At 63.4% G+C, this 56784-nt stretch carries 52 protein-coding genes and 1 pseudogene (1 of these 53 only partly in view); 20 read left to right on the forward strand and 33 right to left on the reverse strand.

Translation table 11 applies throughout. The features are described 5' to 3' along the window. On the forward strand, positions 1–698 hold a 698-nt coding region (locus HY852_RS15270; RefSeq protein ID WP_291605604.1), incomplete at its 5' end, for an ATP-binding cassette domain-containing protein. 274 nt (positions 699–972) lie between these two features. Here HY852_RS15270 and HY852_RS15275 read toward each other — a convergent pair. Then, positions 973–1602: a TetR/AcrR family transcriptional regulator gene (locus tag HY852_RS15275; RefSeq protein ID WP_291605605.1), complete on the reverse strand. Its 630-nt coding sequence runs from the start codon at positions 1600–1602 to the stop codon at positions 973–975. Between the two features lie 87 nt (positions 1603–1689). Between HY852_RS15275 and HY852_RS15280 the strand changes: the two genes are divergently transcribed. Beyond that, positions 1690–2193, forward strand: coding sequence for a hypothetical protein (locus tag HY852_RS15280; RefSeq protein ID WP_291605606.1), 504 nt, complete (start codon positions 1690–1692; stop codon positions 2191–2193). A gap of 389 nt (positions 2194–2582) precedes the next feature. On the opposite strand, the gene HY852_RS15285 is transcribed toward HY852_RS15280, so the two are convergent. Together HY852_RS15285 and HY852_RS15290 are read right to left on the reverse strand one after the other, a co-directional pair. Further along, entirely contained in the window at positions 2583–2915 is a 333-nt protein-coding gene (locus tag HY852_RS15285; RefSeq protein WP_291605607.1) for a PRC-barrel domain-containing protein, read from the reverse strand. Positions 2916–3108: 193 nt separating this feature from the next. After that, a complete protein-coding gene (locus HY852_RS15290; RefSeq protein ID WP_291605608.1) occupies positions 3109–3474 on the reverse strand; it encodes a DUF1801 domain-containing protein in 366 nt (121 codons plus the stop codon). 1094 nt (positions 3475–4568) lie between these two features. Between HY852_RS15290 and HY852_RS15295 the strand changes: the two are divergent. After that, positions 4569–5895 (forward strand): annotated as a pseudogene (locus HY852_RS15295) (IS1182 family transposase). A gap of 257 nt (positions 5896–6152) precedes the next feature. Here the strand turns inward: HY852_RS15295 and HY852_RS15300 are convergent. From HY852_RS15300 to HY852_RS15315, 4 genes are all read right to left on the reverse strand, one after another. Next, a complete protein-coding gene (locus HY852_RS15300; protein WP_291605609.1) occupies positions 6153–6956 on the reverse strand; it encodes an AAA family ATPase in 804 nt (267 codons plus the stop codon). A gap of 113 nt (positions 6957–7069) precedes the next feature. Continuing rightward, positions 7070–7930, reverse strand: coding sequence for a DUF296 domain-containing protein (locus HY852_RS15305; RefSeq protein ID WP_291605610.1), 861 nt, complete (start codon positions 7928–7930; stop codon positions 7070–7072). Positions 7931–7939: 9 nt separating this feature from the next. After that, on the reverse strand, positions 7940–9535 hold the full coding sequence (locus HY852_RS15310) for an acyl-CoA synthetase (protein ID WP_291605611.1): 1596 nt from the start codon (positions 9533–9535) through the stop codon (positions 7940–7942). Between the two features lie 222 nt (positions 9536–9757). Next, the gene (locus tag HY852_RS15315; RefSeq protein ID WP_291605612.1) at positions 9758–10702 is read right to left on the reverse strand and encodes a tetratricopeptide repeat protein; all 945 of its coding nucleotides are present in this window, start codon (positions 10700–10702) and stop codon (positions 9758–9760) included. A 108-nt stretch (positions 10703–10810) separates the two neighbouring features. Between HY852_RS15315 and HY852_RS15320 the strand changes: the two genes are divergently transcribed. Continuing rightward, positions 10811–11086: a GNAT family N-acetyltransferase gene (locus HY852_RS15320; protein ID WP_291605668.1), complete on the forward strand. Its 276-nt coding sequence runs from the start codon at positions 10811–10813 to the stop codon at positions 11084–11086. Positions 11087–11175: 89 nt separating this feature from the next. Here the strand turns inward: HY852_RS15320 and HY852_RS15325 are convergent, their stop codons facing one another. Beyond that, positions 11176–11580: a DUF3597 domain-containing protein gene (locus tag HY852_RS15325; RefSeq protein WP_291605613.1), complete on the reverse strand. Its 405-nt coding sequence runs from the start codon at positions 11578–11580 to the stop codon at positions 11176–11178. Positions 11581–11914: 334 nt separating this feature from the next. On the opposite strand from HY852_RS15325, the gene HY852_RS15330 reads away from it, so the two are divergent. From HY852_RS15330 to HY852_RS15350, 5 genes are all read left to right on the forward strand, one after another. Beyond that, the gene (locus HY852_RS15330) at positions 11915–12823 is read left to right on the forward strand and encodes a DUF2189 domain-containing protein (RefSeq protein ID WP_291605614.1); all 909 of its coding nucleotides are present in this window, start codon (positions 11915–11917) and stop codon (positions 12821–12823) included. Between the two features lie 195 nt (positions 12824–13018). After that, the gene (locus HY852_RS15335; protein WP_291605615.1) at positions 13019–13843 is read left to right on the forward strand and encodes a lytic murein transglycosylase; all 825 of its coding nucleotides are present in this window, start codon (positions 13019–13021) and stop codon (positions 13841–13843) included. Between the two features lie 473 nt (positions 13844–14316). Then, positions 14317–14469 (forward strand): DUF1127 domain-containing protein, encoded by a 153-nt coding sequence (locus HY852_RS15340; protein WP_291605616.1) that lies wholly within the window; start codon positions 14317–14319, stop codon positions 14467–14469. Positions 14470–14669: 200 nt separating this feature from the next. Continuing rightward, entirely contained in the window at positions 14670–16103 is a 1434-nt protein-coding gene (gene trmFO, locus HY852_RS15345; protein WP_291605617.1) for a methylenetetrahydrofolate--tRNA-(uracil(54)-C(5))-methyltransferase (FADH(2)-oxidizing) TrmFO, read from the forward strand. Positions 16104–16110: 7 nt separating this feature from the next. Then, positions 16111–17214 carry a serine/threonine protein kinase gene (locus HY852_RS15350; RefSeq protein WP_291605618.1) on the forward strand — a complete coding sequence of 368 codons (1104 nt, stop codon included), beginning with the start codon at positions 16111–16113 and terminating at the stop codon, positions 17212–17214. A 43-nt stretch (positions 17215–17257) separates the two neighbouring features. On the opposite strand, the gene HY852_RS15355 is transcribed toward HY852_RS15350, so the two are convergent. From HY852_RS15355 to yajC, 6 genes are all read right to left on the reverse strand, one after another. Continuing rightward, positions 17258–18526, reverse strand: coding sequence for a threonine ammonia-lyase (locus HY852_RS15355; protein WP_291605619.1), 1269 nt, complete (start codon positions 18524–18526; stop codon positions 17258–17260). Between the two features lie 111 nt (positions 18527–18637). Further along, positions 18638–19504, reverse strand: a complete 867-nt coding sequence (locus HY852_RS15360; protein ID WP_291605620.1) for a phytoene/squalene synthase family protein — start codon at positions 19502–19504, stop codon at positions 18638–18640. Continuing rightward, positions 19501–19881: an MTH938/NDUFAF3 family protein gene (locus HY852_RS15365; RefSeq protein WP_291605621.1), complete on the reverse strand. Its 381-nt coding sequence runs from the start codon at positions 19879–19881 to the stop codon at positions 19501–19503. Before HY852_RS15365 ends, HY852_RS15360 begins: the two co-directional genes overlap by 4 nt. Positions 19882–19944: 63 nt before the next feature. Then, the gene (gene secF, locus HY852_RS15370) at positions 19945–20949 is read right to left on the reverse strand and encodes a protein translocase subunit SecF (protein WP_291605622.1); all 1005 of its coding nucleotides are present in this window, start codon (positions 20947–20949) and stop codon (positions 19945–19947) included. Positions 20950–21058: 109 nt separating this feature from the next. Next, positions 21059–22657 carry a protein translocase subunit SecD gene (secD, locus tag HY852_RS15375; RefSeq protein WP_291605623.1) on the reverse strand — a complete coding sequence of 533 codons (1599 nt, stop codon included), beginning with the start codon at positions 22655–22657 and terminating at the stop codon, positions 21059–21061. A gap of 44 nt (positions 22658–22701) precedes the next feature. Then, complete coding sequence (gene yajC / locus HY852_RS15380) at positions 22702–23058, reverse strand: preprotein translocase subunit YajC (protein WP_291605624.1); 357 nt, start codon at positions 23056–23058, stop codon at positions 22702–22704. Between the two features lie 179 nt (positions 23059–23237). Between yajC and HY852_RS15385 the strand changes: the two genes are divergently transcribed. Both HY852_RS15385 and HY852_RS15390 read left to right on the forward strand, forming a co-directional pair. After that, a complete protein-coding gene (locus tag HY852_RS15385; protein WP_291605625.1) occupies positions 23238–24206 on the forward strand; it encodes an ATP-binding protein in 969 nt (322 codons plus the stop codon). 30 nt (positions 24207–24236) lie between these two features. Further along, the gene (locus HY852_RS15390) at positions 24237–24719 is read left to right on the forward strand and encodes a DUF5680 domain-containing protein (RefSeq protein ID WP_291605626.1); all 483 of its coding nucleotides are present in this window, start codon (positions 24237–24239) and stop codon (positions 24717–24719) included. A 104-nt stretch (positions 24720–24823) separates the two neighbouring features. On the opposite strand, the gene HY852_RS15395 is transcribed toward HY852_RS15390, so the two are convergent. Together HY852_RS15395 and HY852_RS15400 are read right to left on the reverse strand one after the other, a co-directional pair. Beyond that, entirely contained in the window at positions 24824–26161 is a 1338-nt protein-coding gene (locus HY852_RS15395) for a LysM peptidoglycan-binding domain-containing M23 family metallopeptidase (protein ID WP_291605627.1), read from the reverse strand. Between the two features lie 109 nt (positions 26162–26270). After that, positions 26271–26921, reverse strand: a complete 651-nt coding sequence (locus tag HY852_RS15400) for a protein-L-isoaspartate(D-aspartate) O-methyltransferase (protein ID WP_291605628.1) — start codon at positions 26919–26921, stop codon at positions 26271–26273. Positions 26922–27176: 255 nt separating this feature from the next. Between HY852_RS15400 and HY852_RS15405 the strand changes: the two genes are divergently transcribed. After that, positions 27177–27554 carry a response regulator gene (locus tag HY852_RS15405; protein ID WP_291605629.1) on the forward strand — a complete coding sequence of 126 codons (378 nt, stop codon included), beginning with the start codon at positions 27177–27179 and terminating at the stop codon, positions 27552–27554. A gap of 3 nt (positions 27555–27557) precedes the next feature. Here the strand turns inward: HY852_RS15405 and surE are convergent, their stop codons facing one another. From surE to serS, 3 genes are all read right to left on the reverse strand, one after another. After that, positions 27558–28325 (reverse strand): 5'/3'-nucleotidase SurE, encoded by a 768-nt coding sequence (surE, locus tag HY852_RS15410; RefSeq protein WP_291605630.1) that lies wholly within the window; start codon positions 28323–28325, stop codon positions 27558–27560. A 123-nt stretch (positions 28326–28448) separates the two neighbouring features. Then, positions 28449–28811, reverse strand: a complete 363-nt coding sequence (locus HY852_RS15415; protein ID WP_291605631.1) for a hypothetical protein — start codon at positions 28809–28811, stop codon at positions 28449–28451. 89 nt (positions 28812–28900) lie between these two features. Then, on the reverse strand, positions 28901–30229 hold the full coding sequence (gene serS, locus HY852_RS15420; RefSeq protein WP_291605632.1) for a serine--tRNA ligase: 1329 nt from the start codon (positions 30227–30229) through the stop codon (positions 28901–28903). A 228-nt stretch (positions 30230–30457) separates the two neighbouring features. On the opposite strand from serS, the gene HY852_RS15425 reads away from it, so the two are divergent. Continuing rightward, positions 30458–30976 carry a YcxB family protein gene (locus HY852_RS15425; RefSeq protein ID WP_291605633.1) on the forward strand — a complete coding sequence of 173 codons (519 nt, stop codon included), beginning with the start codon at positions 30458–30460 and terminating at the stop codon, positions 30974–30976. A gap of 24 nt (positions 30977–31000) precedes the next feature. Here HY852_RS15425 and tatC read toward each other — a convergent pair whose 3' ends face one another. The 9 genes from tatC to HY852_RS15470 all read right to left on the reverse strand — a co-directional run bounded on the left by tatC (position 31001) and on the right by HY852_RS15470 (position 40117). After that, positions 31001–31804, reverse strand: coding sequence for a twin-arginine translocase subunit TatC (tatC, locus tag HY852_RS15430; protein WP_291605634.1), 804 nt, complete (start codon positions 31802–31804; stop codon positions 31001–31003). Continuing rightward, the gene (tatB, locus tag HY852_RS15435) at positions 31801–32307 is read right to left on the reverse strand and encodes a Sec-independent protein translocase protein TatB (RefSeq protein WP_291605635.1); all 507 of its coding nucleotides are present in this window, start codon (positions 32305–32307) and stop codon (positions 31801–31803) included. The genes tatC and tatB overlap by 4 nt, the downstream gene beginning before the upstream one ends. An 87-nt stretch (positions 32308–32394) precedes the next feature. Further along, complete coding sequence (locus tag HY852_RS15440; protein WP_291605636.1) at positions 32395–32628, reverse strand: twin-arginine translocase TatA/TatE family subunit; 234 nt, start codon at positions 32626–32628, stop codon at positions 32395–32397. Between the two features lie 176 nt (positions 32629–32804). After that, positions 32805–33548 carry an SMC-Scp complex subunit ScpB gene (gene scpB / locus HY852_RS15445; RefSeq protein WP_291605637.1) on the reverse strand — a complete coding sequence of 248 codons (744 nt, stop codon included), beginning with the start codon at positions 33546–33548 and terminating at the stop codon, positions 32805–32807. Positions 33549–33569: 21 nt separating this feature from the next. Next, complete coding sequence (locus tag HY852_RS15450; RefSeq protein WP_291605638.1) at positions 33570–34400, reverse strand: ScpA family protein; 831 nt, start codon at positions 34398–34400, stop codon at positions 33570–33572. Continuing rightward, a complete protein-coding gene (gene nagZ, locus HY852_RS15455; RefSeq protein WP_291605639.1) occupies positions 34397–35425 on the reverse strand; it encodes a beta-N-acetylhexosaminidase in 1029 nt (342 codons plus the stop codon). Before nagZ ends, HY852_RS15450 begins: the two co-directional genes overlap by 4 nt. A gap of 52 nt (positions 35426–35477) precedes the next feature. Beyond that, a complete protein-coding gene (locus HY852_RS15460) occupies positions 35478–36959 on the reverse strand; it encodes an SPOR domain-containing protein (RefSeq protein WP_291605669.1) in 1482 nt (493 codons plus the stop codon). A gap of 148 nt (positions 36960–37107) precedes the next feature. Then, complete coding sequence (argS, locus tag HY852_RS15465; RefSeq protein ID WP_291605640.1) at positions 37108–38898, reverse strand: arginine--tRNA ligase; 1791 nt, start codon at positions 38896–38898, stop codon at positions 37108–37110. Positions 38899–38908: 10 nt separating this feature from the next. Then, positions 38909–40117 carry a deoxyguanosinetriphosphate triphosphohydrolase gene (locus HY852_RS15470; protein WP_291605641.1) on the reverse strand — a complete coding sequence of 403 codons (1209 nt, stop codon included), beginning with the start codon at positions 40115–40117 and terminating at the stop codon, positions 38909–38911. Positions 40118–40225: 108 nt separating this feature from the next. Between HY852_RS15470 and HY852_RS15475 the strand changes: the two genes are divergently transcribed. Then, positions 40226–40558, forward strand: a complete 333-nt coding sequence (locus HY852_RS15475; protein ID WP_291605642.1) for an iron-sulfur cluster assembly accessory protein — start codon at positions 40226–40228, stop codon at positions 40556–40558. A gap of 10 nt (positions 40559–40568) precedes the next feature. On the opposite strand, the gene HY852_RS15480 is transcribed toward HY852_RS15475, so the two are convergent. After that, on the reverse strand, positions 40569–42872 hold the full coding sequence (locus HY852_RS15480; RefSeq protein WP_291605643.1) for a PAS domain-containing sensor histidine kinase: 2304 nt from the start codon (positions 42870–42872) through the stop codon (positions 40569–40571). 204 nt (positions 42873–43076) lie between these two features. Between HY852_RS15480 and xth the strand changes: the two genes are divergently transcribed. Next, positions 43077–43868: an exodeoxyribonuclease III gene (gene xth, locus HY852_RS15485; protein WP_291605644.1), complete on the forward strand. Its 792-nt coding sequence runs from the start codon at positions 43077–43079 to the stop codon at positions 43866–43868. A gap of 15 nt (positions 43869–43883) precedes the next feature. Here the strand turns inward: xth and HY852_RS15490 are convergent, their stop codons facing one another. From HY852_RS15490 to HY852_RS15500, 3 genes are all read right to left on the reverse strand, one after another. Continuing rightward, positions 43884–44711, reverse strand: coding sequence for a tetratricopeptide repeat protein (locus HY852_RS15490; RefSeq protein ID WP_291605645.1), 828 nt, complete (start codon positions 44709–44711; stop codon positions 43884–43886). Continuing rightward, positions 44698–46422, reverse strand: a complete 1725-nt coding sequence (gene ilvD, locus HY852_RS15495; protein WP_291605646.1) for a dihydroxy-acid dehydratase — start codon at positions 46420–46422, stop codon at positions 44698–44700. Before ilvD ends, HY852_RS15490 begins: the two co-directional genes overlap by 14 nt. A gap of 723 nt (positions 46423–47145) precedes the next feature. Continuing rightward, positions 47146–49908, reverse strand: a complete 2763-nt coding sequence (locus HY852_RS15500) for an autotransporter outer membrane beta-barrel domain-containing protein (RefSeq protein ID WP_291605670.1) — start codon at positions 49906–49908, stop codon at positions 47146–47148. Positions 49909–50394: 486 nt separating this feature from the next. Here HY852_RS15500 and HY852_RS15505 point away from each other — a divergent pair, with 486 nt between their 5' ends. The 4 genes from HY852_RS15505 to HY852_RS15520 all read left to right on the forward strand — a co-directional run bounded on the left by HY852_RS15505 (position 50395) and on the right by HY852_RS15520 (position 55112). Further along, the gene (locus HY852_RS15505; RefSeq protein WP_291605647.1) at positions 50395–50640 is read left to right on the forward strand and encodes a hypothetical protein; all 246 of its coding nucleotides are present in this window, start codon (positions 50395–50397) and stop codon (positions 50638–50640) included. A gap of 502 nt (positions 50641–51142) precedes the next feature. Beyond that, a complete protein-coding gene (locus tag HY852_RS15510) occupies positions 51143–53326 on the forward strand; it encodes a transglycosylase SLT domain-containing protein (RefSeq protein WP_291605648.1) in 2184 nt (727 codons plus the stop codon). 185 nt (positions 53327–53511) lie between these two features. Continuing rightward, entirely contained in the window at positions 53512–53967 is a 456-nt protein-coding gene (locus HY852_RS15515) for an SRPBCC family protein (protein ID WP_291605649.1), read from the forward strand. Between the two features lie 86 nt (positions 53968–54053). Further along, entirely contained in the window at positions 54054–55112 is a 1059-nt protein-coding gene (locus HY852_RS15520; RefSeq protein ID WP_291605650.1) for an adenylate/guanylate cyclase domain-containing protein, read from the forward strand. Positions 55113–55171: 59 nt separating this feature from the next. Here HY852_RS15520 and HY852_RS15525 read toward each other — a convergent pair whose 3' ends face one another. After that, positions 55172–56143, reverse strand: a complete 972-nt coding sequence (locus tag HY852_RS15525) for a tripartite tricarboxylate transporter substrate binding protein BugD (RefSeq protein ID WP_291605651.1) — start codon at positions 56141–56143, stop codon at positions 55172–55174. A 219-nt stretch (positions 56144–56362) separates the two neighbouring features. Here HY852_RS15525 and HY852_RS15530 point away from each other — a divergent pair, with 219 nt between their 5' ends. After that, positions 56363–56784, forward strand: partial view of a cytochrome b gene (locus tag HY852_RS15530; protein ID WP_291605652.1) — the 5' portion only. Its footprint extends 172 nt past the window's final position; the window shows 422 of its 594 coding nt (coding positions 1–422); it begins with the start codon at positions 56363–56365; its stop codon lies beyond the right edge, outside the window.

Here is a 56784-nt window from a genome sequence, read left to right on the forward strand (position 1 = left end):
GCTACGAGCCCGGGCGCTTCTCCTTCAACGTCAAGGGCGGCCGCTGCGAGGCCTGCCAGGGCGACGGCGTCATCAAGATCGAGATGCACTTTCTGCCCGACGTCTACGTCACCTGCGACGTCTGCAAGGGCAAGCGCTACAACCGCGAGACGCTGGAAGTGCTGTTCAAGGGCAAGTCGATCGCCGACGTGCTCGACATGACGGTCGAGGAAGCCGCCGAGTTCTTCAAGGCGGTGCCGCGCGTGCGCGAAACCTTCAAGACGCTGCATCGCGTCGGCCTCGACTACATCCATGTCGGCCAGCAGGCCACCACGCTGTCCGGCGGCGAAGCCCAGCGCGTCAAGCTGGCAAAGGAGCTGTCAAAGCGCGCCACCGGCCGCACGCTCTACATCCTGGACGAGCCCACCACCGGCCTGCACTTCCACGACGTCAAGAAGCTTCTCGAAGTGCTGCACGAACTGGTCGCCCAGGGCAACACGGTGGTCGTGATCGAGCACAACCTCGAAGTCATCAAGACCGCGGACTGGGTGATCGACCTAGGCCCCGAAGGCGGCGACGGCGGCGGCGAGATCGTCGCCTGGGGCACGCCGGAGGATATCGTCAAGGCGCCACGCAGCTACACGGGGAAGTTCCTGGAGCCGGTGCTGAAGAAGGCGAGGAAGCCGAAAAGCGGCGGCGCGAGCGAAGCGGCGGAGTGAACTCCGATCTGCAGAGCTACGAAGCTTACGTAAGTTGCACGCCGACTGGATGACGTCCGCATCGCGCACGCTTGCGGCGTGTTCTGCCACGTTGAGCACTTCCTGGCCCGCTCGGCGAAGCGATCGGACCAGGGATTCGGCATCTCTGCCCTAAATAGACGCAACCAATCCTCCTTATCGGCTCAATCCGACTGCCAGCAATTTGATGGGTATCGCTGCGCTCCACTCATCCTGGGCGCGCCAAGCTCGAACAGGAATCCCTTGAGTACAGACGCTAGTCCAGCCGCCCGCACAAGCCGACCATCGCAAAGTCGAGGAGCGTTTCGAGATCTGCGGCTCTTTTCGCCCTCCTCTGATCTGCGCCGCCGGCCAGGATGACCAGCGAGGCGAAACCGTGCACGACGGTCCAGGCCTTCAACTCTGCGCCCGCCCTGCGATCCGCGGGGAGCACCTCCTCGCGCACGAGAGCATCGAGCGCGTTGCTGAGCAGCACGAAGGGAGCCGGTTGGAGAGAACTGTCCTTCTCGAGGGTGGCGAGCCCGCTCGATCCAAACATCACCCGAAGCAGTTCCGGGTGCTCCACCGCGAAATCGACGTACGCCCGCCCCGCGGCCCTTATCCGCTCAATGGCAGCAGCGGCCGCGGTGGGCTGATCTGACACCGCAGAGATGGCGGCGAGGAGACGCCGCTCCAAAAGGCCAAAACCGAATTCGGCGACAGCCGCGAGCAATTCCGACTTGTCAGCAAAATGACGGTAGGCGGCGTTTGCGGAAACGCCCACCAGGCGCGCCGCCTCGCGTAGGCTAAAGTTCTCCACGCCCGCTTGCTCCACCAGCTTCACCGCCTCTTCGAACAAGGCATTTCGGAGATTTCCGTGATGATAGCTCGGCTTCGGGCGCGTCATGGGAGCATGTTGACACTGTGAACGATGCCGAGTAAAGGCTAAAGTTGACACTGTACACATCTATGCCGTTGCACAGGAACGATGCGCATGAGCTGCCGCACAGGACAATTCAGCTTGCTGGAACAAGTGTGGATGCAGGCCAGCTTCCACGGCTTCACCATCCTGGGAGCGATCGCGATCTGGCGAACCAGCCCGCTCCTGTCGGTCAGCTATTATGGTTTCGTGATAATCGGTGTCGTCTACGGCATCATGCACCTTTGGGTGTGCCCGAGATGCCCGCACATCAAGTTTCACAACGCCTGCGTCCAGGCGCCGCCGTTCCTGACCAAGTGGATCATCCGCAAGAATGTCACCTCTCCGCTCACCCGCGCAGAGAGGATTGGCACGAACGTGGTGCTGTATGCAGTGGTGCTGATGCCGATCTTTTGGGTTCTCAAGAGCGAGTACCTGGCGATCCCGTACTTCACTTTCGCCCTGATGCACTATCCAGCGTACTACCTCCACTTCTGCCAGAAATGTCTCAATATCCAATGCCCGCACCGAACGCTCGCGGTTCGCGGAAACTCAGGTCCGCCGCGGCAGAAAACCTGACAAGAAGGATGTAGCGAGCGAAGTCAGGATGAGCCTTGCGACATTCGGGACCGAATGAGGCCCGCGGTGTCCTGCATGCCGCTGCGCTCATGTCGGCTACTATGCTCGCTGCTCCACGAACCTGCGTCAGTAACATCAATCTCGACATCCACTTTCCGCAGCTCAAGACGAAGCGGTCACGCTGCATCGGCTGGCCTCACGCGCCGAGCAATTTCCGCGCCCTTCTCGCGTTCGACCACGCCAATGTCGTACTGGCCTTGCAGGTCCAGCCAGCGCGTAGGGCCGATTAGCGAATCGTAATCCGCCGTTTCGCAATCGATCAATAAGAGGCGGGTTACGCTTCGCTAACCCGCCCTACATGCGCTCATGCGGGCTACACCACTAGACCATTAGATCGTCCAGTAGTGCGGGTGCGGGTAGGACCGCGATCGGTCGCCCCAGTCGAAGGCTTCGCCTTCGAACTCGGACGGCCCCGCGCGCAGGTCCTCCAGCGTCAGCGCGGTTTCGTAGGCCTCGCGCCTCGGGTCATATCTGAGTGCACCCCACTGGACTGGATAATGGTGGTGGCTGGAAAGCAGCCCGCCGGTCTTGATCACCGCGTAGGCAACCGTTCCGGTCAACTTGTCGAGCATCAGTCGCTCGATCGTGCCGAGCTTTGCGCCGTCGCGCCCGTAGACGGCGGCGTGCTCCACGCGATCACTGGGAACCAGGGTATGGGTCATGGCGTCCTCCCGGTCTTTTGCTCCCCTGACAGTATAGTAGGTGTAGCGCCGCCAGGCGAAGCGCAACCCGCCGTTTCGCCGCGGACAGCGGCGGGTTAGGCCGGATCCCATCATCGGGCCGAGCTTTGCGCAGACCCGGTGAGCCGATCTCTGGCCCCGGAATATCGCTGCGCTCATGGCTACAAAGCTGCAGTCACTGGCCATCCAATTTGACGGCCTGCCGGATGTAGTGGGTGAGAGCCTTTTCGTGAAAATCATCCATGCTCCGCACGAGCACATTCCGGGATGTCTTTCCCGTTCCGCCGAGCAGCTTGAAGGGATCGTCGAACGCCGCTCCCTTTGTGAATGAAAAGGTGACGCCGCCTTTGTTGGGGCTGATCGCCACGATGTCACGTTTCACGCGATAGACAGGCACAGAATAATAGGCTTCGGTTCCGCCGCGCATCCGCTCCTCCGCTTCGGGCGCCATGCGGCGCATCAGGGTTCGAAAAGCGTCGATGATCGGCCGATGCTTTTCCTGAACCCGCTTTTCCATGAACTGAAGAAAATCGTCCGCCAAACGCCAGCCCTCCTTTCAATGCGATTGAACCGGCAATGTGACCATTGCTGGGTCCTCATAGTCCCTGCATTCATAGCGCTCCTGAGCGGGCCGTCTCAACCCTGGATGAGCGCGGGAGTCGATCTAGAAAGCGACTGTGAAGTGCATATTGCTTCTTTGCTCATGCAACCTGCGAGCAACCACGAGCTACCAGCCCTTGCGCTCCTCGACAGGCAAATCACACCACACCTGCGTCCAGATCCGGCCGCAGAAATAATTCTCTTTTCCCGAATTCGGAATTGCCCTATATCACTCCCGTCCCACCCGACACGAGGGGCGTACGCGTCGTCACGAAACGTGGGTTGGGATGCGGTGGACGCGACAGCGTCGGCGCGCAAGGTGATCGCAGGGCGGATGGAGGATTGAGCCGAAATCCGTGAGCGAGAAGCCGGCGCGCAGGACGAACGACGTTGTTCTCCGGCTTTCTTGACGGCATGGCGGGCGCAAGTCCGGCGAAGCCGTCAGGCGAAGACGGATCGCGTACGGCAAAACCGTGTGGTCCTGGCACCCGTTGCTGGTGTCAAGCCTTGCGGAGGCGATGTCGCCCCAACCGGGTCGATTTCGCCGTCAATTCGCGAGGCGACGGAGGCAAGACGAATTCGTCTCCGGGGAGAGCACGCCATAAGCCGTAAACCCACTGCGCAGGGAAGGCCGGGTGTCGTCGGCTGTACCTGTATGCTCGTGTGCAGCTTCCTTGCGCAATTCGCACACGAGACCGCGGGTGCAGCGGGCACCCGGTCTTCCCTGCGCCCTCGTCTTTGAAGAGGGTGTGGAAGTCACGCAAAACTCGGGCAGAAAATGCCGCGAGAATGCGCTCCCATGTCCCCTTCGGCTGTTTGAAATTCGAATCCAACTGGCGAGAGAGGATCCTCGTCCTGAGGAGCGCGCCATCGGCGCGCGTCTCGAAGGGCGAGGCCACCAGCGGGGCCTTCATCCTTCGAGACGCGCTTTCGCGCTCCTCAGAGCGTGTGAATTTTTGTTGGCTTGGGCGAAAAATGTAGCCGGTGCGGTGCAGGTGTGATTCCCTGCAAGCATTGATTTGCAGAGGGTGGAGAATGGCTGAAGACAAGCTGTTCGGAGAACTGCCTGAACAGGCGAAACGACAAACCGATGCGGGGTCGGCGGGCGCGCCGCGTCTGCGCGAGCCGCGGCGGGATCAGATTGAATTGCGAGCGGTTGATATCGAGAGCCTGATCGGGGAAGACCATCCGGCGCGAGTGATCTGGTCCTATGTCGAAGGTCTTGACCTGCGCGAGCTTGAGGATCGGATCAAGGCCCGGGGCGACAGGCCTGGTCATCCGGCAACATCGCCGCGGCTTTTGCTGGCGCTGTGGCTCTATGCGACCAGCGACAGGGTGGGAAGCGCTCGGGCTCTGGAGCGCCTGTGCGAGAGCCACGATGTCTATCGCTGGCTGTGTGGCGGCGTCTCGGTGAACTACCACACATTGGCGGACTTCCGGGTCGGATATGCCGATCTGCTCGACCGGCTGCTTGCCGAGCATCTGGCGGTGTTGGCGGAAGTGGGCCTGGTCGATCTCAACAAGCTGGCGCAGGATGGTGTGCGGATCCGGGCGAGCGCCGGGGCCGCGTCGTTCCGGCGCGAAGCAACCCTCGATCGGCATCTGGCGACCGCGCAGTCGGTCGTGGCGGAGCTCAAGCGCGAGGTCGAGGCGCGCTCCGATTCCAGCAACCAGCGCATCAAGGCGGCCAAGGAGCGAGCGGCGCGTGAGCGCACCGAGCGCTTGAAAGCAGCGCAGGCCGCGCTCGCCGAGATCAAGCGACAGCGCCAGGCGCGCGAAGAAAAGCGCAACAATGGCAAGAAGCCGAAGGAGCCGCGTGCCTCCACCACGGACCCGCAGGCTCGCGTCATGAAGATGGCCGACGGAGGCTTCCGCCCCGGATACAATGTGCAGGTGGTGAGCGCGGCCGGCCAGCAGATCGTCGTCGGGTTCGATGTGACCAATGCCGGCTCCGATCGTGGCCTCATGCGGCCAATGCTGGATCGCTTGCGCGCGCAGACCGGCCGCCTTCCAGGCTGCCATCTCGTCGATGGCGGCTTTGGCAGCGCCGAGGACATCGAGTGGGCGCACAATCAAGGGATTGAGGTCTACTGTCCGCCCACACAATCCAAACACCGTACCGATCCCTCCCTGCCGCGGCGCGGCGACGGCCCGGGCGTGTTGGCCTGGCGGGTTCGGATGGCAAGCGAGGCTGGCAAGGCCCAGTACAGACTCCGATCGGTCTGTGAGTGCATCCACGCCCGCTGGCGCAACTGGGACCTGCGGCAACTCACCGTGCGGCCTCGAAAAAGTCCGTGCCGTCGTGCTCTGGTACGCTCTCACCAACAACATCCTACAGGGCCACCGACTCAAAACCGCCTGAGCACCACACCAAGCACTCGGCCGCAGCTTCGCAACAATCCGCCCCTCCCACCTGCGGACCGCAAAATGCGAAATCCGAAAGCTTCACAAGCTGTCAGGATGAGGAATTGGCAGCATTGTCATTGGAAGCGCAGCGCCACGTGCTCAGTGTCATCGTCCGCGAAAGCGGACGATCCAGTTTTCCAGAGCAGCAGTGAATGAGCCGATGCGCCGCATCTTGCTTGATACCCCTTGGGTTCAGTGTTTGAGCTCGACCTATCACTCCATCAGCGTCGCTTCGACAAATCCCCGTGGATCATCGCAGAACTCGCGCATGACTCTGAAGTGATCGGTCTGCTCGATCGCGATCGGCTCCAGCCCGTACTTGCTCAGATGCAGCAGTCGCGCATTGGGATAGGCCATCAGCATCGGCGCGTGAGTGGCCATGATGACCTGGCAGTTGCCGGCGCGGTCCATGCGCTGCAACAGCTTGAGGAACTGCATCTGGCGCGATGGCGACAGCGCCGATTCCGGCTCGTCGAAGATGAAGAGACCCTGCTGCTGGCACCGCTCCTCGAACAACAGCAGGAAGCCTTCGCCATGTGAGAAAGAGAGAAAGTCCGGGCGCAATTGCGGTGTCGCCTCGCCTCCCGCCTCTTCGAGCAGGACCTGGGCTTCCACCGCCGCCCGATCCAGATAGCGCGCAATCGAGAAAAACGTCTCGGCGCGGAAGAACCAGCCGTTGCTGATCTTCGGCACCCAGCTGCCGCGCAGCGCGCGCGCCAGCTCCTCGCCCGTCACTTCATAGCCCTCGGCGTGCTCGAGCAGCCTGTAGCCCTTGCCACCGCCGGCATTGGCAAAGCCGGCCAGCGCGGCGACACCCTCCAGGATGGTCGATTTGCCGGTCCCATTCTCGCCGACGATAATGGTGATGGCGGTATCGAAGCTGAGTTCGAACTCATCCCGGAAAAACGGCAGGCAGAACGGATAAGCCTCCCAGTCCTCGACCCGCGAGCGATCGAGCCACACCCGCCGGAGATACGGCGCGGGCAATCTGATGTTGCGACTTCGACCCCGAGCCATATTCCCCGTCCCCAACTTCCGTACCTGACCTCAAACGGCGGTTTGGAACATATCAGGAACGATTGCGCCGACAAAGTGCATCTTTGGACTTCACTAGCGAAGGTGGTGCCCACCTACTCCAAGACCTCCAGCACCAGCTCCATGGTCATCAGCACCGGATTGTCGCCGCGGATCAGGCTGCCGTCGGCGATGCGGCCGGTGTAGTCGACCAGGGCGACATCGAGCTGAGCCTCGAGCTCTCCGGCGGCGCCGGGCGCAATGGTGCCCTCGGTGACGGCGAGCTCGGTGGCAAAGGGCGCGACCGTGCGGCCGTCGGTGAAGCGCGCGCCGATGGTCGAGCCGACGCCGCCATGAAGCGTGGCGCGGGCAATGCCCCGCTCACGGCAGAACCCTTCGAGGCTGCCGGCAAAATCCTGGTTCGGTCGCAGCCGCAGGGCAAAGGCCCGCGCAGTGGTGCGGGCGCCGGTCGTGGCGGAGGCAACGGGGCTGAACACCTTGAAGTTGGTCTCGGGGTCCGGCTCCGCGACGAACGTCGCCCCCTCGATGCCGAACGCCTCCACCTCGAACGGCTCGGTGACAACCGTCCCCTCGGGCAGGACATGGCCGCCGCGGAGCCGGACGCCATCTTCCATCCACAGCGCATGGCAGTGGAAGAACGGCGCGCCGTCGCGCTGCCCCAGCGTCATCCGGCCCAGCATCAGCTTGGTGAGGCCTGCCGGCCGATACGTCTCGCTGTAGAACGCCGCGTGCTCGCGGGTCTTCGACAGCGCCGGCATCACGTAGGCAAACGGACCGAGAGTCCCGCTCGTGATGTTCAGCGTGCCGCTTGCAAAACCCTCGGCGGCAAAGCCCCGCCGCACGGCTTCGAGCAGCGGCAGGCCGGCCTGCACGGTAAAGGAGAACGCGCGTCCCCTCGCCTCCACCCACTGGATGCGCTCTGGCGTCGGCGATCCGGGCTGCTTGATGTTGCGCATCGTCCGCCATCACCCCTTGTTGTTGAGATCGAGCAGCCCGCGCGCCTCGAGTTCGTCGCGGACCATGCGCTTGGGGATCTTGCCGTAGCCCGACTTCGGCAGCGCCTCCCAGAAGAAGAAGCGCTTGGGCATCTTGTAGCGCGGCACCTTGGGCGCGAGGAACGCAGCCATCTCGGCTTCGCTCACCGGCTTTTCACCCTCGCGCGGAACGCACACGGCAACGCCGACCTCGCCCCAGGTCGGATCGGGCACGCCGAGCACGGCGACCTCGCCTACGGCCGGATGCGTCAAAATCTTCTCCTCGATCTCGCGCGGATAGATGTTGGAGCCGCCGGAGATGTACATGTCGGAGGCGCGGCCGGTAATGTAGACGAAGCCCTCCTCGTCGACATGGCCGAGATCGCCGGTGCGGAACCAGCCGTTGCGGAACGCCTTCGCATTGGCCTCGGGGTTATTGAAATAGCCTGCGAAAACCGCCGGGCCGATCACGCAGATCTCGCCGGCCTGGTGCGGCTTGAGCTCGTTGCCGTCGTCGTCCTGGATCGAGACCTGCATGCCGGTGCGCTCGAAGCCGCAGGTGCCGATCCGCGCCTGCGGGCCGTCGTCGATGTCATGCAGCGCCGCCGGAAACACGGTGATGTTGCCGGTGACCTCGCCGAGGCCGAAATACTGCACCAGCACCTTGCCGAGCTTCCTCAAGGCGGTCTTCTGGTCCTCGCGATACATCGGCGCGCCGGCGTAGATGACGTAGCGCAGCGAGGAATGATCGTATTTCTCGACCGCGGGATGCTCGACCATCATCTTCAGGATCGTCGGCACGGTGAAGAGATTGCTGACGCGATGGGTCTCGATGAGGCGGAAGGCTTCGTTGATGTCGAACTTCTCGGTCGGCAGCAGCACCGTGCGCGCGCCGCGCGCCGTCTGCATCAATTGATGCACGCCGGCGCCATGCGACAGCGGCGCCACGACCAGCGAATCGTCCTGCTCGGTCGTGCCCGGCGTGAGGTCGGCAAGATGGTTGGTGACCACGAAGGTCATCTGGCCGTGAGTCAGCACGGCGGCCTTGGAACGGCCCGTCGTGCCCGAGGTGAAGAAGAACCAGCACGGATCGTCGTACTCGACCGCGGCGTTCTCGACCGTGGCGCCGGCCTGCGAAGCGATCGCTTCCGCCACCGACTTCTCGCCGAACGAACCGGCCTCGCCGATGCTCCAGATGAATTCAGGTCCTGTAACGCCCGCGGCGTGGTCGGGAAAATCGCCGTGACAGAGGAAGGCCTTGGCGCCCGACGCCTGCGCAAGATAGGCGACCTCGTCGGGCATCAGGCGGAAATTGGTCGGCACCCACACCGCCCCGAGGCGGAAGGTCGCGAACATCGAGAAGAACATCTCGTCGCCATTCTTGGAATGGACGAGAATGCGGTCGCCCCTGGTGATCCCGCGTTTGGACAGCGCCGCCGCCAGCGCCGAGACCGACGCGTCGATCTCGCGCCAGGTCCAGGATCGCTCGCCCCACACGAAGCCGATCCGGTCGCCGTGGCGGCGGGCGTTCTGGGTCAGCATGTAGGCGAGGTTGGCGACGCGGCGCGACATCCGCAATGGCTGCATGGGGCTTCCTCTTCGATGGCGGACTTCGCGCAGGCAGGCCGCTTGTGCCGCCCTGTTTATCGCCATCGACCGAGGCCCCGCAAGGCCGGCTTCCACATGGCGCCGGACGAGGTTTGTCGATCAGTCGAAGTTGACAGACCGCTGATCGCGGTGGCGGCAAACCGGCCCGACCGAGTTCGTCGAACCGCACACCGCGACGCCCGCCTTCGCCGTACGCAGCGGCTACAGCGCGCCCAGCTTGCGGAGGGATTCGCGCGTTGTCGGGAGATCAGGGCGAAGCTCGAGCGCCTTCCTGAAATCGGCAATGGCGCCCTGCTTGTCGCCCAGCCGCACCTTGGCCTGGCCGCGGTTGTTCCACGAATAAGCATCCGCGGGATCGTATTGCAGGGCCTTGTCGTAGTCCTGCAGGCCTCCTCTGCTGTCGCCCTTGAACAGGCGGATCATGCCACGGTTGCGCCAGCCGCGCGCATCGGTCGGAGCGATCGTGATTGCCTTGCCATAATCGGCTGCGGCGCGGTCGAGCTGCTCGCTGTCACGATAGACGTTGCCGCGGCTGATGTAGGCCAGCATGTTGTCGGGCGTAAGCTCGATCTGCCTGGTGTAGTCGGCGATCGCGCGCGCCGTCTCGTGCTGGCGATAATAGACGTAGCCACGGTTGTTGTAGGCGATTGCGAGATTGGGGTCGAGCTTGATCGCGCTGCTGAAGTCGGCCAGGGCTTCATTGACGTCGCCCTTTTTGCGGCGAGCATCGCCGCGGTTGTTGTAGGCGAGCGCGAACGAGGGATCGAGCTTGATCGCATGGTCATAGTCGGCGATGGCGCGGTTTAAATCGCCCTTGAAGGTGTAGACGCGCCCGCGATTGCTGAAGGCGCAGGGATATTTGGGGTGGATCCTGATCGCCTCGTCGAGATCGGCAAGCGCGGCATCGAGCTCGTGCTTTTCGGTGAGGCCATGGCCGCGGTTGCAATAGGCGGCAGCGAGCTTGTCGCCGGTCTCGCTCTTGGCATCGATCACGGCCGAACAGGCCTTCACCCGTTGATCCGGCATGCTGGTTGCGCCGATGCAGGTTTCCCAGCTCTGGTTAGTCTGGGTGGACGCCGGCGACGGCGTCAGAAAGGCCACCGCCAAAGCGGCCAGAGAGCCCAGAAGATAGACCGAGATGCGCATTCGCGAGATATCCCTGCAATGGACGCTCCCCTTGGTCGTCTCTTTGCAATTTCGCGTTCATGCGCCTACATGACGAGCTTCAATTCCGCCTTAACGAAAAGCTTCGAGATCATGGCAAGTGTTCGGGACAACAAGGAAAAAAGCCGCTTCGAACTCGACGTCGGCGACGAACTGGCGTTTGCAAACTACCGCCTGACGCCGTCGGCGGTCGTCATCACCCACACCGAGACGCCGCGGAATCTGCGCGGCCGCGGCATTGCGTCCGACCTGGTCAAGGGCGCGCTGGATCTGATCCGGAGCGACGGCCGCAATGTCGTGGCCGGCTGCAGCTTTGTGGCGGTCTATCTGCGCAGGCACCCGGAATATGCCGACCTGGTGGCGTGAGCCGCCGACGTACTTGCGGTCTTGCCGCCGCGCCATGCAAAAGAGGCCCGTGGATGCCACGGGCCTCTTCAACCAATGCAGGTGTTGGCTCAGTGCTTGATTTCCGGCGGCAACCTGCCGCCATTGGCGGCGAGCTTGGACATGACCTGCTTGTGCAGCCAGACATTCATGCTGGCGGAGTCGTTGGTATCGCCGGTGTAACCGAGTTCCTTGGCCAGTTGCTTGCGCGCGGCAAGGCTGGAATCGAGATCCAGCGCCTTCATCAGATCGACGATCGAGGTACGCCACTCGAGCTTTTCGCCCTTCTTGGCGGCGACCGCCTTGTCCAGGATCGGCGCGACGTCCACGGTCTTCGCGGGAGCGCCGGGTGCAGCCGTGGCCGAGGACGACGGCGCAGCCGATCCGCTGCCGGTTCCGGCAGTCGTTCCGCCCGCAGGGGCGGCACCGGCGTCACTGCCGAAAATAGCGCTCATGATCTTTCCGAAAATGCTCATGTCTGCTCCCGGATGGTATGGATGAAAGTCCCAACATACATTGCGCGCCGATTAAAGGCACTCAGCTTTGTTCGCGCAAGCGAAGCATGACGCGCAGCATCAGCTGATCTGCGGCGAAATGACGACCGGATGACATGTTCCGCCTTCATTGCGGCATCATTCTTTCACCCAAGATTGAGCGCCGGAATCCCGGCTTCAAGAGTAGGCTGGTGCCCGGCTCGCGATCCCGCACGCAGGATCTCGCGTCTGGTCAGGATTGCGAACCCTTCTCAAAGCGGCCGCCTGCGCCGCGCCCGGCGCGAAATCCGGCCGCGCAGCAAGGGAGCTAGCGTCCATGGCCACACCGTACCAGGGCAATGTCCCCTCCATGGCCCAGCCCGGCGAAGCGGCTGGATTAACGATCCGAACCATCCGGCTTGCCGATCTGCATGATGTGCTGCGGCGCGGCTGGGAGGACTTCGAGGCGGTGCCCAGTCACGCCATCGTCCTGTGCCTGATCTATCCCGTGCTCGGGCTGGTGCTCGCGCGAATTGTGCTCGGCTACTCGGTGCTGCCACTCCTGTTTCCGCTTGCGGCAGGGTTCGCGCTGGTCGGACCGTTTGCCGCGATCGGACTCTATGAGCTCAGCAGCCGGCGCGAGCGTGGCGAAGAGGCCGCTGCCTGGGACGCACTCGAAGTCCTGCGCTCGCCATCCTTCGGCGCGATGCTCGGGCTTGGTACCCTCCTGCTCGCGCTGTTCGTTACCTGGATTGCGACTGCCCAGGCCATCTACGTCGCCGCTTTCGGCAACGAAGCCGCCGCGGAAATTCCCGACTTCCTCCGCCGCGTGCTGACAACATCGCAAGGCTGGTGGCTGATCGTGGTCGGCTGCGGCGTCGGATTCCTGTTTGCGCTGGTTGCGCTGTGCATCAGCGTCGTGTCGTTCCCGCTGATGCTCGACCGGCATGCCGGCGCGGGCGAAGCGATGGTCACCTCGCTTCGCGTCGTCGCCAGGAATCCGATGGCAATGGCGGTGTGGGGCCTTATCGTAGCGGTGTTGCTTGTGCTGGGATCGCTGCCCTTCTTCCTCGGGCTTGCGATCGTGATGCCCCTGCTCGGCCATGCCACCTGGCACCTCTATCGCAAGCTGGTCGTCGCTGATCCCAATGCGCGGCCTATTCCTCCGCCACCCCGTCGCCCGCGCAAGCCCGCCGCGGATTTTCCCGCCAATCTATTTCCATGGCGCGATCGCAGCCGCCGCTGAGTCAACGGCTTGAACGTCACTCGCTGCCGCCTTGTCGATGACCGGCGGCAGCATCAATTGCATGAGACACTTCGAACCGCAGCAACTGAGCCACCCGGCGGTAATCGGCCCGCTTCGCCGGGCCTTGTTTTGGCCGCTGTTGCAGCCGACATTCACGATGCCGGTCACCAGCGCATGCATTCGAATACCTCGATCATGAACCAGAGGATCTGCCGTCGCTTTCTCCCAGCACTTGTGCTCAGCGCAGCGCTGATTTCGTCTGGCCACTCCGCGTTTGCAGCCAATTGCGGCTCAGGCAATTTCGATGCCTGGCTCGCCGAATTCAGGGCCGAGGCGGCCACCAAGGGAATTTCGCAACAGGCGATTGCCGCAGGTCTGGCCGGCGTCACCCTGGATCAATCCGTCCTGACGCGCGACCGATCGCAAAAGGTCTTCAGCCAGAGCTTTGAAGAGTTTTCCGGGCGCATGGTCCCTCCCCGGTTGGCGCGCGGCTCCAACCTGATGAAGCAATACGGGTCGGTCCTCTCCCGCATCGAACAAGCCTATGGCGTGCCCGGCGAGGTGCTGGTTGCGATCTGGGGATTGGAGACGGACTTCGGCGCCAACACGGGCAAGTTTTCCACCCTGCGCGCGCTCGCGACCCTCGCCTATGATTGCAGGCGCGCGGAGCTGTTTCGCAGCGAGTTGATGGACGCCTTACGCATTGTCGAGCGCGGCGACCTTGCGCCCAATGAAATGCGCGGTGCCTGGGCCGGCGAGATCGGCCAGACCCAGTTCATGCCGTCCTCCTGGATCAAATACGCGGTCGATTTCGACGGCAACGGCCGCCGCAACCTGCTGCACAGTCCGGCGGATGTACTGGCGTCCACTGCCAACTACCTGGCGGGCTATGGCTGGCAACGCGGCAAGGACTGGGAGCCGGAAAGTCCCAACTTCGTGGTGTTGCAGCAGTGGAACAAGAGCAAGGTCTATGCGCGGACCGTCGCCTATTTTGCCAGCCAGCTGGCGCGCGCCCCCTGAAATAGACCCTGAAGCTGACAAACTCATTCCACCTCCGCCCTACCCGGCTCAGCAAGGTCGAGGAGCGGAGCTGATGGCCGGGGAACCGGCCCGAACCACACCAAAAGAAATGAATTCCGATTCGTTTTCGAGGCGGTAACTGCATGCGATTCGCGCATGCTAAACCACTGTGGTGAAGCCGGCTCGAGCGGCCTTGCCAAGGCCCTGATGGGGTCGGTTCAACTGGCAAGGAAATCCATCACGCGATCGAATCCCGCGATTATACGGGGTTTCTCTTGCAATCTGGAGGCATCTGAGGTCATCCGTGAGAGTTCGCCCTACACTCCCCGAAGGTTAAGCAGTCCTTACCTTTGCCATGCGTTTTGCGCTTAGCTGCATCGCAACATAGGAAGTTCCGCACTGCAAAAAGGTGGCTATATTCACTTCAACGATCCGGCCCGGAAGGGCTGAATCGCGATACAGGAGACTATACCATGTTGCTCTCGCTTATTCGGATGATCCAGAAGCTCCGGGAGTATCATCGCAACTTCAATGAGCTGTCTCAGCTCAGCGACCGTGAACTGGCTGACATCGGCCTTGATCGCTCGGATATTCCGCGCGTAGCCTCCGGCCAGTACAAGGCCTGATCACCCGGATCAGCCGATCGTCCTAACGGATAGCGCCCGCCTCGTGCGGGCGTTGTCGTATCCGGCCCCAGCAGGGGCAGACGCAAAAGCCAGCTGCAAACCTGGTTCCGGTTTGCACTCTCTCCTGCAAGCGAGATCAGGTTCGGAAAAGCACGATCCGTGATTCCACTCCGGGCCGAAAAGCGCTACCTGTCGCGCCCATGACAGGTAACCAATCCCCTTCGGAAGCAGTCCACGTCATCGGTGCTGGCTTGGCCGGTTCCGAAGCCGCCTGGCAGGTCGCGAGAGCAGGCGTGCCCGTGATCCTGCATGAAATGCGGCCGCGGCGGATGACCGAGGCGCACCGGACGGATGGGCTCGCGGAACTCGTGTGCTCCAATTCCTTCCGCTCCGACGATGCCGCCAACAACGCCGTCGGGCTGCTCCATGCCGAGATGCGCCGGCTGGGCTCGCTGATCATGCGCGCGGCGGATGCCAATCAGGTGCCCGCGGGCGGCGCCCTGGCGGTCGATCGCGAAGGCTTCTCCGCCGCCGTCACCCGGGCACTCAATGACCACCCCCTCATCGAGATGCAGCGGGAAGAAGTCGCCACCCTGCCGCCGGCGGACTGGCGTAACGTGATCATCGCCACCGGCCCCCTCACCTCGGCGTCGCTGGCGCATGCCATCCGCCAGTTGACGGCCGAGGACGCCCTCGCCTTCTTCGACGCGATCGCCCCGATAGTGCATCGGGACTCGATCGACATGTCGGTCGCCTGGTTTCAGTCCCGCTACGACAAGATCGGTCCCGGCGGCACCGGCGCCGATTACATCAATTGCCCGCTGACCCAAGAGCAGTACGACGCCTTCGTGGCTTCGCTCATCGCGGGCGAGAAGACCGAATTCAAGGAGTGGGAAGCGAGCACCCCATATTTCGACGGTTGCCTGCCGATCGAGGTGATGGCCGCCCGTGGTCATGAAACGCTGCGCCACGGCCCGATGAAACCCGTCGGGCTGACCAATCCGCATGATCCTGCTACCAAGCCCTACGCCATCGTGCAGCTGCGCCAGGACAATAAGCTCGGCACGCTCTACAACATGGTCGGCTTCCAGACCAAGCTGAAGTACGGCGAGCAGCAACGCATTTTCCGAACCATCCCCGGGCTCGAGAACGCCGAGTTCGCGCGGCTCGGCGGGCTGCATCGCAACACCTTCCTCGATTCGCCAAAGCTGCTCGATGCCCAGTTGCGGCTGCGCGCAGAGCCGCGGTTGCGCTTTGCCGGCCAGATGACCGGCTGCGAGGGCTATGTCGAATCCGCCAGCGTCGGGCTGATTGCCGGCCTCTACGCCGCAGCCGATGCTCGTGGCGAGACGCTGGCCAGCCCGCCGCCGACAACCGCGCTCGGTTCGCTGCTCGGCCATATCACCGGCGGCCATATCGAGACCATCGAGCCCGGCACGCGTTCCTTTCAGCCCATGAACATCAATTTCGGGCTGTTCCCGCCGCTGGAGCGCGCCCCGACCAAGAAACCCGACGGCACGCGCCTGCGCGGCAACGAGAAGACGATCGCGAAGCGGCAGGCGATCAGCGCCCGCGCCCTGGCTGATCTCGACCGATGGATCGCCGACAATCTGCGCATCGCGGCGGCGGCGTGAGCATCTGATGAGCCTGCCCAGGAAAGACACCGAAGTGCTTTCGGCACGCTGGACCGAGGGCGTGCTGCTCAAGCGCGACGTTTTCTCGACTGTCGAACGCGGCCGCTTCCGCGCCGACGCCGGAGAGGTCGATGCGGTGCTGCGCCGGCTCGACCAGGTGCCGTGGTGGTCGTTCGGACTTGCGCTTCACCTGTTCGGCCGCGAGCGGCGTGCGCTGACTCTCGCCAAGGGCTTGAGGGTTGGACCGGAATTGTTGTGGGCCGGGCGCCGCGCGCTGGTCCGCGGGTTCATCGACGGAGTGGCGCTGCACCTGGCAAAGCCGCATGGCAACGTTGCCTATTTCCGCTCAGCCAAAACGGCCCTGCACAAGCTGCACCGGGCCGGCATCTGCCACAACGACCTCGCCAAGGAGCAGAACTGGCTGGTGGGCCGTGACGGCCGCGCCTACGTGACCGATTTCCAGCTGGCGGCCTGCTTCAAGCGTCGCGGCCGCCTGTTCCGCATCGCCGCCTACGAGGACCTTCGGCACCTGTTGAAGCACAAGCGCACCTATGCGCCGCAGACGCTGACGCCGAAGGAGCGCAAGATTCTCGCGCGCAAGTCGCTGGCCGCAAGCCTCTGGCTCATGACGGGCAAGAAGGTCTACCGCGCCGTTACCCGAGGCATCTTCAATTTCACCGATCGCGAAGGCGGCGGCCGCAGGCTGGTCAATGATGCGCCGGTCCTGATCGAGTTGATCCGCAAGAACCCCGCCGTGCGCGATACGGCCATTGTCGCTTTCGCCGACCGGCGCAGCGGGGTTGGACTCTATGCCTTCGTCGAGGCCGACCAGGCGGCGCTCGAAGGCCAGCTCCGCAATGAATTGGCAGCCGCCAAGGGACCCAGACCGCCGGAACACATCCAGGTCGTGCACGCGCTGCCGCGCGATTCCGGCGGCAAGCCACGTACCGAGATCCTGCAATTGGTGGCGATGAACCAGGTCGACCTGATCGAGCCGATGATGACGAGCGAGACCGACCGCGCGTTCCTGAAGGACATTCTCGAGCAGCGCAAGAACCTGCGCGACCGCTTCAATTTCGAAGCCGCCGACCTGAAACTGCCATCGAGCTGATCTGGCGTCGCAACTCGATGCGCCGACATGTTGCACGCTTGCTCTACGTGCAGCGCGCACTCAGGCCCGACGCGGCAAGTCTAGCCATGACGGCGGCCAGGTGAGCGCTATCGCGCGTTTCGATCACGAGCTGCAGCAGGGTCGCCTTGGCTGGCAGGTCGGAAAATGTCCGCTGATGAGAGACCTCGATGATGTTGGCTCCGGCCTCGGCGAGCAGCGCCGCGACCACCGCCAACTGACCCGGCCTGTCGACGATATCGATCGCAAGCTGCGTCAGGCGCCCCTCGCGCGCCAGCTCGCGGGTGAGGACGGAGGCGATCAGTCGCGTGTCGATGTTTCCTCCGGTCAGCACCAGTCCGACCTTTCGGCCGGAAAAACTTCCCGAATTCGCCAGGAACGCCGCAAGGCCGGCGGCGCCTGCGCCTTCAACCACCGTCTTTTCGATCGAGATCAGCGTCGCGACCGCCCGTTCAAGCTCGGCTTCCGTCACGAGAACGATGTCGTCAATCAACCTGCGGACGAGGCCTGTGGCAATTTTCCCCGGCGACTTGACCGCGATACCCTCCGCGAGCGTGTCGCCACGCATGGGCAGATCGGTACCTTTGATGGCGTTGTACATCGACGGGTAAAGCCTGGCCTGCACTCCGATGATACGCAGTTCAGACTGCAGAGACCGGCCTGCTATGGCCATGCCGGAAATCAGCCCACCGCCCCCGATCGGCACGACGAGCGTATCCAGTTCGGGGACGGCCTCGAGCATTTCCAGCGCAACCGTGCCCTGTCCCGCGATGATCAGCGGATCGTCATAGGGGTGGACGAAGATCTGCCCGTGCGCCCGGCCATGGTTCTGCGCAAATTCCCCGGCCTCCTCGAGGGTCGCGCCCGTTACGATCACCTCCGCGCCGTGGCGCCTGGTGTTTTCGATCTTCACCATCGGCGTGCCGATGGGCATGACAATGGTCGCGGGTATGCCGAGCCGCCTGGCGTGATAGGCGACGCCCTGAGCGTGATTTCCCGCCGACATCGCAATGACGCCGCGGCGCCGTTCGTCGGGTGACAACGCATTGAGTCGATTCAAGGCGCCCCGCTCCTTGAAGGAGGAGGTGAATTGAAGGTTCTCAAACTTGAGCCAAACGTCGCAACCGCAGATCTCGCTGAGCGTCCTGCTATGATGACAAGGCGTCGCGACGATCGAGCCCCGGATGGTCTCAGCCGCGGCGCGCAGGTCAGTCATCGCGACCGGCAAACCGGTTGGATCGAATTCCAGCCGGCGCTGGCTTGCCCGCGAGTTGTTTTCAATTGGATCCGGCATATCTGCTTCACCTATCCGAGCGATCCGGCCGTCTCGCGCTCGCAAATCAGCCGGTCAGGTTCAGACCGGTCCATTGCTGCTTCCATTCTCGCATGGCGGGCGGCAATGCCGCTAGCGGGAAGAAAACTCACGCGATCGCGACGCCCGCCACAGCGTCCACAACGTGCGCAGCCGAGAGGTGGGCTGCGGCACAAAGGGATCATTGTCCGCGCGCCACAGCCGCCTTAGGTCGCGGTGCACCATTGCAAGCGGCAGGAACACCTTGCGCGTCTCGGGCGGCACGCCGGCAAGAAGCGAAAATGCGGTTTTCAGATGCTGCTGCGCCTCACCGAGCAGTTGATCCAGTGCCGCGCGCAGCCTCGGCGTCTGCCTGCCGGCGAAGACCTCTTCCATGCCGCTGCCATGGAGTTCGAGCAGTTGCTGCGGCACGAGCAGCTGACGGCGCGAAGCATCGCGCGGCAGATTCGCGATGACCTGCACCATCCCCTGCGCCAGTCCTGCATGCCGGGCGAGATGATCGCCGGCTTCCGATGGCGGACCGGCAATCCCCGCCGCCAGTCCGAACAGAGCCGAGAAGGTCTCGGTGATATACCCCTCTAACGCCGCCATGGTCGGCATCGGATCGTTGTAGAGGTCGAACTGGTGTTCCTCGATCAGGCGCGACAGCGGCGCGAGCGGCAAGCCGAAGTCGCGGATCGCACGCAACAGTTCCGCCGCGACCGGATTGCCCTCGACACCGCCATGGCCATGGCCGGCGAGCATGTCCGTCCACCATTGCAGCCGGATTTCGCCGGGCAATGGCTGCGTGACCTGGTCGCGGACGCGCAGGATCTCGACGTTGAAAGCATAGAGCGCCAGCAGCGCGCGGCGTTCGGGAGCCGGAACAAACAGCGTGGCGGTGTAGCGCACAAAATCGTGGCTGCGCACGAGCTCGGCGCAGAACGCGGCCGCATCGGCGGGCACCTCGCCTGCGCTCATGGCACGGCGATCAGCGCCGCCGCCACGCGACGCCGCTCACCGATCATGATGTTGTAGGTACGGACCGCCGCACCGGTCTGCATGGTATCCAGCGTCACTTGGAGCGTCCGGAACGTCTGACGCAACTCCGCCGGAGCCAGCCAGACGCCGGTGCCGGTACCGACCAGCAGCGTGTCGATGCTGTTGGCCGCCGCGATCACTTTTTCCAGGGAATATTTGTCGATCTGCTCAGGGCTAGTGATGTCCCAGGCCCAGATCGAGTCCGGCAGGCAGAGCAGCGAGCCGCGATGCGACATGCCGGCAAATGCGAAACCGCCCTTTCCGTAGGCGTCGATCGGCGCCGACCTTGGAAAATGCGGAGCGTTGCTCGATGGCATGGCTTTGGTCCGAATCTGGCTCCCTAGCCCCGGCGGGTCGCGGGACCGCTGTTCGAATCCCGCCTATTTCTTCACTGGCGTATCCGGAGCCTCGGCGCGGGTGGTACCGACGCCGAGATAGATCAGGATCGGTGCTGCGATGAAGATAGAGGTGTAGGTGCCGACCAGCACCACGCCGAACATCATGACCGCCGTGAAGCTATGGATCGCGTGGCCGCCGAACAATAGCAACGCCAGCAAGGCCAGCGTCACGGTGACGTGGGTGATGATCGAGCGCGACAATGTCGAATTGATGGATTCGTTCAACAATTGCGGCATCGGCATCTTCTTGTAACGCCGCAGCATTTCGCGGATACGGTCGTAGATCACGACCGTATCATTGAGCGAGTAGCCAAGGATCGTCAGCAGCGCCGCGATGCTGGTGAGGTCGAAATCGACCTGGCTGATCGACATGAAACCGACCGTGAGCACGATGTCGTGCACGTTGGCGATCATGGCACCCAGCGCGAACTGCCACTCGAAGCGGAACCAGAGATAGATCAGGATCCCGAGGATCGCTAGCATCAGGCCCAGCATGCCGTAGGCCAGAAGCTCGCCGGACACGCGCGGACCGACGACCTCGACGCGGCGATAATCCACCGAATCCCCGAGCGCGCTCCGGACCTTCTGTACCGCTTCCTGCTGGGCCGCATCGCCCCCCGGCTGCTCCGCGACGCGGATCAGTACGTCGGCAGGTCCGCCGAACTGCTGCAACTGGACCTCGCCGAGGTTGAGACTGCTCAGGGCCGCCCGCATCCCGGCAATGTCGGCAGTGCCGGACTTGGACTTGACCTCCAGCAGCGTGCCCCCCCTGAAGTCGATGCCGAAATTCAGGCCATGGGTGAAAAACAGCGTGATGGCGAAGAGCGACAGGACCGCCGAGATCGGGAAACTGATGCGGCGGAAGCGCGTGAAGTCGAAATGGGTGTTGTCGGGAACGATGCGCAGGGCCGGCAGCACGCCAAGCGCACTGATGACCGTCAGGACGGCGATGAGGATACCAAGTCCGATGAGAATGTATTGGGTCACGCCGGGACGCTCCGCATTCTCAGCAGTTCAAGTTTGGCATGCTCGGTCATATGCGTCGCTTCGTCGTTTGGGGGCATGATCGTGTCCGAAACCGGTATCCGATCATGCCCTAGATCGGCACGCTGCGCGGCCGTTTCCACCGAACCCACCCGGCCACGATCAGACGAGTCAGCGTGAAGGCGGTGAAAACAGTGGTGATGATGCCGATGCCGAGCGTCACGGCAAAGCCGCGCACCGGACCGGTACCGATGTAGAACAGCACGGCAGCGGCGATGAACGTCGTGATGTTGGAGTCGAGGATGGTGGCAAGCGCGCGCTTGAAGCCGGCGTCGATCGCCGAAATCGCGTTGCGCCCGCCGCGCAGCTCCTCGCGGATGCGCTCGTAGATCAGCACGTTGGAGTCCACCGCGATGCCGACCGTGAGCACGATGCCGGCGATGCCGGGCAGCGTCAGTGTGGCATTGAGCAGCGAAAGCAAGCCGAAGATCATCGCGACGTTGATGGCAACCGCGATGTTGGCGAACACGCCGAACAGCCGGTAGGTCACAAGCATGAACACGATGACCATGATCGAGCCGACATAGGCGGCGAGTTCACCCTTTTCGATGGAGTCCTGGCCGAGGCCGGGGCCTACCGTGCGCTCCTCGATGACCGTCAGTGGCGCCGGCAGCGCGCCGGCGCGGAGCAGGATCGCGAGGTCGTTGGCCGACTGCACGGTGAAATTGCCGGAGATCTGGCCCTGTCCGCCGGTGATCGGCTCACGGATGACGGGAGCCGAGATCACCTCGTTGTCGAGCACGATCGCGAAGGGCAGTCCGACATTCTCGGTCGTGGCGGTAGCGAATTTGCGCGAGCCGGACGAGTTGAATTTGAAGCTAACGATGGGCTCGCTGGTGCGCTGGTCGAATCCTGGCTGCGCATCGGTGAGGTCGCCGCCGGAGACCAGCACCTGCTTCTTGACCACGTAAGGCACCTTGGGCGCGCTCGCGCTCATCAGCAGTTCGGAATCGGGCGGCACCCTGCCCTGCTGCGCCTGGTCGGGCGGCACCGAGCTGTCGACCATCCGGAATTCCATCTTCGCGGTCTTGCCAAGCAGCTCTTTCAGCCGCGTTGGGTCCTGTAGACCGGGCACCTGGACCAGGATGCGGTCGGTCCCCTGGCGCTGGATCACCGGCTCGACCGTGCCGAGCTGGTTGACACGGCGTTCGACGATCTGGATGGACTGTTCGATAGTCTGCCGGACCCGCTCGGTGATGGCGGCCTGCGGCACCCCCAACCGGATCAGGCCGCCGCCGGCATCGGTGATTTCCAGGCTACGCTGACCGCTGGAGCCGAGCAGCCCGCCCAGCGGCTGCGACAGGTCGCGAAGTTTGGTGAGCGCGGTGGCCAGATCGGTCTCCTTGACCCGGACTTCGACCGCATCGCCTTTGGCCGACAGGCCGGTGTAGCCGATCTTGGCCTCACGCAGGACGCGCCTTGCGTCGTCGCGGACCTGGTCGAGCTTCTCTTTCTTCACATAGTTGGCGTCGACTTCCAGCAGCAGGTAGGAGCCGCCCTGCAGATCGAGGCCGAGCACGAGGTGGCGCTGCGCCCAAAGCGGCCATTTCTTGACCGTGGCCTCCGGGAAGAAATTCGGGACCGCACACAGGCACACGATCAGCGCCGTTAGGATGATACCCAGCGCTTTCCACCGCGTGAAATATAACATCGACTGGACCTGTCAGATCAGGAGAACGCGAGGCGCAGGCGGCCTCAGCTCGCGGAGGCCTCGTCCTTGGCACTGTCCTTGGCGGGCTCGCCCTTGGCGCGCACCCCGGAGATCATCTGCCGCATCTGCCGCACCCGCACGCCATCGGCAATCTCGAACTCGACCTGGTCATCATCGACGACCTTGGTGACCTTGCCGACGAGGCCGCCAGAGGTGACGATGGTGTCGCCGCGGCGGATGTTCTTCACCATTTCGGCGTGTTCGCGCACCTTCTTCTGCTGCGGCCTCAGGATGAGGAAGTACATGATCACGAAGATGAGCGCGAAGGGCAAAAGCGACATCAACATGCTGTTGGTATCGCCGCCGGCCGCGGCCTGGGCATAGGCAGGGGTAATGAACATTCGGAAAGTCCTCGTGAACGGGGGAAGGCCGGTACCGCCTCTTGGGGCGACCGGTTCGGCCAAATTCGCGCGGACTATAGCGGCCGCGGTCCCAATTGCAACGCTGCCAAGTCCCTCATTTGCGCACCTTGCGGCAGGACTTAAGGCCCGATAAGGCTGCGCATTCAGGAACTTCCGACATGTCGAAAAAGCCCAGCAAGACCGTGCGCCGCCCCCCCGCGAAAACCCCCTCCAGGCGGCCTGCCAGAACAGCGGCAAAACGCCCCACCACACCCCTCCCCGGTTCTTCCGAGGAACGGATGGTGCGTGCGCTCGAGACCATTGCGGCGCACCTCTCCGCCAATGCGTCAACCCTCGCCGCGCCCGCGTCGCTTGACCATGCCGACGCCTTCGTCTGGCACCCTGACGGGCGCCTCTCTGCCGTGCCGCGGGTCAGCCGGGTCGAGCTGTTCCTGCTCAAGGGCATCGACCGGATGCGCGACATCCTGATCGAGAATACCGAGCGGTTCGCCGATAGCCTGCCCGCCAACAACGCCTTGCTATGGGGCGCGCGCGGCATGGGCAAATCGTCGCTGGTCAAGGCGACCCATGCCCGCATCAATTCCGAACGCAAAGCGGCGGATCGCCTCAAGCTGATCGAGATCCATCGCGAGGACATCGAGAGCCTGCCATCCCTCATGGAGCTCCTGCGAAGCTCGCCGTTTCGCTTCATCGTGTTCTGTGACGATCTTTCCTTCGACGGCAATGATGCCTCCTACAAGTCGCTGAAAGCCGTGCTGGAAGGCGGCATCGAAGGACGCCCCGACAACGTGATCCTCTACGCCACATCCAACCGCCGCCACCTGCTCTCGCGCGACATGATCGAGAACGAGCGCTCGACGGCGATCAACCCCGGCGAAGCGGTCGAGGAGAAGGTCTCGCTTTCGGACCGTTTCGGACTGTGGCTCGGCTTCCACCGCTGCAGCCAGGACGAGTACCTCGCCATGGTCAAAGGCTATTGCGGCCATTTCGGCATCAAGGTGACCGACGAGGACCTGGAGCGTGAAGCCCTGGAATGGTCGACGACGCGCGGCTCGCGATCCGGCCGCGTCGCCTGGCAGTTCACCCAGGAGTTGGCGGGACGGCTTGGCGTGAGGCTGACCGGGTAATAGCCTTTCCGGTTCGACAAGGAGGCCGGCATGGAGCGTCCGCTACCCGCAAATCTCCCTGCCTTTCTGGTTGAAGCCAAGCGACGGACCTATGCGGGTCTGGATGATGATGCCACGGTCTCAACGCCTCTGCTCCCGGCATCGAAGCAGCTCGAATACAGCGCCGGAAACCTCCGCTATCGCGATATCTATTTCGGCATGAGCTTCTTCGTCGGGCAGGAAGTTGTCTGCGAGGATGACCAAGCCATCTGGTCCATGAGCTATGCTGGCGGACTGAGGCCTGGTATTTCCGACAGGAAAACAGCCCTGGCGGCCTACGCCTTCCTGCGGAAGGCGCTTCTTGCGATCAGCGAGGAGCGCCCCTTTCGAGGCCCGGCTCATTTCGAAGATGCAGATCATGGTTACCTCAATGCTACTGAAGGAAGCATCGAGGACTTCCACGGCGCCGAGCAGATCACTCTGCGCGGGCAGTTGATCTACCGCTTACGCTATTGCGGGGGAAGACTCCGGTAGATTGCTGCCCCGCCTCCGCGTTCAGCAGGCCCCAAAACGCCATCGCCCGCTTTCGCGGGCGATGGGAGTGCTACAACCTCAAACAATCGCGGTTCGACGCGGCGCTACGCCCCATTGAGGAATTGTAGCGGGTCGACGGGCGTAGATCCCTTGCGGATCTCGAAGTGGAGCTGCGGAGACGCCACTTCGCCCGACTGACCCGATTTGGCAATCACCTGGCCGCGCTTGATCGTATCGCCGCGCTTCACCAACAGCTCACTCGCATGGGCATATGCGGTGACGTAGCCGTTTGAGTGCCGCACCAGGATCAGATTGCCATAACCTTTCAGTTCGTTGCCCGAATAGGCGACCACGCCGTCTTCGGCCGCCTTGATCGGGGTTCCCTCCGGCACGGCGAGGTTGATGCCGTCGTTGGACTTGCCATTGGTCTTGGCACCGTAGCTCGCGATCACCTTGCCGCGGGCCGGCCAGCGGAACGTCGGCAGTGCTCCGGTGGCTTCGCTCGCCTTGGCCGGCGCTTCCGTGGACTTTTCTTCGATATTGCCGGTCGCCTGAGCCAGGCGCGCGCTCTGCTGCGGGGCTGCCGCGGTCGCAACCCGTGTGGCGGGCAACGCCGCAGCGGCGGTCGGCTGAGCCGCCGGCGCCGGGGCTGCCGGAATGGCCGCGGCCGCCGTCCTGGCTGCGGGCACGGTCAGCCTGGTGCCGAGCTTGAGCTTGGTCGACGCGTCGAGATTGTTGGCCTTGGCCAACTCGGCGATCGAGATGTGATTTTGGCGCGCGATGCTGGCGAGGGTCTCGCCCTTATTGACGAAGTGGACACCAGGAGCCGCGCCCGCAACCGGCTTGCCAGCCGCCGCGATGGGCGCCGCGGCTGCAGGAGCGGTCGCGGTTGCGGTCGGGTGCGGAATGATCAGCTGCTGGCCGGGGGACAGTGTCCGCGGCCCCTTATAGCCGTTGGCGGCGAGGATCGCGGCAGGGGTGACGTGATAACGGCGCGCCAGCACGTCCAGCGTGTCGCTGGTACCGACGATGATGGTTGTGCCGGCCGGCCGGTTTGCCGCAACGGAGCGCGGCGGCACCGTCCCGGTGACCTCAAGCTGCGGCTTGTCCGGCGGCGCGTACGAGGCGAGCCCGCGCCCGCCGCCCGAGACACCGCCGCCCCCACTGACCGGGTAGGACTGCGGCGCGGATACGGCCGGCGGCGGCAGCGAGGGGGAATGGTACGGCGGACGGGAATACTGCGGAAGTTCGCGGCGCTCGACCGGTGCCGCGGGCACCGAGGCGGTGGCCTCGGGCTGGGAAGCAAAGGGGTTGGAGAACGAGTTTTGCGAAAGCCGCGTCGACATGTCGGCGCTGCACCCCGCAAAACCGAACGAGATCAGCGCCAGCGCCACGACCTGCGGGACGCGGCGCGAGTAAAGCAACTCGGCAATACCGGACATGGTTACTCACTCGTACGCAACAAACTAACGATTTGAGTAAACACAGGCCCAGTAAACAACGCCTTAAGCCTCGGATAAGGCGTTGGCAGTGCTGCCGATACGGAACTTCTCAGAGCTCCCGGGCCACACCGGGCAGCGCCGGCACGAAACGCACTTCCACAAGCTCCTTGCGCTCGATTCCGGCCCCGGTCTTGGTGAGGCGCACCAGCATTTGCAGCCCCTGATGCGGTCCGACCGGTGCGATCAAGATACCGCCCATATCGAGCCGCTCGATCAGGTGCTCGGGGACCTTGTCCAGCGCAGCCGTCACGATAATGCGGTCGAACGGCCCGATGTTGGCAGGAAGGTTCAATCCGTCGCCGAGCATCACCTCGACGTTGTGGCAGCCAAGCTTTTCCAGGCGGGCGCGCGCGATATCGGCAAGCTTGCGGTAGCGCTCGACAGTGAGGACGTGCCCGGCCAGGCGCGACAGGACGGCAGCCTGATAGCCCGAGCCGGTTCCTATTTCGAGCACGCGGTGGTGCTTCTGCAGCTTGAGCTGCTCCGTCATGTAGGCAACGACAAAGGGCTGGCTGATGGTCTGACCGCAGGAGATAGCCAACGCGCTATCGTGGTAGGCGCCCTCCCGATCGCCCTCTTCGACGAACATCTCGCGCGGCACCTCCTCCATGGTGCGCAGCACCGCCTGATCGCTGATCCCCCGCCGTCTCAGCGTAAGCTGAAACATCATCTTCTCCGGCGGCTGCGGATTGGCGGTCATTGCTTCGCTCGTGCTTTTTCCTGTCTTCCGGCCGACGTCCCTTGGATCAAGGGAGGCGTCTCCCGCCCGTCCTAGCTACGAATCCCGGTTCCGTCCTTGGAACAGGCAGATGATAGCTTGCCGTTCACACAACTAAACACAAATCTGAAGAGACTCGTTCTCCTATAGCCATCGCACGCTGCTGTTCGTCTACGCGGACGTTGCGACGAGTCGCTTTATCTGCGAAATGTTCCGAAGACGGGCAAGGACTGTTTTATGACAACGACACGACCGCCGGGCGGTTCTGTGTTCCTCGTCGAAGACGAGGTGATGATCAGGATGATGGTCGCCGACATGCTGGAGGAACTCGGTTACCGAGTCGCAGCAGAAGCCGGCGACATTGGCGACGCCATCCGGCTGGTCCAAACGACCGATTTCGACTTCGCCATTCTCGACGTCAACGTCAATGGCAAGGTGATTTCGCCGGTTGCCGACCTGATCAAGGCAAAGGGACGGCCCTTTATTTTCGCAACCGGGTACGGCTCCTCAGGCCTTCCGGAGGAATATCGCGATCGCCCCGCACTGCAGAAGCCGTTTCAACTGGAAACGCTGGCCAAGGCCATCGATTCCGCGCTGCGTAACGGCAGCGGCTAGGCTTCACCTCAACATGTCAACGAGCGCTTCCGAAAATGCCTCGTCGGTGCGGTCGAGACGCAGCGGCGTCACCGAGACATAGCGCGCCGCAAGCGCGGCCAGGTCCGAGCCTTCTGCCGGCGTATCCATCATGGCGGTCCGCTCGAAACCGATCCAGAAATAGGGATTGCCTCGCCCGTCGCGGCGCTCGTCGACCCTCAGGAAACCGAGATTGCGCTTGCCCTGTCTTGTCACGCGGATGCCCGCAACCTGCTCCGGCGGGCAGGACGGAAAATTGACGTTGATCACCGTGTTCTTGGGCACGCCGGCAGCCAAAACCTTGCGCAGGATGTCCGGTCCGAACTTCAGCGCGGTGTCCCACAGCGGACGGTCGCGCGTCTCCAGGCTGAATTCCTGCGACAGGGCAAAGGATGGCAGGCCGAGAATGGTGCCTTCCAGCGCGCCGGCGATTGTGCCGGAATAGACGACGTCCTCGGCAACGTTGCGGCCCTTGTTGACGCCCGAGAGCACGACGTCCGGCAGTTTCGGCCCGAGAATATGTCGCGCCCCCATGATGATGCAGTCGGTCGGCGTACCGCGCACCGCAAAGTGACGCGGGCCGACCTCGCGCAGGCGCAGCGGATCGTTCAGCGACAGCGAATGCGACACGCCGGACTGGTCGAGTTCGGGCGCCACGATCCAGACGTCGTCCGACAGCGCACGCGCGATCTCTTCCACGACCTTCAGACCGTGGGCGTGGATGCCGTCGTCATTGGTGCAGAGAATTCGCATGCGTTGTCGGGGTCCCGTTCGAATGTCCAGTGCGTGCAGGGCCGTCTTATCCGGGTATTGCCGATCAGGCAAACGGCCAAGACCGCGCAAAACACTGGTTCCCTGCAGAGCGGCCCGCGGAGGCTACCGGCGAATGCGCCAGCGCGGCGCTAACCGCGCAAGCCTTCCTTCCGTGCGCAGCGTCGGCGTCGGTTGCGACGTTGTGGCGACGGTCGCTTCCGAGACAGCCATCGGGGCCGGGTCCGGTGTTACAGCGATGCTGCCCGGAGATTGCGGAAACCGTTCGCGCCCGATCGCAAGGGCCTTCTCGAAATCCTGGACATTGAGGCCGGGCATCGCACGCCTGCGCGCGATGAGTTCGTCGTCCCACAGTTCGGCGATCTTGATGTCGATCACGCCCTTCAGCCGCTGATCGATGGCCTGGAGCCCGAAACCGGTCACCGCCCATTGTCGGCCGACCCGGAAGATGTCGCGGTGCAGGGCCATGTGCGTCGCTCGTGCTGAGGGCACATCAGGATAGCCGGCCCTCCGGACTTCGCAACTGCCATCCGGCGACAGCGATGGACAGGGAAGACCTATCCGCGCGCGATCACCTTCAGCCCGCCCATGTAGGGCTGCAGCACCTCGGGGACGGCAATCGAGCCGTCCTCCTGCTGGTAGGTCTCCATGACGGCGATGAGGGCGCGGCCGACCGCGGTGCCGGAGCCGTTCAGCGTGTGCACGAAGCGCGGCTTGCCGTCGGTGCCCCGGTAACGCGCGTCCATGCGTCGCGCCTGGAAGTCACCGCACACCGAGCAGCTCGAGATCTCCCTGAAGGCGCCGCCCTCGCCCTGGCCCGGCATCCAGACCTCGATGTCATAGGTCTTTTGCGCCGAGAAGCCCATGTCGCCGGCGCACAGCGTCACCACCCGATAGTGCAACCCGAGCCGGCGCAGCACTTCCTCGGCGCACGACAACATCCGCTCGAGCTCGTCCTTGCTGCTCTCGGGTGTGGTGATCGAAACCAGCTCGACCTTCGAAAACTGATGCTGCCGGATCATGCCGCGCGTGTCACGACCGGCCGCACCGGCCTCGGCGCGGAAGCACGGCGTCAGGGCCGTCAGCCGCATCGGCAGCTGCTTGTCGTCGAGGATGGATTCGCGCACGAGGTTGGTCAGCGAAACCTCCGCGGTCGGGATGAGCCCAAGCCGCTCGGTTCGAAGGCGGAAGTCCGGGTCGATCAGCAATTCGCCCCGCACCGCCCAGAACTGATCGTCCTCGAATTTCGGCAATTGCCCGGTACCAAACATCACTTCGTTGCGGACCAGGAGCGGTGGATTGATCTCGGTGTAGCCGTGTTCGGTGGTGTGCAGGTCGAGCATGAACTGGCCGATGGAGCGTTCCAGCCGCGCCAGACCCTTCTTCAGCACGACAAAGCGCGCGCCGGAGAGTTTTGCCGCCGCTTCGAAATCCATGTACCCGAGCGCGCCGCCGATGTCGTCATGCGGCTTCGGCGTGAAGGCGTAAGCCCGCTTGTTGCCGAACACATGGCGCTGCACATTGTCATGCTCGTCCTTGCCGTCCGGCACTTCGTCGAGCGGCAGATTCGGGATCGCGGACAATTCCCGCGCCAAATCCTCGTCGGCGGCTTTGGCAGTCAATTCAAGCTCGGGCATCCGGGTCTTGAGCTCGGCGACCTCGGTCATCAGCTTGGCGGCGCGCGCCTCGTCCTTGGTCTTCTTGGCTTCGCCGATCTCTTTCGAAGCCGCGTTGCGCCGCGCCTGTGCCTGCTCGGAGGCGAGGATCGCCCCACGACGATTCTCGTCGATGCCGAGCAGCCTGGCCGACATCGGCTGCAGTCCGCGCCGCCTGAGTGCGGCGTCGAAAGCCTGCGGATTGTCGCGGATGAACTTGATGTCGTGCATGGCTGAATTCCCGTCGCGGCCGGCTCATCCGGTCACTTAAGTCGCGCGCCTTTGAACAACTCGAAATCCCACGGTCAAGTCCCCGGCTCGACCCTGCCGATCAGGGACCTGCTTGCCGGCGAATCTGCCCAGGATCGAACCTGCCTTAGCATTCATGCGACTGCCGATGTAGCGATACGTCCGTCGGTTCGAATGCCGCTCCTCTCAATCCATCACCGGCCCGCCAGCATGGACACACACAAGGATATCGAACTTACCTTCCGCTATCTACCGGGAGAGTATCTACAAGCGCTTCGCGCACATCAGTTTGCCCGGACCTTCCTGGCCGTGGACACAGGCTTCTCCTTGCTGATGCTGGTGTGCGGCCTTGCGACCTTTTGGTGGGGAGGCGCTTTTTACCGCTGGCTTGGCCTCGCCTTTATCGGACTGGGGCTCCTGCTACCCGTACTCTATGCGCTCGCCCGCCTGGCGGCACGACAAAAGGTCGCCAATGAGGCGAAGTTCAAGCAGGAATACCGGCTCACCTTCTCCGAGCGAGGCATCCATTTCCGTACCCACGGCATCGATTCCCACATCGACTGGAGCTATTATCAAAGCGCGTTGCGCATCGGAAATTTCTATCTGATGTACTACAGCCGTGACGACTTCACCGTCATTCCCAAGCGCGTTCTGCAGGAAACTGGCACAACGGAAGCGTTCGAGGAGATGCTGCACAGGCACGTGCCGAAAGTTGAACTGCGATCGTAGAGAAACGCGGGTTGACCGAAGGCCCTACTCCGCCGGCTTGGCGGCGGACGGCGTGGTGCTGGAAGCTGATGCAGCCGCCTTCTTTTCCACCATGCGCACGGCGATGATCGAACCCTCATAGAGCACAAGCAAAGGTATCGCGAGCGAGGCCTGGCTCAGGACGTCGGGCGGCGTCAGGACCGCTGCGATGATGAAGGCGACGACAATGAAATAGCGGCGCTTCTCGCGCAGCATTGTCGAGGTGACGATCCCGATGCGGCCGAGCAGCGTCAGGATAACCGGAAGCTGGAAGGCGACGCCGAAGGCGAAGATGAGGGACATCGTCAGCGAGAGGTACTCGCCGACCTTGGGCAGGAGCGCGATCTGCGCGGTCTCGTCGCTGGCCACCTGTTGCATGCCGAGCGAGAAGCGGACCAACATCGGCAGCACCACGAAATAGACCAGCAGCGATCCCAGGACGAAGAAGAACGGCGTGGCGACCAGGTAAGGCAGAAAGGCCTGCTTTTCATGCCGGTACAGGCCGGGCGCGACGAACTTGTAGATCTGGGTCGCGACCAGCGGGAAGGAGATGAAGGCTGCGCCAAACAGGGCGAGCTTGAGCTGCGTAATGAAGTATTCCAGCAGCGCCGTGTAGATGAACTTGGAGTTCTCCGGCCCCGCAACCCACACGAACGGCCAGACCAGCACGTTGTAGATCTGCTTGGCGAAGAAGAAGCAGAAGATGAAGGCCACGCCGAAACCGATGAGCGCCTTGATCAGCCGCGAACGCAGCTCGATCAGGTGATCCATCAATGGCGCCTTGCTAGCCTCAATGTCGGCATCAGTCATGACGCTTTGGCGTCCTTAAGGGTCTCGGGGTGCGGCCCAACGTCCTGCGCCACGGCCGCTGGTTCAATCTCCCGGGTGACCGCCAGCGGCTCACTCGCCGCCGAATGGACTTCGGCTTCGACAAACGTTGCTGGTGTGGGGGATTCGGGCGTGGGCGGCGTCGCCGGTGGCTCTATCGCTGGCCTTGCCGCGGCTTCCGACGGCTTATCGATATCGTCGATGCGGAGTGCGCTGTCGACATCCTTCTGCAGCGAGGTCAGTACGTTGTTGCTGCCAAATTCGCTGGCGGCTTCCTTGACCTCATCAAAGCTTTTCTTGAGGTCGGCCATCTCGGCCTCGCGCATCGCCTCCTGGAACTGGCCCTGGAATTCGCTGGCCATCTTGCGGGCCTTGCCCATCCATTGACCAACCATGCGAAGCACGCCCGGAAGCTCCTTCGGGCCGATGGCAATCAGCGCGACGACAGCGATGACGACCAGTTCACTCCACCCGATGTCGAACATGACGTCTTCCGTTAACGCAGGGCGATCCGGCCCAATCCATGACCGTCAGGATCGGGACCGCCCCGCGTCTGCCTCCGGCCTGCGAGCTCAGGCCTTGCTGCCGACGTCCGAGCGTGTCGCGGTGGACGACGCGGAACTGTGATCGATGGTCTTGACGGGCTCTGACTTCTCCGCAGTCTTTTCGTCGTCCTGCATGCCCTTCTTGAAGGCCTTGATGCCGTTGGCGACGTCGCCCATCAGATCGGAAATCTTGCCGCGGCCGAACAGCAGCAGGACGACTGCGATCACCACGATCCAGTGCCAAATGCTAAGCGAACCCATCCTGCAACCTCCAAACGCGTAATTGTGTACACGGCCGGTGATCCGGCCTGATCTACCCCGAAACCTAGGCTTGGCAGGTGTCAAAAACAAGGACTTAAGCGGCGCCAATTCGCTGTCGGCGCTGCGTAATATCGCCAGGATTAACCAGGGCCGGACGCCCGGCTGGGGCCGGGGCGTCAGCTCTCGTTGCCGCCCTCGGGTTCGACCCGCGGCGCCAAAGCGAGTTCCAGATCGCCCGGATCGAGCGGCTCCTCGTCCTCCCGCAGGGTCGGATCGTCCGAAGGCGTCGGCACGGTGAACCCGGTCGGCAGGCGGGTGTCCAACAGCCCCGTGCCTTTCAGCTCTTCAAGGCCCGGCAGGTCGTTCAGCGACTCCAGGCTGAACTGAGACAGGAATGCCTCGGTGGTGCCGAAGGTCAACGGGCGCCCGGGCGTCTTGCGCCGGCCGCGCGGCTTGATCCAGCCGGTCTCGAGCAGCACGTCGAGCGTGCCCTTCGACGTGACGACGCCACGGATCTCCTCGATCTCCGCTCTGGTCACCGGCTGGTGATAGGCGATGATCGAGAGTACCTCGATGGCGGCGCGTGACAGGCGACGTGTTTCCGTGCTTTCCCGGGTCATCAGCCAGGCAAGATCGCCGGCCGTGCGGAAGGCCCACTTGTTGGCGATGCGCACCAGATTGACCCCGCGCGGCGCATATTCCGCCTGCAACTGGGCGAGCGCCGCCTTGACGTCCACGCCATCAGGCATGCGCTTGGCGAGCGTCGCCGTATCGAGCGGCTCGCTCGAGGCAAACAGCAGCGCTTCGAGAAGCCTTAGTTCCTCGGGGCGAGCCTGGGGACTGTCTTCCGCCTGCACCTGCTCGACCTCTTCGATTTCGACCTGTGCGATTTCGATGCGCTTCTCCGCCAGGCTTGCCATGGCAGCTTCTCCTTCTGGTACTTACTGGACGTCCGGCGCGGAGACCGCGTCGGGCGCCGGCTGCGGCAACCGCTTGCGGAAATAGATCGGCGCAAACGCCTCTTTCTGGTTCAGCTCCATCTCGCCTTCCCGCACCAGCTCCAGCGCGGCCGCGAAGCTCGAGGCGAATACGGTTGCCCGTTGCGTGGGATCGACGACGTAGCGAAGCAGGTAATCGTCAAGGCAGCTCCACTGTTCGGTGTCCACCATGCCGACGATGCGCTCCAGCGATGCGCGCGCCTCTACAAGCGACCACACCGTGCGCCGGGCAAGATGGACGCTGGCCAGCACATTTTGCTGGCGCTGGACAGCATAGGCCGTCAGCAGGTCGTACAGGGTGGCCGTGTACTTGGGATGCCTGATCTCGGCGATGACCTCGGGATTGCCGCGTGGAAAGATGTCACGCCGGAACTGCGGCCTGTTCATGAGCCGGTTGGCGGCCTCGCGAATGGCTTCCAGCCGGCGCAGCCGGTTGGCGAGCGCGGTCGCCATCTCCTCCGCGCTGGGCCCTTCCGCCGTCGGCGGTTCGGGCAGGAGCAGCCGCGACTTGAGGAAAGCGAGCCAGGCGGCCATGACGAGATAGTCCGCGGCCAGCTCCAGCCGGATCTTGCGCGCCGCCTCGATAAACTGGAGGTACTGGTCCGCGAGCGCCAGGATCGAGATCTTGGCGAGATCGACCTTCTGCTGCCGCGCGAGCGCAAGCAACAGGTCGAGCGGGCCCTCATAGCCCTCAACATCGACAACCAGCGCCGGCTCGCCCTCGGCAAGCTCGGCCGGCCGCCCGGTCTCAAAGGATAGGATTTCCGCGCTCATACGCTCGCCGTGTTTGCCCGTTCGATCAATGCGTCCAATTCGACCCGGGCCGCCGTCCGGTCGAAGTCCTGCGGGGCCTTCCGCAACGAAAGCGCCCTGCGGGCGCGTTCCAGCGCCCTACCCGACAATTCGGGCGTCTGGCTGGCCACCTCGCGCATTTCCTCGATGTTGCCGTTGCAGTGCAGAACCATGTCGCAGCCAGCTGCGGTGATGGCCCGTGTGCGCTCGGCGATCGATCCAGCCAGAGCGTTCATGGAAACGTCATCACTCATCAACAAACCCTGGAACCCGATTACGCCGCGAATCACCTGCTCCACCATTGTCGCAGAAGTCGTGGCCGGATGTACGGGGTCAAAAGCGCTAAACACAACATGTGCGGTCATGGCCATCGGCAGGTCCGCCAATGGCTTGAACGCAGCGAAATCGGTCCGTTCCAGCTCATCTCGGGGGGCATCGACCACGGGAAGCCGGAAATGGGTATCTGCCGTCGCCCGGCCATGGCCGGGAATGTGCTTGAGCACGGGCAGGACGCCTCCACGCTCCAGGCCTTCGGCTACCACTCGCGCGATCGCCGCAACTTTCGCCGGCTCGTTGCCATAGGCGCGGTTGCCGATGACAGCGTCCGCTCCAGCCACCGGGACATCGGCGAGCGGGAGACAATCGACCGTGATGCCAAGCTCGGCGAGATCGGCCGCGATCAGGCGGGCGCTCAAGCTGGCTGCCTTCAGCCCCAGCGCCGGATCGATGTCGTAGAGCGACCCGAATACGGCGCCCGGCGGGTAGATCGGCCAGTGCGGTGGGCCAAGCCGTTGCACCCGGCCGCCTTCCTGATCAATCAGGACCGGCGTATCTGGTTCGCCAACAGCCTCACGCAATTCCCCAACCAGCAAAGCCACTTGAGCCGAGTTCTCGACGTTCCGTTTGAACAGGATGAAGCCCCATGGCCGCTCGGCGCGAATGAATTCGCGCTCGGCGTCGGTCAGCTTCGTTCCGGATACGCCGGTAATAAAAGCCCGTGTGCTCATCTGGGCCGATTAGCCTCACCCCGTCAGGGGGTCAAGGAAACGGCTGCGAATTCTATGGGATGAAACACTGACCGCCGGCCGCCTTCAGCTCAGTGCAGAACTGCGCAGCCTCTTGCCGCGTCCGGTATGGACCCACCATCGCGCGATACACAACCCTGTCGTTCAAATCGACCCGCCGGATCACTGGCGAACGAGATCCAAGCACGGACTGGAACTTGCCTTGCAGCACACGATAGGAATCCCTCGCCCCTGCCTCCGTCGGTTGCGAGGAAATCGATACCATGTACCCACCGGTACCTTCGCTGGCCGGGTTGGCACTCGTCGCAACTTGCGTCGGGTTGGCCGTCGCCACCCTGGTCGGGGCAGGCTCGGGCGGGGAAGCCTGCGGCGCCAGTGACATAGGAGCATTCGCGCTCGCATTGGCCTGACTCGGCGGATTGCGCGCTGGCGCGGCAGTCGTCGTCTTGGGGGTAGCGGCGGGCCTTGTCCCGGCCGAAGTTGGCGCGGGGGCTGCAGCGGCATCCATCTGATCGCCTTTGACCGAAAGCGTCCTGATCCGGCGGGGCTCGTTGTTCGATAGCGTCCCGTTGCTTGGAACCGGCCCCGCGCTCGGCGGGGGCATATTGCTGGGTGCCACGCTCGCCACTGGCGGAGGATTGGCATTCTGGTTCAGCGGCGGAAAGACTACCCTGGGTCCACCGGACCGCGCGTTGATATCGACCGGCGCCTCTTCACGCGGCACGATCTTCTCCGTGCCATCGGCTGACGCTACCCGGTCCAGCAGCTTGCCCGATCCGTCAGACGGCGCCGGCATGATCTTGGTCGGGCTGTTGTCGGCCTTGATGATCGGCGGCTCACCGCTGCGGGGCGATCCGATGTAGGTACGGTAGGCAAATGCGGCACCGGTGCCGACGACGGCAAGCGCCAGAACCGCAGCAACGGCCAGCATGCCGCCGCGACGCTTCGGAGCTTCTTCTTCGTCGACGTCTTCCGGATAATCGCTCTGATAGGCGTAAGGATCATCCTCATACGCAGGCTCGCTCTGGTATTGCTGCTCGCCCGTTTCAAGCTGGCCATACAGCGCGTCGTCATAGCGCGACGGATCGTGCTGTTGCTCGGTGTCCTCGCCTTCCGGGTAGGACGCATGTTGCTGGTAGTCCTGCTCCGGCGTTGCGGGCTGAGCGTGGCGATGCAGCGGGTGCACAGGGTGCCCGGCGGAGAACTCGACTTGCTGCGGCGGTGCGCTCGGCTGCGGCTGCGCCTGCACGTTGGCGCGCCGCATCCACGCTGGCGGGCTGGGCAGCTGCGCCTCCGGTTCTTCGTAGCTTTCAACAGGCGGCTGGTACGGTTCGGGCGCACTGTGCGGCGGCACCTTCACACTGGCCCGACTCGGGGTGCCAAACGGATCCGTCTGTCCGATCAGCCGCGCGAGCTCCGCCAAAGGGTCGCTTTCCGCCCTTGCCGACCCATGCTGATCATCGCCATGACTATAGTCATCGGCGGGAAAGGGTCTGTCTTGATATCGATCGGCCATCGTGATGATGCGTCCCTTCGGGAAAGCCACTAAGTCCTTCGACCCACACAGCTTTCATCCCATAAAGGCTTTCAAACAAGTCGCATTCGAAAGCGAGCCGGCTGGTCCCGGATTCTCCCCCCAATCCCCAAAAGCCGTTTGCCCCGAACTACCGCATCTCGTCTGGAGCATGGACCCCAAGTATGGCCAATCCTGATGCCAGAACCGAGACGACGCCCTGAACCATAGCCAGTCGCGCCTTTGTAAGCTCTCCATCATTATTCATAATGAAGCGTAAATTAGGCAAATCATTTCCCTTGTTCCAAAGGGAATGAAATTCGCTGGCAACATCATACAGGTAAAATGCGATCCGGTGCGGCTCATGAGCCGCCGCCGCCCCCTCGACAATCCGGGGGTACAGGGCGAGCCGCTTCAAGAGATCGAGTTCCGCCGAATCGGTGAGTCGCTCGATCGGCGCTTGCAGAAGAAAGGCGGCGCGAGCCTCCCCTTGCTCCGGAAGATCCGAAATCACGGCCCTCGCGTTGCGGAACACCGAGTGGCTGCGGGCGTGTCCATATTGGACGTAGAAAACGGGATTGTCCTTTGACTGCTTGATCACCTCGGAAAGGTCAAATTCCAGCACCGCATCGTTCTTGCGGTAAAGCATCATGAAGCGGACGGCATCGCGGCCGACCTCATCGACGACCTCGCGCAAGGTAACGAAGTCGCCTGCGCGCTTCGACATCTTCACCGGCTCGCCATTGCGCAACAGCTTGACCAGCTGGACGATCTTGACGTCGAGCGCCGCCTTGCCGGCGGTGACGGCCTTGATCGCCGCCTGCATGCGCTTGATGTAGCCGCCATGATCGGCGCCCCATACATCAATCATCTCATGAAAGGCGCGGTCGAACTTGTTCTTGTGATAGGCGATGTCCGACGCGAAATAGGTGTAGGAACCATCAGACTTGATTAGCGGCCTGTCGACGTCGTCGCCGTAAGCGGTGGCCCGGAACAACAGCTGCTCGCGGTCTTCCCAATCCTCGACCGGTGCGCCCTTCGGCGGTGGCAGGCGGCCTTCATAGACATCGCCCTTGGCGCGCAGGAAGTCGATGGTGTCGGCGACCCTGTTGTTTCCGCCTGCGATCAGCGACCGCTCGGAAAAGAACACGTCGTGATGGATGTTGAGCGCAGCGAGATCGCCCTTGATCTCGTCCATCATCATAGAAATCGCCTTGTTGCGTGCGATCGGCAGCCACTCAGCCTCCGCCATCGACCGCAGCCGATCGCCGTAATCTCTCGCGAGCGCCTGCCCTACCGGCTTCAAATAGTCGCCGGGATAGAGCCCTTCGGGAATCGCGCCAATATGCTCTCCCAAGGCCTCGCGATACCTGAGGAAAGCCGAGCGCGCGAGCACGTCGACCTGCGCGCCGGCATCGTTGATGTAGTACTCGCGGGTGACGTCGTGTCCGGCGAACTGCAGCAGGTTACACAGGGCATCACCGAACACGGCGCCGCGGCAATGGCCGACATGCATCGGGCCGGTCGGATTGGCGGAGACGTATTCGACATTCACCTTGCCGCCAGTGCTCGCGATGCGACCGTATCCGGCTCCCTCGCGCAGGATGGTGCGCAGAGCCTCCACCCAGGCAAAGGGCTTCAGGGTGATGTTGATGAACCCGGGTCCTGCGACGTCGACAGAAGCGATCAGATCGTCCGCTCGCAGGCGGGAGGCGATCTGCTCGGCGAGATCGCGCGGTTTCGCCTTCGCCTCCTTGGCCAGCACCATCGCCGCGTTCGTCGCCATGTCGCCATGGGTCGGATCTCGCGGCGGCTCGACCACGACGCGCGAAAAATCGACGCCCTGAGGCCAATTGGCCTCGGTCGCGAGCGCACCGCATGCGGCGCGCACACGCGCCAGCACGTCGGCAAAGAGATGCAGCGATGGGGATGTTTCGGCCATGGGCCGCCGCCTAACGCAAATCCGGGGTCGAGTCAAAAAGCCGCTGGTGTTCGGTCATCGCGAAGCGATCAGTCATTCCGGCAATGAAATTGCCGATCCGCCGCGCGCGCTCCGCCGCGCTGTCCCGCTCCGCGCCGTCCAGCCATTCCGGCGGGAGATCGCCCGGCATCGTCTGGTAGCGGGAGAACAGGTCGAACAGGACCCGTTCCGCGTCTCCCATCACCCGCATCACCCGCGGATGGCGGTACATGTGCTGGTACAGGAAGGTCTTGATCGATGCCTCCTCCTCGGCGACGCCGGAGGGAAACGCGATGAGCGCGTGGTTCTGGTTGCGCACGTCCTCGGCGGATTGCGGCTGAAGCGCCGCGATGTTCTTCTGCGCCTGGGTGAACACAGCGTTGATCAGATAGGAGATCAATTCGCGGACCAGTTCGGCGCCCCTTCGGGCGTCCTCAAGTCCGGGATAATGCCGGTCGATTTCGGCGATCATCTCGGCCGCAAGCGGCATCACCTTCAGATCGTCGATACGGAACAGGCCGGCACGCAATCCGTCGTCGATATCATGCGCGTCATAGGCGATGTCGTCGGCAATGGCCGCGACCTGCGCTTCGAGGGAAGCGAAGCTCCACAGCTCGAGATCGTACTTGCTGGTGTAGTCGGCGATACCGACGGGGACACCGCGATCGCTGTAGCCCCCAATAGGCTGGCCGCTCCGGTCGATGAGCGGCCCGTTATGCTTCACAATGCCCTCCAGCGACTCCCATGTCAGATTGAGGCCGTCAAACTCCGGATAGCGGTGCTCCAGCGCGGTGATGACGCGCAGGGTCTGCGCATTGTGGTCGAAGCCGCCATGCGCATCGAGGCAGGCGTCCAGCGCCCGCTCGCCGGCATGACCGAACGGCGGATGGCCGAGATCGTGGGCCAGCGCGAGCGTTTCGGTGAGGTCTTCGTCGAGGCCGAGTTGGCGGGCAAGGGCACGGGCGATCTGCGCGACTTCCAGCGAATGCGTCAGCCGGGTTCGGTAATGGTCGCCCTCGTGGAAGACGAAAACCTGGGTTTTGTGCTTCAGCCTGCGGAAGGCGGTGGAGTGGATGACCCGGTCACAGTCGCGGCGGAACGGGCTTCGGGTCCTGCTCGGCGGCTCCGGGAACAGCCGTCCGCGGCTGCGATCGGGGTCGCAGGCATAGGGCGCGCGAGGGGCAGCCATTCCGACCGACACGGTATAATTGGACCCTATCCATTTGATTCCGTGGATATGCGCACTTAACTATGTCGGCGGCGGGATACCAAATGAATTGGCTATGACGCCGGGACCGGAGAGAGGAACATGAGCACTGCCGCCGTGACCATCAGCGAGCGGGCCGCACGCCGGATTGGGGAAATCCTCAAGGGCGAAGGCAGCGGGGCCATGCTGCGCATCTCCGTCGAAGGCGGCGGCTGCTCGGGATTTCAGTACAAGTTCGACATCGAGCATGCCCGGACGGAAGACGACATGCTGATAACGCGCGACGATGCCGTGGTCCTGGTCGACTCCGCCTCGGCGCCGTTCCTGGCCGGATCGGAGCTCGATTTCGTCGATGACCTGATCGGCGCCTCGTTTCGGGTGAATAATCCCAACGCCACCGCGTCTTGCGGCTGTGGCACCAGCTTCTCGATCTGACGACCGGCTGTCAGGCGTCGACGACCTGCTTGTCTTTGGTGGCTCCCTCGCCAGCAGCGAGCGTCTGCGCAGGCTGGTGGGTGACGGCGCGAAGGATCGCCGTGACCAGTGCGGGCTTGCGCAACGGCTTGGCGAGGAAATCCGACATGCCCGCCTCGCGGCATACCTTGACGTCGTCGGGAAACGCGTTGGCCGTTAGCGCAATGATGGGCAGTGCGGCGAAACGCCCGCCCAGGGCACGAATTGCTTTCGTGGCGGCGATGCCGTCCATCTCCGGCATCCGCACGTCCATCAGCATGAAGTCGTAATCGCCTTCGCCGGCGGCCTCCACCGCCTGTCGTCCGTCGGTCACGACCGTACTCTCCATCGCGAATTCCGCCAGCATCTTGCCGACCACCATCCGGTTCACCGTATCGTCTTCCGCGATCAGGATCCGCAGGGGACGTCCGAGTTCGGCGATGCGCGCCTTGAGGTCGTCGGCGTCAGCGCGATCGGTTTGTGGGGCCGAAACCGCGACCTCGCTCCACGGCAGCACCAGAGTGAAGCTGAATGTCGAGCCTTCGCCCGGGCTTGAGCTGACCGCGATCGTGCCGCCCATCTGCTCGATGATGCGGTGGGAGATGGCAAGGCCAAGGCCAGTGCCGCCGAACCGCCGGCTGATCGAGGCATCCGCCTGCGTGTAACTGGAGAACAAGCCGTCGACGCGGTCGGGCTGGATCCCGATCCCGGTGTCGGACACTGTCCATTCCACGGTCGCGAACAGATCCCGCCGGGCACGGCAGGCCACCGTAATTGTCACCCCGCCCTGATCAGTGAACTTCACGGCATTGGACGCAAGATTCAAAAGCACCTGGCGTATTCTTGCGGCGTCGCCCCGCAGCGTCGGCGGCAGTTTCGGATCGATTTCGAGATTGACGGCCAGATCCTTGTTTCTGGCAGTGGTTCGGATCACCGCCCCCACAGCCTCGACAAGCGACTTGGGCGAGAATTCGATCACTTCGAATTCCATCCGGCCGGCCTCCAGCTTCGAAAGGTCCAGGACGTCGTTGAGAATGCGCTGCAGATTGTCGCCGGACTCGCGAATCGTGATCACGGCGTCGCGCTGCTCGGGATCAAGCTTGGTCTCCAACAGCATGTTGACGAGGCCCAGCACCCCGTTCATGGGGGTACGGATTTCGTGACTCATGACTGCGAGGAAATCCGACTTGGCGCGGTTTTCGGCCTCGGCCTTTTCCGCGCGCCAGCGTTCGGTCACGTCGCGGCCGAAGCCGCGATAACCGATGAACTGGCCGTCGCGGTCCTGGGCGGGTCTAGCGGTCAGCGACCACAGCCGGTCCTGTCCGCCAACAGCTACATGAAGATTTACTTCGTGCAACGGCTCGCGACGGTCCATCAGCGTGATGATGTTCGAAGCCGACGCGACATCGTTGGGGCACAGCATCTCGATCACCTCGGCAAACCGCATACCTCGCAGGAGCTGAAGCGACATTTGCGCTACTTCGGCGAAGCGCTCCGGAACCTGGACCAGGCGGCCGTCGGCATCGGTCTGCCACAGCCAGTCGCTGGCATTCTCCTGGAATTCCTTCAGCAGGAGCGAGATGATTTCGGTTTGCCGCTCGAGCTGCAGCGTCGCCTTCAGATTGTCGAGAAAGAGATTGCCCTGAGAGACGATGTTGCGCGCCATGAAAAACGCGAACAGCAGCAGGAACACCGCGGTGATGAGATATGACCCGCTGCCGCCCAGGAACAAGGCGCCCGCGGTCGCAACAGTCATGGTCCACAGATAGACCAGGCCCGCCCTCGGATAGGGTGACAACGCGAATGCCCCGCCCGAAATCATTCCGACCATCAGGCAGCCGAGAATGAGCTGGCTGGTCGGCGGAATCCGGCTGAACAACGCCAGAGGCAACGTTCCCCAGATGGCCGCCACCAGGAAAGCCTGCCACACCACCTGCCGCGTGGCGTGCGAGGATGCCTCCTCCGGCCGCCTGCCGCGTCGACGCAGGAACGAGCGCAAGGCCAGCGAAGCCGTCATGGCCAGCGATATCGCCCAGACGGACAGGAAGGCGTCCCAGCCCACGCCCCAGAACAGGATCAGGACGATACCCACATTGAGCAGATTGACGGCCATCGTAACGGGGATGAGCCGCGCCACCGCGTCGATCCGCCTGGCGCGGATGCGCCGTATTTCCCGCGTGCTGAGGTCCTCCGCTGGCGCCTTGACACCACTGCCGCCGAACCGGTGCACGAGCGTGCCGGGCCAAGTCGCGCGGGGCGTTCGCTCCAGTGTTGCGAAACTTCCAGGCCGTTGCATGCGCCAGCACCTTCTCCGAGCTGCTCTAGATGGCCCGGCACCCGCTTAGGTGGCGTTAATTTCGGCGGGGAAATGCCGAAAAACTTCAACCCATTTCTCCTTTGGATGGCGTAACTGCCTCAGGTACCTGTGTCCTTGACGGCACTGTTTGCAGTTTGTTCTAACCCCAGGTAGCGCGATGACGCGCTTCACCCCGAGGCACCGATGCGCATTGCGACTTGGAACGTCAATTCGATCCGCCAACGCCTGGAGCACCTGTTGACGTGGCTGAAGGAGTGCTCGCCTGACATCGTCTGCCTCCAGGAAACCAAATGCGTCGATGAGGCCTTCCCGCGCCTGGAGCTCGAATCGCTCGGCTACAACGTGGTCACCCACGGCCAGAAGACGTTCAACGGCGTCGCCCTGCTTTCCAAGCACCGATTCGACGAGACCAGGTCGGGGCTCGCCGGCGACCAGGAGGACGTCCATGCCCGCTTCCTTGAGGGCGTGGTAACCTTGAAGCGCGGCGTGCTGCGGATCGCTTGCCTTTACCTGCCCAACGGCAATCCGGTCGGCAGCGACAAATATCCCTACAAACTCAAATGGATGTCTCGCCTTTTTGACTACTCGAAGGAGCGCCTTAAGGCGGAGGAGCCGCTGATCCTGGCGGGGGACTTCAACGTCATTCCGGCCGCGCAGGACGTCCACAATCCGGCGGCCTGGGCCGACGACGCCCTGTTCCGGGCCGAGACCCGCGAAAGCTTCCAGTCCCTCCTCGGCCTCGGCTTGACCGACGCCTTGCGGGCAGTGACCGACGAGCCGAACCTCTACACCTTCTGGGACTATCAGGCGGGCGCCTGGCAGAAGAACCACGGCCTGCGCATCGATCACCTGCTGCTGTCGCCGCAGGCCAGCGACCGCCTCGTCAATGTCGGCATCGACAGCTATTTGCGGGCTTGGGAGAAGCCGTCCGACCACGTTCCGGTCTGGGCGGATCTTGATCTCGAGGCGACCTGACAACCGCCCCGCCGCTCAGTCGCGGCGGCCCTGCACCCAGTTCGCGAGCATCTGCAAGGCCATGGCGCGATCGTCATCGGAAGCCTTGGCAAAGGCGCGGTTGTAGCTCTCCTTGATCCAGGTCTCGTCGGAACCGGCGCTGTCACGCGCCAGCGTCAGCCACATCAGGCCGCGCGCGGCCTGGCGCGGCACGCGATCGCCGTTGAACAGCATCTGCCCGAGCAGCGCCTGGGCCTGGTGCTGGCCCTTCTGAGCGGCAAGCCCGAGCCAGCGGGCACCGTAGCGGAAATCCTCCCGCGAGGCGTCCGCCGTCTTCAGGTACATCCGCGCGAGATCGTACTGCGCGTCCGCATTGCCGAAGTAGGAGGCCGCATAGGAGAACATCTCCCGCGCCCGGTCTGGATCCGCCTTGACCTTGGAGTTCGGTATGCCGCTCAGGTAGTAGCGGCCGAGCGCCACGAAAGCGTTGGCCACGATCTGGGCCTGCGGCGCCGACGGACTGTCCTCGGCATGCGCATTGGCGATCCGGCTGAAATATTCGAAGGCACGCACGTCATCCTGGACCACGCCGTCGCCTGCGGCATACATCCGCCCCAGCTTCCACTGGGCGATGGGGTGGCCGCCTTCCGCGGCATATTGCAGTGCAGTCAAAGACGTCTGCTGCGTGCTCGCAGCAGACGGAACCGCCTTGCGAAGCGCGGCCGCTGCGCCCGGCTGAGCCGAAACCACCGGAATGGTCGCGTCCTGCTGATTGACCGGCGCGCCGTCAAACGCGAACGCCGGCGCGGCCAGCAACGAGGCCCCGAACACCAACGCAACAATGGTACGCTCAAATGTCTGCATAGCACTGTTTCTCGGCTGAACCACCGGGATGGGTCACTGCCCCGCTCACCGCCGGCCCGACCTGCTGGGCATATTTCCAGAGCACGCCCGATGTGTGGTTAGTCTCACGGGGTAGCCACTTGGTCTTGCGTTGAACGAGTTCTTCGTCACTCAATTTTACGTTAAGAGTACCGGCGACCGCGTCGATCTCTATGATGTCGCCTTCCTGCAACAGCGCGATCGGCCCGCCGACCGCCGCCTCCGGCCCGACATGGCCGATGCAGAAGCCGCGGGTCGCGCCGGAGAACCGGCCGTCGGTGATCAGGGCGATCTTGCCCCCCATCCCCTGCCCGGTCAGCGCCGCCGTGGTCTGGAGCATTTCCCGCATGCCGGGACCGCCGCGCGGCCCCTCGTAGCGGATGACGATGACTTCGCCCTCGTTGTAGGTGCGCTTCTGGACCGCCTCGAAGGCGTCCTCCTCGCGGTCGAAGCAACGGGCCGGCCCGGTAAACCTCAAGTTCGACATGCCCGCGACTTTCACGATCGCACCTTCCGGGGCGAGATTCCCCTTCAAGCCGACGACGCCGCCGGTAGTGGTGATCGGCTTATCGGCTGGCCGCACCACGTCCTGATGCGGATTCCATTTCACGCTTTTGAGATTTTCGGAGATCGTGCGGCCCGTAACAGTGAGGCAATCACCGTGCAGATAGCCGTTATCGAGCAGCGTCTTCATCAGAAGCGGTATTCCACCAGCTTCATACATGTCTTTGGCGACATAACGGCCGCCCGGCTTCAAATCCGCGACATACGGTGTTTTTTTGAAGATTTCCCCAACATCGAACAGGTCGAACTTGATGCCGGCTTCGTGCGCGATGGCCGGCAGGTGCAGCGCCGCATTGGTCGACCCCCCGGAGGCGGCGACCACAGCAGCCGCGTTTTCCAATGACTTGAGGGTGACGATATCGCGCGGCCGGATGTTGGAGGTAATCAGCTCCATGATCTGCTCGCCGGCGGTCATGCAGAAGGAATCTCGGATTTCGTAAGGCGCCGGCGCTCCTGCCGAATAGGGCAGCGCAAGCCCGATGGCCTCCGATACCGTCGCCATGGTGTTGGCGGTAAACTGGGCGCCGCATGCACCGGCAGATGGGCAGGCAACCCGCTCGATTTCGTCAAGATCGGCATCCGACATCGCGCCGACGGAGTGCTTTCCGACAGCTTCGAACATGTCCTGCACCGTTACCTGCTGGCCGCGGAAATTCCCGGGCAGGATCGAGCCGCCATAGATGAAGATCGACGGTACGTTGAGGCGCACCATCGCCATCATCATGCCGGGCAGCGACTTGTCGCAGCCGGCGAGCCCGACCAGCGCGTCATAGGAGTGGCCGCGCATGGTCAGTTCGACCGAATCGGCGATGCATTCGCGCGACGGCAGCGAGGAGCGCATGCCGTCATGGCCCATGGCGATACCGTCGGTCACCGTAATGGTGCAGAACTCGCGGGGGGTGCCGCCGGCGGAAGCAACGCCCTTCTTCACCGCCTGGGCCTGGCGCATCAGCGCTATATTGCAGGGCGCGGCTTCATTCCAGCAGCTTGCCACGCCGACCAGGGGCTGGTGGATCTGAACGGTGGTTAGACCCATGGCATAAAGATACGAGCGATGGGGCGCACGCTCAGGCCCTTCCGTCACGTGACGGCTCGGGAGCCTGCTCTTGATGTTGGTCCTGGCGTCCATCGCGAACCTGTTTCCTCGGCCCAACCCAGATCCGGGAAATTCGATCCCAAGATTGATTGGACTTGGGATCGTCCTTCGCCTTCGCGAGCGCCGCGGCCGTAGCCTTACGTACATTTTATTTCATGAGAGGGTGTGGCCAAAAAGCGGCGGTTGCGGGAACTGGCTGGGACGAAGGTTAAATCTTCCCTCACTGTTGCAAGCACGCAACAATCGTGTCGCGAAGGCCACGCATGGACTGCTTGTCTCGCTGCCCAGGGGCGTTTGTCCCGCCGGCCACGAGCGGAAGTGCAACCTGAGATGTTTCCGCTATGCGTGACCCGCGGTTTTCGGAATTTCCTTAACCGACACGGGCGCGATATCGCCTTCTCACGTTGCGCCCGAGTTTTGCTGTCCTCTTCACCCTCTTACCACCGCATCCCAACCCACGTTTCGTGACGACGCGTACGCCCCTCGTATGGGGCGGGACGGATCAACTATACGCTAAATCCGAATTCTGAAAAAGCGAATTATTTTGGCGCCAGGCGGTGGACCGAGCCTTGGGGTGATTTGCCGTCAGTCGGCCCAAGCAGTTGTAGCCCCGATGAGCGCGGCGACGTCCGCAACTTCGCAATCCCGCCTATCGCTTTGCTCACCCGGGCCACAGCAACTCGTCAAATTTCAATCCACGCGCGCATCCGGAAATTCGACGTTCGCATGACTGCAATCGCGCAACCGCCGCACCTCTCACCACGCGTAGCGGACGACACCCTTCCCAGCGTACGATCGCGTCACGTTCGAGAACTCGCCTTCGAAGGTGGCCGCCGCCATCCAGCCGTTGAGCCACTTCATTTCGGCAGATGCCGTGGTGAGCGCGGAGTCGGCGGCCTGCGCCGCACCATTGACGACGAAGCTGGCACCGGGCAGCGCCTGGAAAGTCGCCGCGATCGAGCGGTCGGGATTGAAGTCGTGGGCCCAGGCCAGGCGGCTGCGCAGCGTCAGCACGCCATCCCGCACGGCAAAGGATTTGTCGGTACGCAGGCCAAGTTCGCTCCGGGTGTCCGTGACGCTCTTGGCGCCGTAACTAAGCGCAAAGGCACCGGTGCCGGCGAGGACCTGCTCGGCATAGGCGGGCAGATCGAAGGTGGCGAACTGGGCGGCGGCATAGGGCGAGATGCCGATGCCGTTCATCGCCGGAGCAATGAAGCGATAGCCGCCTTCGACACGGCCTGAGTAGGCATTGGCGTTGAAACGGGCGCGGAGCTGATCGGTGCCGGCGATGGTCACGGTGCGATCGGTGGTGATGTCCTGCCAGCCATAAGCGAGCGCTGCGGAGATATAGGCCGGACCATTGTTGTGGCGAACATAAGCCCCGGCCTGGAACAGCTCGGAGCGACCGGAGCCCAGGCCATTGACGCTGAAATTGGTGCCGCCGCCGGCGAGCGCGAAACCGGCGAGCGTGTTCGGCGAGAAACGGTAGTCGGCGCCGACCGCCGTGCCGAAGATGCGACTGGTGACGTTGTTCGACCCGACCGCCGCGTTGCCGTCGGTTGACTGCGAGCCGCCAAAGCCGGCCGCCCATACGCTCCAGCGCCGCTCGAATGACGTGCGAGGCGCCTTGGTGAACAGCGCATAGGCCTCGCGCTCGGCCGCGCGACCTTTCGTGCCGGCGTAGGCGAGCGCGGGTTCATGCTCGTCCGCGAACGCAGGTGCGCTGCCATTCGGATTGGATGTGCCAGAGCGATCGGCGAACGGATCGGTCAGCAGACCCATGAACTGACCCATGGCGTTGAACGTCGTCTGCTGTGAGCCAGAGCCGGATTCGCCGGAGGCTTGCGTAAGTCCGCCGGGCGCAAGGCCCCCGTAGACAAACGGAATGCTTCCGTTGGAATTGAAGTAGTTGGTCAGGGCATTGCCAACCGCCTGCTGGTTGCGGTTCAGCCCACCAGGAATGCTGAAGTTCAGGTCCAGGTTCAGATAAGCGTTGTTGGCGTCATAGCTCAGGGTGGTGTGGAAGTTCGCGGGCAGGTTGGCATTGACGACCGTCGGATCGAACGTGCCGGAGACGCCGCCGGTCGCCGTAAGGATCGTGTACTGCTTGGAGACGTAACTGCCCGGCGCAAACGTCGCATTTACCGTGCCGGCCAGCGTCGCGGTGCCCGAAACGCTTGTGCTCGAGGCTGCCGAAGGCGTCACCTGCAGCAGGTAAAGCGCGCCCGACTGGAAGGCAAGTTCGCCGGTGATGGTCAGCATGCCCGTCGGGTTCCCCGCATTGCCTGGAGCAAGCGAGCCGTAGACCGCTGTCGTGGCCCCCGGCCCACCGATCGTTCCGATGCCGGACAAGGTGGCGAACGAATCCACCGTCACACTGGCCGTATTCGTAATCGAACCATCGACCTCGAAGGTGCCGACGCTCAGGATCGTGGCACCGGAATAGGTGTTGTTGCCTGTCAGGATAGTCGTGCCGCTGCCCTCTTGGACAAGCGTGCCGCTTCCTGAGATGTTGCCGCCGAAGGTGTAGCTGTCGGATCTTACAAAGGAGAGAAGGCTGTTATTGATGATGTCGCCGCTAATAGATCCGCTTGTCCCATTGTTGCCGACCTCCAGCTTGCCGTCATTGATAGTCGTGCCGCCACTATACGTGTTGGTGCCTGTCAGGATGAGAGTGCCGGTGCCATTTTGCTGAAGCGCGCCGCTTCCCGAGATGTTGCCGCTGAAGGTGTAGTTGGCCGATCGGTCGATGGCCAGGGTGCCGTTGTTGACGACATTGCCGACGATCGATCCCGAGAATGGACCGAGGTGAAGGAGCTGCAAGGTCGAGCCGGAATTGATCGTGGTCCCGCCCGTGTAGCTGGCGGCATCGTAGAAACTGACCGTTCCGGGACCTGCGATCGTCAAGGATCCCGTGCCGGTGACAAAACTTTGCGCCCCCATCGTGAAGGTTGCGCTTGCCGAAGCCGTCGTGATCACCGTGTTCGAATTGAGCTGAAGCGTTGAGAAATTTAAGAAGTCAGTTTGACCGCCGGTAGACTGCACGTTGATCGCTGCCGAGCCCGCGCTGGTCTGCATGATCAGCGTCCCGGTCTGGAACAGATAATTGCTGTTGGCCGCCGAAGCGTTCAGATTGAGGGTGCCGACCGTGAATGGTCCGCCGGTGAGGAATACCCCTTGGCTACTGCCCGGCACGGTAGAGTTGAAGGTAGCCGTTGTGTCGACTGCGTTGGGAACGGTGGCCGGGGCCCAGTTAGTGGCTGTTCCCCAATCGTTAGTGATACCCACCCAAGTCTGCGCGTGACCCTCGGCAGACAAAAACAGGGCCACGATCAACGCTGGCAAGAGCACCAGCTCAACCCGGCGAAGCCGACGCTTCCTCATTGCGGCTTCAGTAGTATTCCCGGCTGGCTTCAAGGCGACTCTCCTGCAGTTCCCTAATTGAAACCGGAAATCGTTTGCGTCAACGCGACGCGGGAAGGGCGGGAAAGTACACTTAAGGGTGTGTGCTTTTTGCATCACTCTCAAAGCTCGCAGGGGGCAAATTTTGGCCCGAACAGGTCACCTTTGCCGATGGTGCCCTCCGTGATTGGGAGCCGTCCGCGCTTGGACGGGTCTGATCCCGGCCGCAACGGTGGCGAAGGCCAAGAGGCCGGCTCCAACTGCCGCAGTTCCGTCACGGTCCAGGCAAGTTCACCAACCCCGACTTACCTGTGCAGTTCGGGCCACAACGGTCTCGACCGCGAGCGGATTCGGATTAACGAAATCGTCGCGAACTGCTGACGCTCAACCCGCTCCACCAGCACCTGCCATGCCAGGGTCGCGACCAAGGCTTTCGCCTGTTCATTCGGCGAGGAGGCGTCGCGCTCACGATGCCGGCACGGAGTCGATCAGAGCTCGCAAACCGTTATTCCTCTCTCAAGCTCGTTGCCGGATTCCGCTATCCAAGTTTATCGAATTTCCATGTTGCTCGGTCAGACTTGTGGCTTTGATGGAGCCCCTTGCATGTCGAACATCATTTCTTTTCCGGATCGGTCTCAATCGCCACACCCGGCGGCCGTTCCGCTCGACCAGCAAGTTCAGGCGATATTCAAGCTGCTCGACGTTGCCATGAACGATACGGAGCAAATGATCGGTCGGTGCCGCAAGGAGGAAGTCAGAGCGCGCCTGTACTCACATCTTGAGCTGCTGCGCCAGCTGTCGGGATACGCGCAGGACCGAGCGTCATCCGTCTTTTCGCAAATGCGCTGACGGTTAGGTCTTCGCCTCGCGCGGATTGAAAGCCTGGACGCACCGCGCCATCGCTGGCCATTTTGCGCCAGACTCCGCGTGATATACACAGAGAAGTGCGGAAAGGATGTCTCTCATCATTTCATTTGCATCGTGGTCGTCTAGAATTGTCGTGCTGGGATTTCAGCACCCAGCTCTTGGACGGAGCAGCGCCGCCCTGCGAATATACTGCGCGAGGGGGCGTTGTGCCGCCAATTGGATGGCGATAACTGACTTCCGGTGCAGCATTGGCTCAGCGCGCAGCGATGGGCCGCGTGCCTCAGTCGCAAATTTCCTGGGCTGTCGTCCGCATCGCGAGTAGCCCTGCGCGGGCCTCCGGGCGCCTGACGGGTTCCATTCGCCTTGTGGTTCCATTCGACAGTGCATTTTTCCGGCACTGTTGCCCGAGTGTGACAACCACCAATCATGGCCGTGGTACCGTTCCCAAGCTGGGCGCTGATGGTTTTGCAGGGGGACCGTTCCAATGAACCAGTGCCTACGTTCGCTAACGTGTTTCGTGGCCGCGCTCGCGCTTCTCTCGAGCGAAGCGACCGCAAAAGCAGGCCACAAGCAATCTCAGGCCAAGAAAACACATGAGGCGAAGGAGGCGCGCCACCATCGCAGCGCTGCCTTGGGGAAAGGTCGGCATCCGAAACACGCCGACGTTCACCGCAAGTCGAAGCGACCGGACAAAGCTCGTCCCGACAAGCCAGCTCCGCCACCTCTTACCGGCGATCTCGCCGCGCTGAAGGACGCGATGGATCTCGCCCGCAAGGCGAAAACGGACGACGCGACTGCGGCTCGGAACAGAATCGCCGACCCGGCTGGGCAGAAGCTCGCCGAATGGTTCATCCTGCGCCACTCCGAGACAACGGCGAATTTCAACCGTTACGCGGCCTTCATTGCCGCCCACCCGGACTGGCCCAGCATGGCGCTCTTGCGCCGGCGGGCGGAGGCACGGCTGTGGCAGGAGCGCAGCGAGGCGGCCTTGGTTCGCGGCTTTACCTCCGACCAGCCGATGAGCGCGAAGGGCAAGTTCGCACTCGCGCGGGTGCTCCTGGCCGAAGGCGAGCGCGATCATGCCACGCGCCTCGTTCGTGACGCCTGGAGGTCCGAGGAATTGTCGGAGCGCGCGGAAAGCGACGCGTTCGAGGCGTTCCGCGACCTGCTCACCTCCGAAGATCACCGCGCGCGCATGGACAAGCGTCTGGGTGCCAGGGATCTTTCAGGTGCCAAACGCGCTGCGCAACATGTTGGCGGCGACGCGCCTGCGATTGTGAAGGCTTGTGCCGCGGTCAAGGCGAAGACAACGAAAGCCAAGGACCTGCTCGACGATGTGGCGACCGAGGCGCGCCAAGACCTCGGCTACACGCTCTGCCGCATCCAATGGTTGCTGCAGAAGGACCAGATCGACGATGCGGCGCGCGCGATACTGACCGCGTCTCCCGACACCATGGCACTACAGGACACTGACGCATGGTGGCGCGAGCGGCGCATGCTGGCGCGCAAGCTGCTCGATCAGGGTAAATTCCAAACCGCGTACGATGTGGTTCGCGGCGCCGCGCTGCCCGCGATGGGAACCTACCGGGCCGACTTCCATTTCATGTGCGGCTGGATCGCCCTGCGTTACCTCAACGATCCCGCAACGGCGCTGACGCATTTCGCCTTCATCGACCAAGGCTCGGCCAACCCGATAGTGCTGGCGCGTGCAAACTACTGGCGAGGCCGCGCCGCTGAAGCGCTCGGCGCGCGAGACGACATGCATGCCAGCTATGAAGCCGCCGCGCGTTATCCGACCGCCTATTATGGCTTGTTGGCGCGAGCGAAGCTCGGCCGTCATGCAGCGGAGCTGCGCTCCCCCTCGCCTGTCGCGACGGTCGATGCGGCACGTGAGGACGAACGCGTGCGCGCTGCCGACATGCTCTACCGGGTCGGCGAACGCGACGTCGCGCTGTATTATGGCGCCGACCTCGCGGGACAGAGTTCCGACGTCGCCGTGCTCGAAGCGCTTGGCGAACTCGCGGGTCACCACAATGACGCCCACACGATGCTCGAGATCGGCAAGACGGCGCTCGCCCGGGGCTTGGCGCTCGATCACTATGCGTTCCCGACGATCGGGATTCCACCGCATAGCCCGATCGGTCCCGAGATCGAGCGCAGCATCGTCTTTTCCGTGGCTCGGACCGAAAGCGCGTTCGACCAGCGCGACAAGTCTCCGGCCAATGCGGTCGGGCTGATGCAGGTCACGCCGGAAGCCGGCCGCGATACCGCCAAACGGTTCGGCGTCACCTTTGACTGGGACCGGATGGTCTCCGATCCCGTCTACAACACGCAGATGGGAGCTGCCGAGCTGAGCGCTTTGCTGAAGGAATATAGTGGTTCCCAGATCATGACCTTCGCCGGCTATAACGCCGGCCGGGGCCGCGTCCGCGACTGGGTGAAGCAGCGCGGCGATCCCCGCGATCCCACCGTTGATCCAGTCGATTGGGTGGAGCGCATTCCGTTCTCCGAGACGCGTAATTATGTCCAGCGCGTGATGGAGAATGTGCAGGTCTACCGCGTCCGCTTCAACAGCATCACCACGGCGGCCGCGGAATCCGAGCAGCGCACGGCGACGCAGGAGGTCAGCGCGGTTCCGCCAGCCTGGCCCGCAGCGTTTGTTCCTTAAGCGCGTGACACGCGTCGGAAAGCCGGTACCCATTTTCCGGATCATGCTCCAGGCGTGGCTCGCGGTAAGTAGCGGCTGAAGCGGGCCCTCATGGGCGAATTTCGCCGGATTCCTGCGCGAAGAAGCGAAGGGAGAAGGAGCGCTTTCACCGAACAGCCGCGGTGCAGCTGCAGTGGAGGAGACCGATGCAAGAGACCCTCGTCGTTCAACGCGAGACGCACGTCGCGGCGCCGCCCGCCGCGGTGTTCGCTCTCCTGACCGATCCGGAGAAGATCCTTCGCTGGATGGGAACGGAAGCCCAGATCGAGCCGCAGCCCGGCGGGCTCTATCTCGTCAATGTCACCGGCGCTCGCTTCGCCCGCGGCACGTTCCGCGAAGTGGTGCCGGTGCATCGCCTGGCCTACAGCTTCGGCTGGGACGACAGCGAGGTGGTGCCGCCGGGTTCGAGCCTGGTCGAGATCGACCTGATCGAGCAGCCGCCCGGAACACTGGTGCGCCTGACCCACACCGGCTTGCCCAATGCCGAGCAACGCACCGGCCACGCGGAAGGCTGGGCCCATTATCTCGACCGCCTCGCCGAGGTTGCAGCAGGTCGCGATCCAGGCCCGGACCCTTGGCACGGCCGCGATGGCCAAAACTGACTGTTTTTCGCTCCCGTCGTCCCAAGGATAGACCAACTCGCTGACGCGGCGTGACAGGCCGGGTGGCGTGGCGGCATGATCGGGGCATGGATCTGCCCGCGCACCTTGCCTGGCTGGTGGACGAGGCCAGCGCCTCGACCGGCCCTGACCGGTTCCTGGCTGAGCTAGGTGCCCGGCTGCTGGCCGACGGCATCCCGCTCGCCGGCGCCGCCCTGACGCTCGCGGTGCCACATCCGATCATCGCCCGACGCACCTGGCTGTGGCGAGCGGAGACCGGGGCGGTGATCGAGGCACTGGGCTTCACTGGCGGTCCGCTCAACCAGGCCGAGCGCGACTGGCTGGCCGGGCTTGGCGTTGTGCAGGAGGACGCGGTCGGAACAGCTGCGGATACTCCGGTGCTGGGCTGGGCCGGCACACGACCGTTCGGTCCCGGCGAGGCCGCCCGGCTGCGCCAAGCCGCGCGCTTCGCCGCAGCGCCATTAGCCAGCCTCGCCGCACAGGCCGCGTTGGCCGCGCTACTCGAAGCTTATCTCGGGCGGCGCAGTGCCGCCCAGGTGCAGGCCGGCGCGCTACGCCGCGGCGCTGGGGAGATCATCCGCGCCGCGCTTCTGTTTGCCGATTTGCGCGACTTCACCGCCCTGTCGGAGGTGACCGAGCCTGCGGCGGTGATCGCTGTGCTCGACGCCTGGTTCGACCGCATCGCCGGGGCGGTGCACGCATTCGGAGGCGAGGTACTGAAGTTCATCGGTGACGGCGTGCTGGCGATCTTCCCGGTCACCGGGGCGCCGGCGGAAGCCTGCGAGGCAGCGCTGCGCGCGGTCGCCGCCGCCCGCGCCGGCATGGCCCATCTCGATACTATCAGGCAGGCGCAGGGGCTGCCGCCGCTGCCGTTCGGCGCGGCGCTGCATCTGGGCGAGATATTGTGGGGCAATATCGGCGCGGCCGACCGGCTTGACTTCACCGCCATCGGTCCCGCCGTCAATCTGGTCAGCCGGCTGGAGGGGCTGTGCCGGCCACTGGGGCGCTCGGTGCTGATCTCGGGCGCGGTCGCCGCCGAGACGAGCGCGCCACTGGTGCCGCTGGGCGAACACGCGCTGCGCGGCATCGCTGCGCCCTGCGCCGTCTTCACCCTGCCGGATGCGTGAGCGGCCGGCGCCGGTCAATCGACAACGGATTCAATCTTCAACACCGACCGGTGTTGGCCCTAATCCACCTTGATATCGGCGGCCTTGATCATCGGCCACCACTTGGCGATCTCCGCTTTCTGCTTGGACCCGAGCGCTTCAGGCGTGAGCAGGTCCTTGGGCGGCATCTCCAGCCCGAGATTTTCGAACTGCTTCCTCACGCCCGGATCGTTCAGCGCCTCCACGGCGGCGGCGTTCAGCTTGCCGATGATCTCCTTCGGCGTACCTTTCGGCACCCACATGCCCGACCACAGCGTCATGTGGAATCCCGCCAGGCCTGCCTCATCGGTGGTCAGAATCTCAGGCGCCGACTGAACGCGCTTGCTGTCGGTGATGGCGTAGGCCCGTATGGTGCCCGCGCGCACCTGATTGATGGAGTTCGAGGTCTGGTCGACGATGAGATCGATCTGTCCCGCGACCAGATCGTTGAGCGCAGGCCCGGTGCCGCGATAAGGCACGTACTGCAGCTTGATTCCGGTGACGTTCTCGAAATACACGGCGGCGATGTGGCTGCCGGATCCTGCGCCGGCCGTGCCCGCCGTGGCGGATGTCGGCCTCGCCCTCAGCCACCCCAGCAGCTCTTTCAGCGACGTCGCAGGCACCGCCTTCTTGCTGACGATGATCATGGGATTGGATGGCAACAGCACCACCGGCTCGAGGTCGGCGACGAGATCGTAGTTGAGGTTGTAGACCGCCCCGTTCGCGACGTGGGTACCCAGGTGCCCGAAGCTGATGGTGTAGCCGTCCGCCGGTGAATGGACCGCGCGCCCTACGCCGATCGAACCGCCGGCACCGGTCACGTTCTCGACCAGCACGGACTGGCCGAGCGAGGTCTTCATGCGCTCGGCAAGAATGCGCGCCATCGCATCCGACGGGCCGCCGGCGGAAAACGGCACGATAATGGTAATGCTGCGTGAGGGAAAATCGTCTGCGAGCGCGCCCGTCAGGAAGCCAAAGGTCGCGATCAGCGCCGCCCCAACCAATCTTCGCATGTTCCTCTCCCTTCCGGTCTTATCTGGACAACTGAATGGTGTTGCTACCGAGTCGCGCGTCCGCTCGCCAAGCTCACCGCATTCGACATACCGCGCGGGACCGAATACTCTCGGCACATCCCCGGCTCGAAACAGCGAAGCGGCGATGCAAACGACGCGCGGCAATGCTGTCGGCGCCGGCCGCTCCCGTTGACGCCGAAACGACACGACTGACCGAACATGACGACGGCCAATACTGCGACCAAGACTGCGACTTCGTATCATCCGTTGTTGCGCTGGATTCATTGGGCCACGGCCATCCTGTTCATTGCGGCAACCCTCATCGGATTCTATTGCGGCCTGCAGCAGCCGGGAACATCGCCTCGCCGTGAACTGCTCGAAGTGCACAAGTCGCTCGGCCTGACGTTGTTCTTTCTGGCGATCCTGAGACTATGGGTGCGGGCGGCTACGAAGGTGCCGCCAGAGCCGGGCTCGTCCAGCCCACTCGTGCTGGCGGCAGCAAGGCTAAACCATTGGACCCTCTATTTCATTCTCTTCCTGATGCCCATCACAGGATATTTGGCCTCCGCAGCCGGTGGTTATTCGCTAAGATATTTCTGGACGTTCAGCTGGCCGCGCCTGGTCGACAAGAATCAAGCGCT

Source organism: Bradyrhizobium sp. (genome assembly GCF_016213215.1).
Taxonomy (GTDB): domain Bacteria; phylum Pseudomonadota; class Alphaproteobacteria; order Rhizobiales; family Xanthobacteraceae; genus Bradyrhizobium.

Coding starts and splice junctions, on each gene's coding strand:
- trmFO (WP_291605617.1), top strand. CDS start 14,670: ATGACAGGTAACCAATCCCCTTCGGAAGCAGTCCACGTCATCGGTGCT.
- HY852_RS15285 (WP_291605607.1), bottom strand. CDS start 2,915: ATGACCCATACCCTGGTTCCCAGTGATCGCGTGGAGCACGCCGCCGTC.
- HY852_RS15395 (WP_291605627.1), bottom strand. CDS start 26,161: ATGTCCGGTATTGCCGAGTTGCTTTACTCGCGCCGCGTCCCGCAGGTC.
- surE (WP_291605630.1), bottom strand. CDS start 28,325: ATGCGAATTCTCTGCACCAATGACGACGGCATCCACGCCCACGGTCTG.
- HY852_RS15280 (WP_291605606.1), top strand. CDS start 1,690: ATGAGCTGCCGCACAGGACAATTCAGCTTGCTGGAACAAGTGTGGATG.
- HY852_RS15475 (WP_291605642.1), top strand. CDS start 40,226: ATGAGCACTGCCGCCGTGACCATCAGCGAGCGGGCCGCACGCCGGATT.
- HY852_RS15385 (WP_291605625.1), top strand. CDS start 23,238: ATGTCGAAAAAGCCCAGCAAGACCGTGCGCCGCCCCCCCGCGAAAACC.
- argS (WP_291605640.1), bottom strand. CDS start 38,898: ATGGCCGAAACATCCCCATCGCTGCATCTCTTTGCCGACGTGCTGGCG.
- HY852_RS15525 (WP_291605651.1), bottom strand. CDS start 56,143: ATGCGAAGATTGGTTGGGGCGGCGCTGATCGCGACCTTTGGCTTCCTG.
- HY852_RS15505 (WP_291605647.1), top strand. CDS start 50,395: ATGTCGAACATCATTTCTTTTCCGGATCGGTCTCAATCGCCACACCCG.
- HY852_RS15315 (WP_291605612.1), bottom strand. CDS start 10,702: ATGCGCATCTCGGTCTATCTTCTGGGCTCTCTGGCCGCTTTGGCGGTG.
- HY852_RS15405 (WP_291605629.1), top strand. CDS start 27,177: ATGACAACGACACGACCGCCGGGCGGTTCTGTGTTCCTCGTCGAAGAC.
- HY852_RS15300 (WP_291605609.1), bottom strand. CDS start 6,956: ATGGCTCGGGGTCGAAGTCGCAACATCAGATTGCCCGCGCCGTATCTC.
- HY852_RS15490 (WP_291605645.1), bottom strand. CDS start 44,711: ATGCAGACATTTGAGCGTACCATTGTTGCGTTGGTGTTCGGGGCCTCG.
- secD (WP_291605623.1), bottom strand. CDS start 22,657: ATGTTATATTTCACGCGGTGGAAAGCGCTGGGTATCATCCTAACGGCG.
- HY852_RS15305 (WP_291605610.1), bottom strand. CDS start 7,930: ATGCGCAACATCAAGCAGCCCGGATCGCCGACGCCAGAGCGCATCCAG.
- HY852_RS15480 (WP_291605643.1), bottom strand. CDS start 42,872: ATGCAACGGCCTGGAAGTTTCGCAACACTGGAGCGAACGCCCCGCGCG.
- HY852_RS15400 (WP_291605628.1), bottom strand. CDS start 26,921: ATGACCGCCAATCCGCAGCCGCCGGAGAAGATGATGTTTCAGCTTACG.
- scpB (WP_291605637.1), bottom strand. CDS start 33,548: ATGGCAAGCCTGGCGGAGAAGCGCATCGAAATCGCACAGGTCGAAATC.
- yajC (WP_291605624.1), bottom strand. CDS start 23,058: ATGTTCATTACCCCTGCCTATGCCCAGGCCGCGGCCGGCGGCGATACC.
- HY852_RS15450 (WP_291605638.1), bottom strand. CDS start 34,400: ATGAGCGCGGAAATCCTATCCTTTGAGACCGGGCGGCCGGCCGAGCTT.
- HY852_RS15515 (WP_291605649.1), top strand. CDS start 53,512: ATGCAAGAGACCCTCGTCGTTCAACGCGAGACGCACGTCGCGGCGCCG.
- HY852_RS15510 (WP_291605648.1), top strand. CDS start 51,143: ATGAACCAGTGCCTACGTTCGCTAACGTGTTTCGTGGCCGCGCTCGCG.
- HY852_RS15425 (WP_291605633.1), top strand. CDS start 30,458: ATGGACACACACAAGGATATCGAACTTACCTTCCGCTATCTACCGGGA.
- HY852_RS15365 (WP_291605621.1), bottom strand. CDS start 19,881: ATGCCATCGAGCAACGCTCCGCATTTTCCAAGGTCGGCGCCGATCGAC.
- serS (WP_291605632.1), bottom strand. CDS start 30,229: ATGCACGACATCAAGTTCATCCGCGACAATCCGCAGGCTTTCGACGCC.
- HY852_RS15330 (WP_291605614.1), top strand. CDS start 11,915: ATGGCCACACCGTACCAGGGCAATGTCCCCTCCATGGCCCAGCCCGGC.
- nagZ (WP_291605639.1), bottom strand. CDS start 35,425: ATGAGCACACGGGCTTTTATTACCGGCGTATCCGGAACGAAGCTGACC.
- HY852_RS15335 (WP_291605615.1), top strand. CDS start 13,019: ATGAACCAGAGGATCTGCCGTCGCTTTCTCCCAGCACTTGTGCTCAGC.
- HY852_RS15310 (WP_291605611.1), bottom strand. CDS start 9,535: ATGCAGCCATTGCGGATGTCGCGCCGCGTCGCCAACCTCGCCTACATG.
- HY852_RS15355 (WP_291605619.1), bottom strand. CDS start 18,526: ATGCCGGATCCAATTGAAAACAACTCGCGGGCAAGCCAGCGCCGGCTG.
- HY852_RS15360 (WP_291605620.1), bottom strand. CDS start 19,504: ATGAGCGCAGGCGAGGTGCCCGCCGATGCGGCCGCGTTCTGCGCCGAG.
- HY852_RS15460 (WP_291605669.1), bottom strand. CDS start 36,959: ATGGCCGATCGATATCAAGACAGACCCTTTCCCGCCGATGACTATAGT.
- HY852_RS15325 (WP_291605613.1), bottom strand. CDS start 11,580: ATGAGCATTTTCGGAAAGATCATGAGCGCTATTTTCGGCAGTGACGCC.
- HY852_RS15520 (WP_291605650.1), top strand. CDS start 54,054: ATGGATCTGCCCGCGCACCTTGCCTGGCTGGTGGACGAGGCCAGCGCC.
- HY852_RS15390 (WP_291605626.1), top strand. CDS start 24,237: ATGGAGCGTCCGCTACCCGCAAATCTCCCTGCCTTTCTGGTTGAAGCC.
- HY852_RS15340 (WP_291605616.1), top strand. CDS start 14,317: ATGTTGCTCTCGCTTATTCGGATGATCCAGAAGCTCCGGGAGTATCAT.
- HY852_RS15275 (WP_291605605.1), bottom strand. CDS start 1,602: ATGACGCGCCCGAAGCCGAGCTATCATCACGGAAATCTCCGAAATGCC.
- HY852_RS15415 (WP_291605631.1), bottom strand. CDS start 28,811: ATGGCCCTGCACCGCGACATCTTCCGGGTCGGCCGACAATGGGCGGTG.
- HY852_RS15500 (WP_291605670.1), bottom strand. CDS start 49,908: ATGCAAAAAGCACACACCCTTAAGTGTACTTTCCCGCCCTTCCCGCGT.
- HY852_RS15350 (WP_291605618.1), top strand. CDS start 16,111: ATGAGCCTGCCCAGGAAAGACACCGAAGTGCTTTCGGCACGCTGGACC.
- tatB (WP_291605635.1), bottom strand. CDS start 32,307: ATGTTCGACATCGGGTGGAGTGAACTGGTCGTCATCGCTGTCGTCGCG.
- HY852_RS15440 (WP_291605636.1), bottom strand. CDS start 32,628: ATGGGTTCGCTTAGCATTTGGCACTGGATCGTGGTGATCGCAGTCGTC.
- tatC (WP_291605634.1), bottom strand. CDS start 31,804: ATGACTGATGCCGACATTGAGGCTAGCAAGGCGCCATTGATGGATCAC.
- ilvD (WP_291605646.1), bottom strand. CDS start 46,422: ATGGACGCCAGGACCAACATCAAGAGCAGGCTCCCGAGCCGTCACGTG.
- xth (WP_291605644.1), top strand. CDS start 43,077: ATGCGCATTGCGACTTGGAACGTCAATTCGATCCGCCAACGCCTGGAG.